Origin of the sequence: Prevotella sp. P4-67, assembly GCF_002251325.1 — a bacterium.
Lineage (GTDB): Bacteria > Bacteroidota > Bacteroidia > Bacteroidales > Bacteroidaceae > Prevotella.
The window spans coordinates 1-48,645 of record NZ_NPJL01000018.1; the positions used below are offsets into that span (position 1 = coordinate 1).

The window sequence follows — 48,645 nt, forward strand, 5'->3', positions numbered from 1 at the left end:
TGCTGCGGGTAACGCCTACGGCTAATCGCAACTCCTACAGAGTTGCCAGGTTAGTGGGGGATGCTTACCCAGGGTAGCGTGCTTCGCCCGCAACCCTTGGCTGGGGAAACGCAACTCCTACAGAGTTGCTGCTGCTTATTGGAGGCCCCTCCCCATGCCCTCCCCAAGGGGCGGGAGCTCCTTCTTTCTGAGTTTAAGGAGGTTATGTGGTTCGCCTTCCCATTTGAGAAGGCTGGGGTGGGGCCTGCTGGTGGGATGGGGCTTCTCTTTGGCTTTCCCCCTATTGTTTATTGCGCCTGGGAGGGTGATGAAATAAACACAAAAAGCCGTGGTGGCGGATGGCGGCTTCGCCTTGGCGTGGATGGCGGTGCCGACTGTCGGAAAACGAGTTTTCCTGCGTGTCGTCTCCACCATCCCCACCGTCATGCACGGCATGACGCCATCCTCCGCGACGGTAAAAAAAGCGGCCTTTGGCCGTTCAAAAAGTCCGGCTTTCGCCGGTACAAAAACAACTGCTTATTGGAGACCCCTCTCCAAACCCTTCCCAATGGGCTGGGGCTTCTATGCCGTGCTCGGGGCTAACCTTGGCAATTCTTATCGTGGTCGGTGAGGGTGGGAAACGGTGCTTCGGGATGGGGTAAAAATAAAAAAGGGACTCCGCTGAGTCCCAATCTTTGTTAACCTTAAATCTAATACCATGAAAAACACGATGCAAAGGTATAAGGTTTTTATCATATCTGCAAATAAATTACCTCTTTTTTTGCTAAAAACTATAATTATTGACTTAAATCAACACTACACCCTCCTGTTTCTTGCCATCCATGAGTATTTTGAGCGGTTTGTCAAATCTCACGTGCCTTACAAATTGAGTCTCTTCGACCGCGGGCATCGCGTCGAGCACCTCCTTGCGATAGATACCGTTGTCGGTGTTGGTGTCGATGGTGAAGTAGCCCACGCCAAAGCTGGTGAGGTTCTGGAAGAAGTGTGTGCCCTGGCTGGGGTCCACCCGGTAGTTCTTGAGTTCGACCTCGACGATGACCTGAGCGGCGCTGATGTGAGGCCACTTGACCGGCACGCCCAGCCAAGGGTCGCTCGAGCCCCACCGTCCGGGCCCTATGAGCACGTATCCACGGCCTTCATCGAGGAAGCGGCGGTTGATGCGCTCTATCTCACAGGCTATGGCGGGGTTGTTGATGGCTGTAAACTGGTCGTCGGTCTTGACATAGACCACATCGGTCACCTCTTCGCTGGCGCCGTGGCCCAGCGAGTTGTGGGAGCGCAGCAGGCAGCGGTCGTCGCTGATTGCGCAGATGTCTTCGTCAAGCATCTGCTTGCTGTCTACGATGGGCCTTATCTGCAGGAGGAAGAAGCTGCCTGTGCGGTCGGCGTTGAGGTTGCAGGCAAACTCCACCTCTATGGGGCGTCTCATCTCTGCCGCTCCATAGCGCATGGTCATCTGCAGCAGTTGGGGCAGGGGGAACACATCTTGCTGCAGCACTCCGGCAAAGGAGATTATCTTGCGTCCGCCGTCGTAGAGTCCGTCGCGTATCACCTGGTCGTAAGGGTCGTAGGTCGACGCGATGAAGTTGAGCGCATGGTCGGCCTCGGCGTCCTTGACACGGAGTTTGAGGATGTTGAACCCATCGTCGACCTTGAAGTCTTCGCCCACGTGTTGCATGTCGAGCGCATAGAACTGGGTTTGTGTCTCGCGCAGCGCAGTCTCCATCTCGCTCGTCTGCAATACCTGATGCGGATGATAGGGCGAAACGCGCAGCGTCTGTCCTCCATCTACGATATACTTGCCCAGACCCAGCGCGAGCGAGGCGATACCCTCGTCGGCCTGTTCGTCGCCGATGGGGTAGTAGTTGATAGACCGCAGCACACCCGAGAAGTTGGGGTAGAAGCGGTTGCCATACTGATGGCCCACCACCTCCTGCAGTATCACCGCCATCTTCTCCTGGTCTATCACGTTGCTTGTGGCGGTCATGTAGGCCTTGGAGTCGCGGTAGAATACCGAGGCATATACTCCCTTGATGGCACACGCCAGCATCTGCAGCATGGCATACTTGTCGGCGAGATAGGGTATCATGTAGGTCGAGTAGATGCCGGCGAAGGGCTGATAGTGTGCGTCTTCGAGCAGCGATGATGAGCGTATGGCTATAGGGCTCTGTATGGCTTCGAAGAAAGCATAGAAGTCGGCGATGAACTCATCGGGCAGCTGCGCCTGGAGGAAGTGCTGGAGTATCTCTTCGTCAGAGGCGTCGCTGAGGGCTATCTGGTAGAGGTTGTTCTGCTCCATAAACCGGTCGAAGACATCGGTGCAGAGCACCACGGTCTTGGGTATCTGCACGCTGACGCCGGCAAACTGGTTGAAGTCGGGGTGGCGCTTGATGATGTTGTCCAGAAAAGCCAGGCCACGGCCCTTGCCGCCGAGCGAGCCTTCGCCGATGCGTGCGAAGTGGCTGAAGCGGTCGAACTTCTTGCGGTCGAACACTGCCACCACGCCCTGGTTTTTCAGGTGTCGGTACTGGACGATGGCATCGTAGATAATCTGTCTGTGGGCATCGACATCCTGCAGCTTGTTCCATGTCACATCCTTGAGGAACGCCGACACGGGGAAGATGGCGCGCGCCGAGAGCCAGCGGCTCATGTGGTTGCGGCTGATGTGGTAGAGCATGGAGTCGTTGGGAATCTTGAAGATGTTGTCCTGAAGCTCCTTCAGACTGTGTATACGCAGTATCTCCTCGTGGCTGCGTGGGTCGCGGAAGACGAAATCGCCAAATCCCATGTGCTCTTCCATCAGCCGGCGCAGGTCGAGGCTCATCTTCTTGGAGTTCTTGTCGACAAATCTGAATCCCTCGGCTTCGGCCTTGGCGCGGTTGCTGCTCTCGGAACTCTCCATGATGAGCGGCACATACTCGTTGCGGCTGCGTATCTCGCGGAAGAGCTTGATGCCGGCTTCGGGGTCCTTCTCGCCGTGGATGGGGAAGCGGGCGTCGCTGATGACGCCCAATACATTGTCGCTATAGCGTTCGTACATGGCCATCGCCTCTTCATAGGTGCGCGCGAGCACCACCTTGGGTCGTCCGCGCATACGCATGGTGGCGGCATGGCGGTTGAGCGCTTCGGTCGAGAAGCGCTGGCTCTGCAGCAGTATATAATTATAAAGGTTGGGGAGTATCGAACTGTAGAACCTTATGCTGTCTTCGACCACCAGAATCATCTGCACACCCGCCTCGTGGATGTCGTGGTCCAGATTCATCTTGTCCTCTATCAGTTTGATGATCGAGAGTATGAGGTTGGTATTGCCCAGCCAGCAGAATACGTAGTCGAAGATAGACAGGTCTTCGTGCTGCATGCGCTTGGTGATGCCATGCGAGAACGGAGTGAGCACTATGCAGTGCATGTGGGGAAACTTGTGCTTGATGTCGCGTGCCACGGCGAAGGCGTCGTTGTCGGCGTTGCCGGGCATACATATCACCAGGTCTATGTTGGTGGTGTGCAGCATCTTCTCGGCCTCCTCGGTGGTGCTCACCTGAGTGAATGTAGGCGGATAGCGCAGTCCCAGCAGCATATATTCATTGTAGATTTTCTCCTCGATGCGTCCGTCGTCTTCGAGCATGAAGGCGTCGTAGGGGTTGGCGACGATGAGCACATTGTAGATGCGTCGCATCATCAGATTGACAAAGCTCACGTCTTTGAGATAGAACTTCTCCCATTGGGCAGGTATCTTCGATTCCATAATACACATATTTATATTATGCAAAGGTATATCAAAAAACTTTTTTAGTATGCTTTGCGTCAAGATAATTTTGCTTTTTGTGGCATTATTCATTCTTTTTGTTTTAATTTGCATCATGGCGGTCGTCGCGGTCTGCCGTCCCGCCGGCCTGGCATATGTCGAAAAGTAAGTGGGGAGAGTAAAATAAATGCGTTTTTTCTTGTTTGTTTGCTTCAAATACACTACTTTTGCCATAGTAATAAACAATCTGTAAATCTCAATTACTTAAAGAAATACCACTATGGAAGTACAGAAAATCATGCAAGACCTGGAGCGCAAGCATCCTGGTGAGTCAGAGTTCCTTCAGGCAGTGAGCGAAGTGTTGGAGTCTATTAAGGACGTCTACAACCAGCATCCTGAGTTTGAAAAGGCCAAAATCGTCGAGCGCATCGTAGAGCCCGAGCGTGTACACATGTTCCGTGTGCCATGGGTAGATGACAATGGCGAGGTGCATGTCAATATAGGTTATCGCGTACAGTTCAACGGCGCCATCGGCCCGTACAAGGGCGGTCTGCGATTCCATCCCTCTGTCAACCTTTCTATTATGAAGTTCCTGGGCTTCGAGCAGACATTCAAGAACGCGCTCACCACGCTGCCTATGGGTGGCGCCAAGGGTGGTTCAGACTTCTCTCCCCGCGGTCGCAGTGATGCCGAAATCATGCGTTTCTGCCAGGCGTTCATGGACGAGCTCTATCGCTATATCGGTCCTGATGAGGACGTTCCTGCAGGCGACATCGGCGTAGGCGGTCGTGAGATTGGCTATCTCTTTGGCCAGTACAAGAAGCTCACTCATCGCTACGAAGGTGTGCTTACCGGTAAAGGCATAGAGTGGGGCGGTTCTATCCTCCGTCCCGAGGCTACCGGTTTCGGCGCGCTCTATTTCGTCAACCACATGATGAAGGACAAGGGCCTTGATATCGCCGGCAAGACAGTGGCTATCTCTGGCTTCGGCAACGTGGCTTGGGGTGCTGCCAAGAAGGCTACCCAGCTTGGTGCCAAGGTGATTACCATCAGTGGACCTGACGGTTACATCCACGACCCAGAAGGCGTCAGCGGCGACAAGATCGAATATATGCTCGAGCTCCGCTCCAGCGGCAACGACATCTGCCAGCCCTATGCTGAGGTTTATCCCGAGGCTACATTCGTGGCAGGCAAGAAGCCATGGGAGGTAAAGGCCGACATCTATCTGACCTGTGCTACCCAGAACGAGCTCAATGGCGACGACGCCGACATGATTCTCGCCAACCACCCATTGTGTGTGGCTGAGGTGAGCAACATGGGTTGTACGGCTGAGGCTGTCGAGAAGTTTGTGGCTGCCAAGCAGCTCTTCGCTCCCGGCAAGGCTGTCAACGCTGGTGGCGTGGCAACATCGGGTCTGGAGATGACTCAGAACTCTATACGCCTGCACTGGAGCAAGGACGAGGTCGACGAGAAGCTCCACTACATCATGAGCTCCATCCACGATCAGTGTGCCAAGTATGGTACTGAGCCCGACGGCTACATCAACTATGTCAAGGGTGCCAATATCGCCGGATTCATGAAGGTAGCCAAGGCTATGCTGGCCCAGGGCGTAGTGTAAGCGACAATGCACAGACCGCGGTTGTCGGCAACGAAGCCGGCAACACGCGGTTGCTACATAACTTATGAAACAAATACGAAGAGTAATTATTGCAATCTTATCACTCTTGAGCTTTACCCCTATGCTGGCACAGACGCAGAGGGGTAAGGCTACTTTTTATTCCAAACGCGCCACCGGCGCGCGTACCGCCAGCGGCGACAGACTGCATCACGACAGTCTCACCTGCGCCCATCGCACCTATCCCTTCGGCACCCTGCTCAAGGTAACCAATCTCTCTAACAACAAGTCGGTAGTGGTCAAGGTCACCGACCGTGGCCCCTTTGCCCGTGGGCGTATCATCGACCTGTCGTGGCGTGCTGCCAAGGAGCTCGACATCCTTGCCAAGGGCGTATGCACCGTGAGGGTGGAGCGTTACAACGGCAGCGAGATTCCCTATCGTCCTGCCGAGGGTATCAATATGCCAGAGATAGACTTCGAGATAACCGAGGCAGGTTACAGTTTTACCGGCGAGTGGGCCGAGCGTATGAAGCAGAGCGATATGCCCACAACGAAGACCAAGAGAAAACACACCGCCAAGCCCCACGCTACCAAGAAGCACGCTTCCCGCAAGTCGAACAACTCGCAGCAGAAAGACCGCAACGCCGAGGACAAGAAGGAAGAGGGCAACGCGTGGTCCAATATCTTCAAGACCATCAAGAAGAAGAGCGAAGAGATGTTCTGACCCGTTTCCACTGGTCAGAGTCGCCGCCGAGGCCATTGTTCAGGCTCCGGAGGTTGTGTCCGTCGTCCCAATGATAGCCCTCTTGCCCTTGATTTGCGACAAGAATACCGCGTTGTTGCCCATGATTTGCAACAAAAGTAAAGTCCTGTTGCCCCTGATTTGCGACAAAAATAGCAGCTTGTTGCCCATGATTTGAGACAAAAGCAATGACTTGTTGCCCCTGATTTGAGACAAAAAAGCAGATGATAGTCTGGTTTGTATCTGTATCTCCTATAAATATATTTAATAATGTGTCAGGTCGTGCGGCGATATGACAGTAAAATATGCAGTTTTATGCAAGCGGGTGAAAATGATGATAGCTCGTCGGTAAGTTTACGTAAAATATTATGCATTACATTCAGCCTTTTTGTGTCGTGTGGTTACATCTTTTTTTGTAACTTTGCAACAGATTGGAACTGAACTTTATCGGTAGAAACATTAAGAAAACGACAATGAAGATATTTGGTATCGGAATGAACTACATCCAACACAATAAAGAGTTGGATGGTGCGTTATATAAGACAGAGGCCCCAGTGTTGTTCACCAAGGCCGACTCGTCGCTGCTCAAGTCGGGCAAACCCTTCTTCGTTCCCGACTTCATGGGACGCATAGACTATGAGGCCGAGTTGGTGATACGCATCTGCAGGTTGGGCAAGAACATTCCCCAGCGTTTCGCCCATCGCTACTATGATGCCGTGACGGTGGGTATCGACTTCACCGCCCGCGATGTGCAGCAGCAGCTGCGCGAGAAGGGTCTGCCCTGGGACCTCAGCAAGAGCTTCGACGGTGCCGCAGCTATCGGCGAGTGGGTCGGCAAGGACAAGTTTCTCGATGTGCAGGCCCTGCGGTTCCACCTCGATATCAATGGACAGACCGTGCAGGAAGGCTGCACCGCCGACATGGTCTTCGGCATCGACGAGATAGTGGCCTACATCAGCCAGTATTTCACCCTGAAGACAGGCGATGTAATCTTCACCGGTACTCCTGCCGGCGTGGGTCCCGTGCATATCGATGACCATCTGGAAGGTTATGTCGAAGAGCGCAAGGTGCTCGAGTTTAACTGTAAGTGAGACGATATTGAAACATAAAACCATCAGCCATCTGAAATCAGTCAGATACATATTAGTCATGATACTTCTTGCGGCGGCTATGACAACCCGGGCGCAGAAGTTTTATAATTTGACCGCCCAACAGGTCAAGATAGACAGCGTGGCCCCCACCTTTGCCTGCGCCATACCCCTCTCGGGCGATTATGCCGACAGCGTCTATACTGTCAGCATAGCCTATCCCGAATATATCGACATGACGGCTGCCGACGTAGCCCGCTACCGGCTTGCCACCCATGATGTCCAGCCCGGCGCAAGCCCCCTTATCACCCAGCACATCGTCACCTCGCGCCGCCAGGCCAGCCTGGAGGTCGCTTTCTGCCCCGTGGTCTTCCGCGGAGGCCGTCACCAGCTGCTTGTCAGTTTCATGCTCGATGTGCAGTCGCGCCCCCTCAGTCGTGCCGCCCGTCGCCGCCAGCGTGCGGCAGTGGTCCCTGTGGGCGAGCGCTATGCCGCCAACTCCGTGCTGGCCCAAGGACGATGGGCAAAGATACGCGTGAGCGAGAGCGGAGTCTACCAGATTACCGAGTCGCTCATCCGCCGCGCCGGATTTACCGACCTCTCGCGTGTGCATGTCTATGGCATGGGTGGCGCCCTCATCGACGAGAAGCTGACGGGTGCCAGTCTGCAAGCCCATGATGATTTGCGCGAGGTGCCCATCTGCCAGGTCGGCGGCAAGCGCCTCTTCTACGCCCAAGGCCCCGTGAGCTGGAGTGCCAACGATGCCACCGTGCGCACCCGCAATCCCTATTCGCAGTATGGCTACTACTTCATCACCCAGACCGATGAGGCTGTGACGCCCATCGATTCCGCCCAGTTTGTAAGCAGCATCTATCCCTCGCCCCACGATTACCACTGGCTCCACGAGACCGACAACTACGCCTGGTATCATGGCGGCCGCAACCTCTATGAGAATACCCCCATCGCCTTCAACTCTTCCTACGCCTACAGCCTGCCTGTCTTCAGCGGTTCGCAGCAGACAGCCCGTATAACCGTAGCCGTGTCGGCTGGTGGGGAAAGCCGTGTGGAGGTGTCCCTGGCCGACTCGCTGCTGGGCACCATCAGTATCATGCCCCAGAGCTATGACAAGGGAGCGTCGGCGACAGCCACCTATCGCATAGGCCGTTATGCCTCCGATGCCAAACTCGTCATCAAGACCATCGGCAGTTCGACGGTGCGTCTCGACTATATCTCGATGGCTTTCGACTCACCGCGTCCGGCTCCCAGCCTGACGGGCAATATCCCCGTCCCCGATTACGTCTACAACATTACCAACCAGAACCACCATGCCGACGGTCCTGCCGACATGGTCATCATTATCCCCACCAGTCAGAAGCTGCTTGCCCAGGCCGAGCGCATCAAGCGCCTCCATGAGCAGCGCGACGGCATGCGCGTGACCATCGTTCCTGCCGACGAGCTCTTCAACGAGTTCTCCAGCGGAACGCCCGATGCCAGCGCCTACCGCCATTACCTCAAGATGCTCTACGACCGCGCCGAGACCGAAAGCGACATGCCGCGCTATCTGCTACTCTTCGGCGACGCCGTGTGGGACAACCGCATGCTCATCAGCGACACCCGCCGTCTCAGTGCCGACGACTATCTGCTGTGTTACGAGAGTGAGAACTCTTTCAGCGAGCTCTACTGCTACGTGAACGACGGTTTCTTCACGCTGATGGACGATGGCGAAGGCACCGATATCGCCCGCGACAAGGAGGATATCGCCGTGGGACGCATACCCGTGACCACAGCCGAGGCAGCCAAGGGCGTGGTAGACAAGATAGAGGCCTACATGACCAACGGCAATGCCGGCGCATGGCAGAACGTGCTCATGTTTATGGGAGACGACGGCAACCAGAATATCCACATGAAGGATGTCGACATGGCTGCCGAGCAGGTGGCTGCGCTCCATCCTGGCTATCATATCAAGAAGGTGATGTGGGACGCATACCAGCGCGAGTCGTCGGCCACCGGCCACGCCTATCCCGGTGCTTCGCAGGATGTGAAGCAGCAGATGGCTGCCGGTGCGCTCATCATGGACTACAGCGGCCACGGCCGCGCCGAGCAGTTGTCGCATGAGCGGGTGGTGACCATCAACGACTTTGAACAGGCGCGCAATGCCAATCTGCCCCTGTGGATTACGGCATCGTGCGACATCATGGCCTTCGACGGTGTCGAGCCCACGATAGGCGAGACCGCCGTATGCAATGCCAAGGGCGGAGCCGTAGCCTTCTGGGGTACCACGCGCACCGTGCAGACCCTCTACAACCGTCCGCTCAATATGGCTTACATGCGCCACGTGCTCACCGTGACCGACGGACGCCCCACCACCCTCGGCGAGGCGCAGCGTCTGGCCAAGAACGAGATGGTGACCACCGGACAGGATGTCACCGTCAACAAGTTGCAGTTTACCCTCCTCGGCGACCCCGCCATGACGCTCAATCTGCCCACCATGACCGCCGTCATTGACAGCATCAACGGTGTGCCCGTGACCGCCGATGCCCGTCTGCAGGTGGGTAAGGTGGCGCGCATATCCGGCCACATCGAGCAGGCACAAGACTTCGACGGAGTGGTGACAGCCACCGTGCGCGATGTGCGCGAACTGGTGACCTGCAAGCAGAACAATCAGACTGAGGCCGAGGAAGCCTTCACCTACTACGACCGCAAGCGCGTCATCTACCATGGTTCCGACAGCGTCAGGGCAGGCCGCTTCGCCCTCACCTTTGCCGTGCCCAAAGACATATCCTACTCCGATGGCACCGGACTCATCAACCTCTACGCCGTAGACAATGCCCGCCAGCGCGAGGCCCACGGCGCCTTCGACCGCTTCACCGTAGCCGGAGGCGAGGTGACCACCGACTCCATAGGCCCATCCATCTACTGCTACCTCAACTCGCCCCAGTTTGTCAACGGAGGCAAGGTCAACACCACGCCCTACTTCGTGGCAGAGATCACAGATGAAGACGGCATCAACGCCACCGGCAGCGGCATCGGCCACGATCTGCAACTCGTCATTGACGGCGACATGGCAAAGACCTACACCCTCAACGACAACTTCGCCTTCGACTTTGGTACCTATACCCGTGGCACCACCTATTATAATATACCCGAACTCACCGAGGGCAAGCACACCCTCGTCTTCCGGGCTTGGGATGTGCTCAACAATGCTTCTACCGCCCGTCTCGATTTCACCGTGGTGCGCGGACTCGAGCCCAATATCTTCAGCGTGGGTCTGAGCAAGAACCCTGCCACCACCTACACCACCTTTATCATCAACCACGACCGCACGGGCAGTCCCATGGACATCGACATCGAGGTCTTCGACATGAGCGGACGCCTCCTCTGGACCCACTCCGAGAACGGTGTGCCCGCCACGGGAGCCTATACCGTAGACTGGGACCTGACGCTCGACACCGGCGGACGCCTCCAGACGGGAGTCTATCTCTACCGCGTGCGTGCCGGCTCTGATGGCAGCAAGAAAACATCCAAAGCAAAGAAACTTATCGTCTTGGGCAATAATTAGGCGGTAGTCTCCGTTATCCTATAGCATAACAATAGTAGAAGTATAATGAACAAGCTCACATCTATCATTTTCGCCATACTCCTTGTCATGGTTGCTGCCACGGTGCAGGCCCAGGACAAGAAAGATATGTTCAATCCCGTCAACACCTCGGTGACCTCGCAGACGATAGCCCCCGACGCACGTGCAGCCGGAATGGGCGATGTGGGTGTGGCTACCGATGCCGATGTCAACTCCCAATACTGGAACCCCGCCAAGTACCCCTTTGCCATTTCGCGTGCCGGAGTGGCGCTCAACTATACCCCCTGGCTGCGACAGCTGGTCAACGATATGGATGTGGCCTATCTCGCCGGCTACTACCGCATAGGCGACTACAGTGCCGTGTCAGCCTCTATGCGCTACTTCTCCATGGGCGAGGTCTTCATGGACGGTCACACCGATGACAATGCCATGACCATCAACCCCTATGAGATGTCGCTCGATGTGGCCTATTCGCTCATGCTCAGCGAGACCTTCTCTATCGCCGCCGGCGTGAGATGGATTTACTCCGACCTTACCTTTGACTTCAATGAAGACACCCAGCCCGGTTCAGCCTTTGCCGCCGACATCGCCGCATACTACCAGAACTACATCAATCTGGGCCAGCGCGAGTGCCAGTTGGGCTTGGGACTGAATATCTCCAACATCGGTAGCAAAATCAATTTCGGTGGCGACAACCACAGCTTCTTCATCCCCACCAACCTGCGCCTCGGAGCCTCGCTCAAGGTGCCCATCGACGAGTACAATCGCATCACCTTCGCCGCCGATGCCAACAAGCTGCTCGTGCCTACCTACCCCAAGCAGCGGGAGGGCGAGGACGAAGAGCAGTACAAGCAGCGCATGGAGGACGAATACTGGAACGTGTCGTCCATCAGCGGTATCTTCAAGAGCTTCACCGATGCACCCAACGGATTTAAGGAAGAGCTCGAGGAAATTAACTGGAGCGTGGGCGCAGAGTACGAGTACAACGACAAGTTCTTCCTCCGCGCCGGTTATCACCACGAGAGCGAGAACAAGGGCAACCGCAAGTACTTCACCGTGGGCGCCGGCTTCCGCATGAAGGTCTTCTCGCTCGACGCCGGTTATGTCATCGCCACCGCCAAGACCAACCCGCTTGACCAGACGATGCGCTTCACCCTGAGTTTTGATATGGACGGTATCAAGGACATCTTCCGCCGTCGCTAATTCCACCTTATTATATATTATGACAAAGATTAGAGTAGGCATGGGCTTCGACGTCCACCGGCTGGTGCCCGACCGCGAACTGTGGCTCGGAGGTATACGTATTCCTCACACCATGGGATTGCTGGGCCATAGTGATGCCGACGTGCTCATCCATGCCATCTGCGACGCCCTCTTAGGTGCAGCCAATATGCGCGACATAGGCTATCATTTCCCCGACACCTCGGCAGAGACACTCAACGTAGACAGCAAGATACTGCTTGCCAAAACCATCGACCTTATCGCCAGCCGCGGCTACCGTGTGGGCAATGTCGACGCCACCGTCTGCGCCGAGCGGCCCAAAATCAATCCGCATGTGCCCGCGATGAAGGCATGTCTCGCCCATGTCATGGGCATCGACGAGGACGATGTCTCCATCAAGGCCACCACCACCGAGCGACTGGGCTTCACCGGCCGAGAAGAGGGCATCAGCGCCTACGCCGTGGTGCTCATCGAGAAGGCATAACCCGCTTTCTCCATCCATTTTACCATCCATAACCATCAAGAGGGATGCCTCCCGCGGCCCATCATGAAGCGTGGGCATCCCCATACTATTAACCACCATCCACGACATGATGCACGACAGAAATTACCAAGAGATTATAGAGAATATTTGCCGCGAGATACAGCCTTATGCCCAGCTGGGACGACAGGCCGATTACATCCCCGCGCTCGCCAGTGTAGACCCCGACAAGTTTGGCATCTATCTGAGCGTCCTCGGCGGCGACGACTGCATGTATGGCGACTACGACACCTGTTTTTCCATTCAGAGTATAGCCAAGGTTTTCTCGCTTGCTATAGCGCTGAGCCTTGAGGGAGAGAACCTGTGGATGCGTTTAGGAAAAGAGCCGTCGGGCACGCCCTTCAACTCATTGGTGCAGCTCGAGTACGAGCATGGCCGCCCACGCAATCCCTTTATCAATGCCGGCGCCCTGGTGGTGGCCGACGTGCTGCTGTCTCATCTCGACGATGCCCAGGAGTTCTTCATCCAGTTTGTGCGCCAGCTTAGTGGCAATGTCACGGTCGACTATTCGATGGAGGTAGCAGAGTCGGAGTACGAGACCGCCTATCTCAACGCTTCCATCGCCTATCTGCTCAAGCATTATGTCAACCTGCACAACCCCGTCGACGAGGTGCTGCGGTTCTATAGCATGATATGTTCTGTGGAGATGAGCTGTCGCGACCTGGCTCGGGCCTTTGTCGCCTTTGCCAAGAGCGATGAGCCCTTCGACCACGCCGGCGTGAAGTTGAGTGTATCGGGCGTGAAGCGCATCAACGCCATCATGCAGACCTGTGGCTTCTACGATGAGGCGGGCGAGTTTTCCTTCCTTGTGGGACTGCCTGGCAAGAGCGGTGTAGGTGGCGGCATCGTGGCAGTCTATCCCTCGCGCTATTCCATAGCCGTTTGGAGTCCGCGACTCAACAAGCACGGCAATTCCATCATGGGCATCAAGGCGCTCGAGCGGTTTACCACCGAGACCAGCGAGTCTATCTTCTGATAATATCCACTTACCCATTTCATTCCATTGTCCTGTTGCTTGGGTAGGCTCTATTGCACGTTTCTTCCACTATTTATTGCGTCTATCAGGGGATGAAATAAATACAAAAAGCCGTGGCGGTGGCTGTCGGCTTCGCCTTGGCGTGGCTGGTGCGCACCCCTGGCAACTCCGTCAGAGTTGCGATTTCATAGCCCAGGGTTGAGGTGCGCAGCGCCTCTACCCTGGGTACATATATAATAAGGTGTAGCAACTCTGTAGGAGTTGCGTTTAGCCGAAGGCGTTACCCGTAGCAGGATAATGGGTAGGAATGGGTAGGCGGAAACCATAAGATTGAGTATAACGCCTGCGGCTAATCGCAACTCCTACAGAGTTGCCAGATTAGTGGGGGCAGTTACTCAGGGTAGCGTGCTTCGCCCGCAACCCTGGGCTGGGGAATCGCAACTCCGTCAGAGTTGCTGCTGCTTGCAGAAGCCCCTCCCCGAGCCCTCATTGGGGAAGGCTGGGATGGGGCCTCTATGTCGGGATGGGGCTTCTATGTTGGATGGTGCGCACCCTTGGCAACTCTGTAGGAGTTGCGATTTCATAGCCCAGGGTTGAGGTGCGCAGCGCCTCTACCCTGGGTACATATATAATAAGGTGTAGCAACTCTGTAGGAGTTGCGTTTAGCCGAAGGCGTTACCCGTAGCAGGATAATGGGTAGGAATGGGCAGGCGGAAACCATAAGATTGTGTATAACGCCTGCGGCTAATCGCAACTCCTACAGAGTTGCCAGGTTAGTGGGGGCAGTTACCCAGGGTAGCGTGCTTCGCCCGCAACCCTGGGCTGGGGAATCGCAACTCCGTCAGAGTTGCTGCTGCTTGCGGGCCGCTGTTTATATGTACTCCTTCCGTTGCTGCTCCTTGCGGGCTGCTGTTTGTATGTACCCCTTGCATTGCTGCTGCTTACGGGCTGCTGTTTACATGTACTCCTTCCGTTGCTGCTGCTTACGGGCTGCTGTTTACATGTACTCCTTCCGTTGCTGCTGCTTGCGGGCCGCTGTTTACATGTACTCCTTCCGTTGCTGCTGCTTGCGGGCCGCTGTTTGCATGTACTCCTTCTGTTGCTGCTACTTCCGGGCTGCTCTTCACATGTACTCCCTGCGTTGCTGCCGCTTAGAAGGACCTGGTTGCGTGTCTCATCCTCCATTTATTGCGACTATAAGGGGATGACATAAATACAAAAAGCCGTGGTGGCGGCTGTCGGCTTCGCCTTGGTGTGGCTGGCGGTGCCGACCGTCGGAAAAAGAGTTTTCCTCCTTGTCGTCTCCGCCATCCCCACCGTCATGCACGGCATGACGCCATCCGTCGTGACGGTAAAAAAAGCGGCCTTTGGCCGTTCAAAAAGTCCGGCTTTCGCCGGTACAAAAAACAGCTGCTTATTGGACGCCTCTCTCCGGCTCTCCCTTGGGGACTTCTGTTTCCCTCTGTCCATGCGCATCGGCCGATGTGGATGTCGCTGTCGACCGATGTGGATGTCGCTGTCGACCGATGTGGATGTCGTTGTCGGCCGGCGGGCAGCGCTTTGGGGCATTACTGCGCTTCTCACTGACTGGACTACGGACATGATGCATGTCATGCTGTTCTCGGCGATTACGTGCAGCGCTGTGGGTGTCGCCGCGCGTTTGCAGACTGCCATTCCGACACTCGCAATCATTATTGCTGGCTCGTATCATTTGATACGTGGGCTCGTGCCTATTGTCACGTGAGCTCGTGCCTTATGATACGTGGGCTCGTTTCAAATGATACGAGGTGGCGATGTGGGTTCGGGCGGGCGTGGGTGTGATGGTGACGATGCGTGAATGTGGCTTGGGGTGGCCGCAACAGCAAGGGTAGGGTGGCGAGGGGATAAAAAGAAATGTCCATCCAATCGGCTTTCGCTTCTCGGATGGACATTGTCTGTCAAACTGTTTCCTATAAAAGTATTATGTATATCTTAGCATCTGTCCTGGGCGCAGACGAGTGTTCTTGCGCAGATGATTGAGCTTGCAGAGCTTGTTGATGGTGGTGCCACGCTTGTTGGCGATTGACGAGAGGGTCTCTCCCTTTGCCACCTTGTGATACTGCTTCTCGCTGCGGGCTGCTGCGGGCTCTGGCTCTTCGTCGCTGCCAGTCACCTCGGCACGTGTATAAGTTTCCTTGTACTTTCCGCGCAGGCGTGTGGCCTCTTCGCCGTCAGTACGGTAGGTGTCGCGACGGAATATGTAGGTGTCGCAGGTGATATCCTGCTCTCTGAAGTTGAAGAAGATGGCGGGGTTGAGTGCAACGCCACACAGACGGGTCTCGAAGTGGAGATGCGAACCCGAGCTGCGGCCTGTGCTTCCTCCCAGACCTATCACCTCGCCAGCCTTTACCGTCTGGTTCTCGGTCACGAACTGCTTTGAGAGGTGTCCATAGATCGTTTCCAGTCCGTTGGGGTGACGAATAACGATGTATTTGCCATATCCTGCGCGCTCATATTTGACGATGCGCACCTTGCCGGCGAACGCGGCGCGGATGGTGTCACCGATATACACCTTGATGTCCAGTCCCTTGTGCTGGCGGCCCCATCGGGGACCGAAGTTGGAGGTGATGATGCGGCTGGGGGTAGGCATGGCAAAGTGGCGGAGGTCTATACGGAACGAGTCGGGCAATTCGGTTGCCTTGTGGGCGTAAGTATTGTTCCACTCGTCATAGAGTTCTGCCGAGGGTGAAATCTCATTTTCTCTGTTGATAAGGCTCTGAAGCGCCAGAGTGTCTACGCGCTTCATGCGGCGGTCAATGGGAGCCTGGCGGGCAATAAGGTCTTGCGCCATAGCCGGTACGGCTGCAAGCACCATAAGTCCCATTACGATTGTTCTTAATATTTTCTCCACTATTAATACTTTTTTTTAGGTCAGGGCTGGCTAAAAAGGGGCGTGGTCGCCAGCAGGTAATACGTAGAAAACGCTCCGAAAAGATTGTTTTGCAATTCAGACTTTACAAAGTTAGTGAAAAAATATGGGAAAGTGGTGATATTTAACAGAATTTATGCCATAATTAACACAAATACCGTAAAAATCGGCTTGAGGTATATCAATTTTGGACCCAAAAAGGACAAAACCGCGTCAACTGATAGCCGACCAGTTGACGTTGCTCTTCCGGAGTTCCTTGAGTCGGTCCCAGAGCATCTTGTACTCGTTGCTGCTGCACTCGGGGTCGCGGTCGATGATGGCCTGTGCCTGTTCGCGGGCGAGCTGCACAATCTGTCCGTCGCGGGCTATGTCGGCTATCTTCAGGTCGAAGGCTATGCCGCTCTGCTGGGTACCCTCGAGGTCGCCGGGGCCGCGCAGTTTGAGGTCGGCTTCGGCTATGCGGAACCCGTCGTTGGTCTCGCACATGATGTCGATGCGCTTGCGCGTCTCTTCGCTTAGTTTGAATGTGGTCACCAGTATGCAGTAGCTCTGCTCGGCGCCACGGCCCACGCGTCCGCGCAGCTGGTGGAGCTGCGAGAGTCCGAACCGCTGTGCGTCGAGGATGACCATTACCGACGCGTTGGGCACGTTGACGCCCACCTCTATCACCGTGGTGGCCACCAGTATCTGGGTTTCGCCGCTGGCAAAGCGCTGCATCTCGGCGTCCTTGTCCTTGGGCTTCATGCGTCCGTGTACCTTGCTCAGGCGGTATTGTGGGAATATCTCGCGCATGGCCTCAAATCCGTCTTCGAGGTTCTTGAGGTCGCTCTTCTCGCTCTCTTCGATGAGCGGATATACGATGTAGACCTGTCGGCCGCTGTCTATCTGCTGCCGTATGCCCTGGTAGAGGCTTGTGGTCTGTGTATCATACTTGTGGAGGGTCTGGATAGGTTTGCGGCCGGGCGGAAGTTCGTCGATAACGCTCACGTCGAGGTCGCCGTAGAGGGTCATGGCGAGCGTACGGGGTATGGGGGTGGCTGTCATCACCAGGATGTGGGGCGGCATCTCGCTCTTGGCCCAGAGTCGGGCGCGCTGTGCCACTCCGAAGCGGTGCTGCTCGTCGACCACAGCCAGTCCCAGACGGGCAAAGACCACCGCGTCTTCGATGACGGCGTGGGTTCCCACGAGTATGTCTATCTCGCCCTTGGACAGACGGTCGAGTATGTCGGCGCGTCGTCGTCCTTTGACCACTCCGGTGAGCAGTTCTACGTGTATATCCATATCTCCCAGCATCTGGCGGATGGTGGCCAGGTGCTGCTCTGCCAATATCTCTGTGGGCGCCATGATGCACGCCTGGTAGCCGTTGCCTATGGCTATGAGCATGGCCATGAGCGCCACCAGCGTCTTGCCCGAGCCCACGTCTCCCTGCAGCAGCCGGTTCATCTGTCGGCCACTCGCCATGTCGTCTCTTATCTCCCGCACCACGCGCTTCTGCGCATTGGTGAGGTCGAAGGGTAGGTGGTTGCGGTAGAAGTCGTTGAGCTGGGCGCCGGCGCGGCTGAAGATGTAGCCGCGATACTTGCGGCGGTGGTCGCTGGCGTAGCGCAGTATGTTGAGCTGCACATAAAAGAGCTCTTCAAACTTGAGGCGGTAGCGGGCCTGCTGCATTTCGCGGGCGTTGTGCGGGTAATGGATTTGGCGTAGTGCTTCGAGACGCGAGATGAGGTGCAGAGGCCCCGTGATGTAGGGCGGCAGCGTCTCGGGCAGCGTCTCGGGTAGTTTGGTCACCAGCGTCTTGGTCATCTTCTCCATCGCCCTCGAGTTTATCCCCGCCTTCTTCATGCGCTCGGTGGTCATGTAGTAGGGCTGCATGCCCATGTCGGAGAGCTGCAGTTGGGAAGCGTCGTCGATATCGGGGTGGGCAAACTGGTAGCGGCCACCATAGACGGTGGGTCTGCCAAAGACTATCAGCTCTTTGCCAATGGGGTAGTTCTTGTAGATATATTGGGCACCCTGAAACCACACGAGGTCGACCACGCCATGACCATCGCTGAAGTGGCCCACGATGCGCTTCTTGCGGGCACCCATGGCATATTCGTCGTAGCCCAACATGCGTCCGCGGATTTGGACAAAGGGCATGTCGCCACTGATTTCGCTGATGCGATAGATGCGGCTGCGGTCTACATATTTATAAGGATAGTGCTCAAGCAGGTCACGCCAGGTCTGGATGCCAAGCTCTTTGCTCAGAATCTCCTTCTTCTTGGGCCCAACGCCCGGAAGATACATCACGTCCTGGTCGAGAATGTTCAGCACAGCGTTTCGGCTATCTTCAAATCAAAGGGTGTGGTAATCTTGATGTTCTCGCGGTTGCCTTCGACCATCTCCACGCTGCATCCCATGGCTTCGACCACCGAGGCGTCGTCGGTAAACTCTTCGCGGAAGGGCTGGGTGAAGGCGCGCTTGAGCAGCGCGATGTCAAAGACCTGTGGGGTCTGCACGATGCGGTAGTCTGTGCGCAGCACGTTGTGGCCGGTGGTGGCAGAGTCGATGTGGCGCAGCGTGTCGGTGACCGGCATCACGGGGATGGCGGCTCCGTGGGTGCGTGCGGCGTCGTAGCAGCGGCTTATCACCTCGGCAGCCACAAAGGGACGCACCCCGTCGTGTATGCCCACGGTTCCCGTGGCGTCGTCGGGGATGGCGGCAAGTCCGTTGCGCGACGAGGCAAAGCGCGTGTCGCCTCCATCTACCACCGTGTGGGCGATGCCGAAGGCGTATTGGCTGCACAGGTCGTGCCAGTATTGCTGCTGGTGGTGTGGGAGTACGAGTATAATCTGCATCGAGGGATTGCACTCATGAAAACGGCTGATGGTGCGCATCAGTACGGGCATTCCCTTGACGGGCAGAAACTGCTTGGGCACGTCGCTGCCCATGCGCAGCCCCTTGCCTCCGGCTACGATGATGATATAGTCCATGGCTGTCGTTGTGGGTTAACCTTTGTACATCATCTGGGCCTTGAGCTCTGCCACAGCTTCGGGTGCGACAAACTTGCCGAGGATGGCGTAGCCGAAGTCCATTGACGCACCGGGACCCTTGCCCGTGATGATGTTGCCGTCGATGGTCACCTGTTCCTGGGTGTAGGTGGCGCCGGTCATGCGCTTCTCGAAGCCGGGGTAGCAGGTGGCTCGCTTGCCCTCTAGGATGCCTATCGAACCCAGCACCAGCGGTGCGGCGCAGATGGCGGCGACTATGCGGCCCTGGTTGTACTGCTCGAGCAGTATCTCGCGCAGCATCCTGTGCTTGTTCAGATTGGTGGCTCCTGGCAGACCGCCTGGCAGCAGCATGGCGTCGACGTCGCTGAAGTCGGCGATGTCCTCTATCCTCAGGTCGGTCATGAGCTTGATGCCGTGGGTGGTTTCCACCATCTGCTCGCCGGTAATGCTCACTGTTTTTACCTCCAGTCCGCCTCGGCGGAGTATGTCTACGGGTGCCAATGCCTCTATGTCTTCGAAGCCATTGGAAAGAAATTCATATACTTTTGCCATAATTTCAACGTGTTTTACAACAAAAAGTAGTATTTTTGTCGCATCATTCACGTGCAAATGTACTAAATGTTTGGCATTTGTGAGCAAGAATGAGGAACAAAGATTAAAAAAAGATAACATTTATGGCGGCAAACGTGTTGCGGTTCGCTCTCTTCGGCAAGGAGTTCCAGGCGGGTAAGACGGTATCTATCCACTGGCTCATAGACAGTCTCAAGGCTCGTGGAGCCGAAATCTACATCGAGCGCACCTTCTTCCGGTACATCACATCGGCCCTGGGCATGGAGGTCGAGGTAAGCGGCGTCTTCGACAACTACAACTTCGACGTAGACTTCGTCATCTCCATCGGCGGCGACGGCACCTTCCTGCGCGCAGCCAGCATGGTGGGAAGCAAGGCGACGCCCATAATCGGTGTCAACACAGGCAGACTGGGATTTCTGGCCGACATCCATCCCGACGAGATAGACCACGCCATCGCCGAGATAGCAGACGGGCACTACGCTGTGGAGCCCCATGCCGTCATCATGGTCGAGGCCGACGGCGAGATAATCGAGGGTAGCCCCTTCGCCCTCAACGACATCGCTGTGCTCAAGCGCGACAATGCCGCGATGATTTCCGTGCGCACCTGCATCAACGGCGAGTATCTGGTGACCTACCAGGCCGACGGGCTCATCGTCTCTACACCCACCGGTTCTACCGCCTACGGTCTCTCCAACGGCGGCCCCATCATCGTGCCCGATGCCGACATCCTCTGCCTTACCCCCGTGGCACCCCATAGCCTCAATGTCCGCCCCATCGTCATCAACGACGACAGCGAGATAACGCTCGAGGTGGAGAGCCGGTCTCACAACTTCCTCGTAGCCATCGACGGCCGCTCGGAGAAATTGCTCGAGAGCACGCGCCTTACCATCCGCAAGGCCCCCTATACCATTAATATAGTGAAGCGCGACAGCCGCAGCTACTTCTCCACCCTCCGCGAGAAGATGATGTGGGGCGCCGACCACAGATAGACCCACAGCCACACCGAGAGTCATGAAGATAAAGATAGCCCAATGGATAACGCCCGCCAACTCGGCCTACACCACGCGCGACATCATGCGCTGGCTGTGGAAGGTATGGCGGGGCAACCGACTGCAGACCATACTCAACGCATCGATGGGCATGGCTACGGTGGTGGTAAGTCTGGCCCAAGTGTGGGCGGTGAAGCGCGCCATCGACGTGGCTTCGGGCAGCGTCGAGGGCTCCATCTACTGGGCGGTAGCACTCATGGGTGGGCTGGTGCTCATCGACTTTGCTATCAACATATCCTCGGTCTGGATACGCAACGTGCTGGGCGTGAAGGCGCAGAACCGCATGCAGCAGTACATGCTCGACCGTATACTCCGCTCCGAATGGAACGGGCGTGAACGGCGACACTCTGGCGATGTCATCAACCGCCTCGAGGGCGACGTCAGCAATGTCGTCACCTTCATTACCGAAACCTTGCCCAATACGCTCAGTGTGGTGCTTCTCTTCTTCGGTGCTTTTGCCTATCTCTTTACCCTCGACCGGCTGTTGGCGGTCATCACCGTCGCTCTGCTGCCCCTCTTTGTGGTGCTCAGCAAGGTCTATGTGCGCCGTATGCGTCACCTCACCCGTCAGGTGCGCAACTCCGACTCCCAGGTGCAAAGCGTGCTGCAGGAAACCATCCAGCATCGGGTGCTCATCAAGACTCTGGAGAGCGACGACGCCATGGTGGGTAAGCTCGAGAGTACCCAGAGCCAGCTGCGGCGCAACGTCATCCAGCGCACACGCTTCAGCCTGCTCTCCAACTTCATCCTCAACTTCGGGTTCTCCCTTACCTATCTCATAGCCTTCCTCTGGGCGGCAGTGCGCATGTCCATGCACACACTGTCGTTTGGCGGCATGACAGCCTACCTGCAACTCGTCAACCGCATACAGAGTCCGGCGCGCAACCTGAGCCGCATCGTGCCCGCCTTTGTCAGTGTCTTCACCGCTGCCGAGCGACTCATGGAACTCGAAGAGCCTCCCCTCGAAGAGCAGGGCGACCCCATCGTGGTCGAAGCACCCTGCGGTGTGAAGCTCGACGATGTGGGCTATGGTTATAATGACGGCGACGGACGCGTGATAGACCACCTGTCGTTCGACTTCCGTCCCGGCACCTGCACCGCCATCCTCGGCGAGACGGGAGCCGGCAAGACCACCCTTATCCGCCTCATCCTCGCCCTGCTCCGTCCCCAGGAGGGAGAGATAAGCCTCTACCACGCCGACGGAGACGGCCAGCAACTGTCACCGCGTATGCGTTGCAACTTTGTCTACGTGCCCCAGGGCAATACCCTCATGAGCGGCACCATCCGCGACAATCTGCTCATGGGCAGCCCTACCGCCACCGACGACGAGATGTTTGATGCGCTCCACCAGGCATGTGCCGACTTCGTCAGCCAGTTGCCCGACGGTCTCGACACGCGTTGCTCCGAGTCGGGAGCCGGTCTGAGTGAGGGTCAGGCACAGCGTATTGCCATCGCCCGGGCCCTGCTGCGCAACCGCCCCGTGATGCTCTTCGACGAGGCTACCAGCGCCCTCGACATCGAGACCGAGCGCCGCCTGCTCGCCAATGTCCTGGGCAGCCGTCAGCACACCATCATCTTCATCACCCACCGTCCGGCGGTGGTGGAATACTGCGACGAGGTGCTGCGGCTCTAAGCGGCAGCGCCATCTGCAGTCTCCTGTCTCTGTAGAGACGACCTTAATGTTCTTATAGATTATGCGTATTTTCCACACCTTATTCTTATTGTTTTCCATGGTATGCCTGTATGGGCAGACCTATCCCTCCGACTCGCTCCAGCGGCGTATGCTCGACGACGAACGCCTCTTCCTCAGCCGTATGCCTACCGACCTGCAGCACAGACAGATGCTGGCGGTGCGCGCGGCTATCTCTGGCGACTGTGCAGCCTTGCAGCAAATCAGGCAGAGCCGCAACCAGCCGCCCCAGTTGCCCGACGGCGTCACCGCCACTTATCCCACCCCCGACATCTGCCTCTTCACGCCCTCCCGACCAGCCCTCCGCAAGCGTCCGCTGCTGCTCTATCTCCACGGAGGCGGCTGGTGCTTCGGCAGCATCAACAGTTGTGCGCGCTTCTGTGCCACTTTGGCGTTGGAGGCCGACTGCTGCGTGGCTGCCCTCGATTACCGCCTGTCGCCAGCCCATCCCTTTCCGGCTCCGCTCGACGACTGCCGCCGCGCCTTTGCCTATCTCCGCCAGCACGCCGATGCGTGGGGCTGCGACTCTACCCAGGTGGCGGTGGGAGGCGACAGCGCCGGAGGCAACCTTGCCCTCGCCACAGCCCTCTCGACCAAGGGTGTGAGCCGTGTTGTGCCCATCTATCCTGTCACCAGACTCTACACGCGTGTCACGCCATCGTGGACAGACTATGCCCAAGGCTATGGCGACGACGCCGAACTGCTTGAGGCTTTCTGCGAAGCCTACGCCCGTGGAGAGGAGCACAATCCGCTCGTCTCGGTCGAACTCGCCGCCGACGACACGCTGCGCTCCCTGCCGCCCATGTGCCTCATCTCTGCGGGTCACGACATCCTCTTCGACCAGACCACCCAATTGGCGCATCGGCTGCAGCGACTTGGCCACAGGCTCACTTACCATGTCTTCCCCACAGCCACCCATCTCTTCATCACCGTGCCCGGCCAGCCCACCGCCTTTGCCGAGGCAGTCAGCGCCGTTGCCCGCTTTCTCAATGCGCCTGCTGACGCGCTCGCCGAGGGTAGATAGCGCGCGGTGCCCATTATCCCCACTACGCAATCAGGCCTTGATGACCATAGCGAGTCATCAAGGCCTGATTGCGTGATGATGGTTGGACGCCCAACCTATGCTTCCCGATGTATGTAGGAGCCATTGGCCTGATGGGTGGCCAACACCAGCACCTCGGCTATCTGCACATGCTTCGGCGCCGATGCTGCATAGAATGCCACATCGGCTATGTCGTCGCCCGTAAGCGGCTTGACGCCTTTGTAGACATTGTCGGCACGCTCGTTGTCGCCATGGAAGCGCACGCGGCTGAAGTTTGTCTCCACCAGTCCGGGCTTCACGTTGGTCACGCGTACTTCCGTGTGGGCCACGTCGATACGCAGACCGTCGGTGAGGGCCTTCACGGCTGCTTTGGTGGCACAGTACACGTTGCCGCAGGCGTAAGCGGCGTCGCCCGCCACACTGCCTATGTTGATGACGTGGCCCCTGTTGCGCGCCACCATGCCCGGCACCACCAGTCGGGTCATCGTGAGCAGACCCTTGATGTTGGTGTCTATCATCGTGTTCCAGTCTGTCGGGTCGCCTTCATACTCCTTGTCCAGACCGAGTGCCAGCCCGGCGTTGTTGATGAGCACGTCTATCTCCTGCCATCCTTCGCCGAGCGACGCGATGGCCTTGGTGGTAGCCTCGGCGTCGCGCACGTCGAACGCCAGTGTCACCACCTCGGCGCCCATAGCCTCCAGCGTGGTCTTGATTTCCTCCAGCCTGTCGGCTCTGCGCCCTGTGATTATCAGATTGTATCCGCCTGCCGCAAACTTTCTGGCGCAGGCTTCTCCGATGCCACTTGTGGCACCGGTGATAAGAGCTGTCTTCTTCATTGTCATTGCCATTTGGGTTATGTTTTCCTCTGTGTCGCTATTGTTCCTCTGCCCGTTTGCCCGGCTCATAGTCTACGAAGTCGTAAGCCTGAGCGTGACGCTCGTCTTTGTCGTGGTGCTCGCGCCAGGTCTCGTGCCATCCGCTGTAGTCGGGGAAGAAGGCGTCGGCAGCCTCTGGCGTGTCGTCGACCTCGGTGAGGCAGAGCCGCTGAGCCCGGTCGAGCGCCTGGGCATAGATGCTGGCTCCACCTAGTATATATATATCCTCGTCGTCGCCACAGTGGGCGAGTGCCTCGTCTATCGAGGCATAGGTGTCGCAGCCCGCAAACTCGGTGGCGGTGCGGCTCAGCACGATGTTGCGGCGGTTGGGCAGCGCGCCCTTGGGCAGCGACTCAAAGGTGTGACGCCCCATGATGATGGTGTGCCCCGTGGTGAGCGCCTTAAACCGTTTCAGGTCGTTGGGCAGCCAGTATATGAGTTTGTTGTCGATGCCTATGGCGCGGTTGCGTGCCACGGCGGCTATGATGTTGATGCGCATGTTTTCAGCGAGTGGTTATACCGACACCTGCGCGGCTATGTGTGGCCACGGGTCATAGTCGGTGAGTTGGAAATCTTCGTATTTGAAGTCAAAGAGACTCTTCACGTCGGGGTTCAGGTTCATCTTGGGCAGCGGTCGCGGTGTGCGTGTGAGCTGCAGACGGGCTTGCTCTATGTGGTTCAGATAGAGATGCGTGTCGCCGGTGGTGTGGATGAAGTCGCCGGCACGCAGTCCGGTCACCTGCGCCATCATCTGGAGCAGCAGCGCATACGAGGCGATGTTGAACGGCACACCCAGGAAGGTGTCGGCAGAGCGCTGGTAGAGCTGCAGACTCAGTCGGTCGTCAGCCACATAGAACTGGAAGAGGCAGTGACAGGGTGGGAGCGCCATCTCGTCGACCTCGGCGGGGTTCCAGGCCGACACAATCATGCGGCGCGAGTCGGGGTGAGTCTTCAGCGTGTCTATCACCTGCTGTATCTGGTCTATGGTGCCGCCGTTGTAGTCGGGCCACGAGCGCCATTGGTGTCCGTACACGGGCCCTAACTCTCCGTCTTCGTCGGCCCATTCGTTCCAAATCCTTACACCATGTTCCTGGAGATAGCGCACGTTGGTGTCGCCGCGCAGGAACCACAGCAGCTCATAGATGATAGACTTGAGGTGCAGCTTCTTGGTGGTAAGAAGCGGGAAACCCTCTTCGAGATTGAACCGCATCTGATGGCCGAAGACACTCTTGGTGCCCGTACCTGTGCGGTCGGTCTTGGTGGCTCCTTCGGTAAGGATGCGGTCAAGCAGATTGAGATATTGTTTCATATATTGAGTATTGTCGGTATTTGTTCGGGCAGATGGGTGCTCTTGATACGCCATTCCGGGGGATAGAGGTTGTTGGCGCGGTTGCCCAGGTTCTTGGCAAATCCCAAGGGTATGCCGTGGTAGGTGATGAGCACGATGCCGCGCGGCGTGGCGGCGTCGAGCGTTATCGCTTCTTTGCGCAGATAGGCTATGGCTTGCCCGTATCCGACCTCTGCCTGTGCAAAGGCCGAGCGGTTGAGTGCGGTCGAGAGTGCCAGCGACTGGTGGGGCACCACGTCTTTGCCCTTGACGGTGCCCAAGGTGATGCCGGCGTGCAGCAGATGCAGCGACTTCTCAGCGGCGCGATACTGTGCGAGCCACCATGTGGGGATGGCGCTCAGCGTGTCGCCCCTCTCGCAGAGGGTGAAGTGGTCGCTGCCGTTTATCCACGCCCCCACGTCGGTGCGCGGTCGCGTCTTGGCGGGCTTGCCGCTGTCCTTGGCGCGACGCTCAGCCAGCACGGTGTCGTCGCTCTTGCGCAGCACAGCCATGCACAGCCCTTCGCTGCGCGAGCGGCCGGGGATGAAGCGATACAGACTGTCTTCGCCCTTGAGCGCACCGGTGATGTTCCATTCCTCGCTGATGTCGATGTCCAGCACATCGGCTCCCAGTCCGCGTATCCATGCGATGTTGTCCTCGTTTTCCTGTTCGTTGAACGTGCAGGTCGAGTAGACCAGTATACCGCCAGGCCGCAGACAGGGCCAGATGTCTTCGATGATTTCGCGTTGCAGCCGGTAGCAGTTTTCCACGTTCTGCCGACTCCATTCGGCTATGGCGCCGGCGTCCTTGCGGAACATGCCTTCGCCCGAGCAGGGTACGTCGGCGACAATCAGGTCGAAGAGCAGCCCCGCTTTGCGGAAGTCGCGCGGGTAGTTGTTGGTGACCATCACGTCGGGGTGTCCGTACTTCTGTATGTTTTCGCTCAGTATCTGGGCGCGTTGGCGTATGGGCTCGTTGCATATCAGCAGACTGCCCTGGGGCAGCACCCCGCGCGCCGTGGTCGACTTGCCGCCGGGCGCAGCACACAGGTCGAGCGCTGTCACTGGCCGGTCGATGACCCGCGACAGCACATGGTGCAGAAACATTGACGCCGCTTCCTGCACATAGTAACAACCGGCATGAAGCAGCGGGTCGAAGGTGAAATTGGGACGCGACTCGAGCCAGTAGGCACCGTCGCACCAGGGCACGGGCGTGACTTGGCCCACAGGGCGGCCATCGGTCTTGAAGGGGTTGAGGCGCAGGCTTACCGAGGGTTCATCGTTGAGCCCGCCAACGAGCGTTTCGTAAAGCGCATCGCCCATCAACAGCCGCGTGGAGTCCGCAAAATCTTTAGGTATATCTATCATCTTCACGCTATTAACTTTGCAAAAGTAGGTTTTTTTTAGTTATTTTGCAACTAATTGGCGTCTCAATGCGTCTAATGGATAGAAAAAAACAAAACGAAGAAGATATGAAACGATTTATTCTGACACTTACAGTCATGCTGGCTTGCATCGCCATGAGCGTCGATGCCGCCCCACACCACCGCAACCACCTCGACGACGCTGTGGTGGCCGATACTGCCCACACCGGCATCGAGGCCTACTCCGACACCGCCTCCTGGGATGCTGCCTCCGCTGCCGACTCCACCTACTACGCCTCCACGCCGTATATGGACGACGACCTGGACGATTTCGGCTCGTTTGTCGATTTCTGCAAGCCCCTCTTCGGCATGGGAGGAATTGCCATTGCCGTGATTGTATGCCTGTTAGTGCTACTCTTCCTGTTTGCGCCTCTTATTGCCGTCATCCTCATCGTCCGCCATCTCATCAAGCAGCGCAACGACCGCATAGCGCTTGCCGAGAAGGCACTGGAGCACGGCCAGCCCATACCCTCACAACTCTGCGAGCAGGCTCTCGATACCAATGAGGCCCTCTGGCGCAAGGGCATACGCAACGTATCGATAGGCGTGGGCATGATAGTGATGTTCTACATCTGGAGTTCGAGCATGCTCATGGGCATCGGCGCCCTGGTGGCTTGCTATGGCGTGGGCCAGCTGGTCATCGTGCGCACCACGGGTGGTCGCCACACCGAAGCACCGCACGACGAGGAGAGCGACAACCAGTAACCACATTATTATATATAGATAGAGCGACGTGAGAAATCTCGAAGACATAGCATGGATTACCCAGGCGGCGATATTCCACAACCGGGCAGCCTTCGGGCGGCTGGTTGAGAAATACCAGGCCCAGGTGCGTCGCTTCTTCCTCAGCCAGACGCTGGGCGACACCCAGTTGAGCGACGACCTGGCCCAAGACACCTTCGTCAAAGCCTACCTCAACATCTCCCGCTTTCGTGGAGAGGCGTCGTTCAGCACGTGGCTGTTTCGTATAGCATACAATGTGTACTACGACCACGTGAAGACGCAGCACCCGACCGACTCTCTGGAAACGCCCGCGGTGATGGGGCGCAGTGGGAGAGACACCGACAGTGGACTGCAGATGGACTTGCGCCATGCGCTGGCGCTCCTTACCGACGCCGAGCGCACCTGCGTGGTGCTCCAGCTGATGGAGGGACAGAGCATAGACCACATCACCATGGTTACGGGTATGCGCGAGGGCACTGTCAAGTCGCATCTCTCGCGTGGAAAGAAGAAAATGGCCGATTATTTAAGACATAATGGATATGACAGACAATGATGACAGACTGATAGCACAGTTTATGACCGAGCACAAGCCCCAGGTGGCCGATATGGGTTTCACCCGTCGCGTGATGCGCCACTTGCCGCAGCACACCGACCGTCTTAACCGTTACTGGACGCTCTTCTGCTTCGCCATAGGGGCGCTGGCGGTGGCGATGATGGGGTCGCTGCCCCGACTGGGTTCGCTGCTCATGGGAGTCATGGGCGACTTGGTGGGCGTGGTGGCTGTCAACGACTGCGTGCGCCCCTCGACACTCCTTACGGTGGTCGTGGGGATAACCGCCATCAGCATCATTACCATCAGCCGCACTCCTGTGCATCATCGCCGATAGCCGTCCGCGGGCGGGGACTGTGGCTGCGCGCCGCGCCTGCATACTGCCGGGCATAGGGTTCGTTGTACATTCACCTGTGGATGTACAGCGAACCCTTTTTGGTACATCCGTGACGGTGGTCGTGGCTCACGTTGCTGCGCAGCGTGTGGATGCGGTGATGCTCATTGGCTTCATCCTTGTGCTTGCCATCATTGCCGGCTCGTAACGTAAGGCACGAGCCCACGTGGCTTATGATACGAGCCCACGTTTCTTCCGTCACGAGCCCTCGTGCCTTCCGTTACGAGGCGATAGAGATGGTCAGCACGTTGGTAAAGGTGGTCTCGGCGCCGCCCAAGATATGCTCGGCATCGCTCTTTGTACACTCTGTATCGTTATCGTTACTCACAGCATGGCTGCCCTTGGTGCCAGTTTTCCCCACGGTCTGCAGTGACAAAGCCCTGACTCTTGCGAGCCAGGGCTTTGTCGTCTGTGGGAAAAAGAGGTTATGCTATAGGGTGATGAGGCTATGCTGTGGAGTGATGAGGCTATGCGCCTGTTGTGTGGGCGCGGTGGTGTGGGGCTACTCGATGATGATGTTCAGCCCGTCGTCGCCCTCGTGCTTGTCGGTGGTGGCAGGCTTGGGTCTCTTCTTGAGTTTGCCGTGCTCGTCGAACAGTCCGTAGGTGGTACGCAGCACGATAAACTCGGTGCGGCGGTTCAGCTGGTTGGCTATCTCCTGCTTGTCCTTGTCCAGATGGCTGATAAACTCTTCGGTCAGCACGTCGCCCTCCTTGAGCCACGTGAGCCGCTCGGTGAGTTTGCGCCGTATGGTCTTGGGCTTCTCCTTGCCGTAGCCCACGGGCGTGAGCCGGTCGCGGGCTATGCCCTTGGCGGTGAGATAGTCGACCACAGCCTCGGCGCGGCGCTGCGAGAGCCGCTTGTTGTACTCGGCGCTGCCCTTGTAGTCGCAGTGGGCGCTCAGCTCGATGGTCACATTGCCGTTCTCGTTGAGCAGCGTCACCAGTTCGTCGAGCGCCTTGGTCGACTCGGGGCGCAGCGTGGCCTTGTCGAAGTCGTAGAAGATGTTGTCTATCAGCACCGGTGCGGTGATAGATACCAGCGGGAACTGCAGCACCGTCTCTTCCGACTCTTCGGTGGGCCGTACGGTGAGTTCTTCCTTATGGTTGAGGAAGCCCTTGCAGGTGGCGAGCATCACATAGCTCACTCCGGGCTTGACCACCTGGGTGAACGAGCCGTCGCTCTTGAGCGTCAGTCGGCGGTTGGTGCCGTCGTTGCCTACCATGTAGACCTCGGCCTGCGGCAGTTCGTATCCCTCGGCCTCGTAGACCCATCCCTTGACGGTGTTGACCACCTCGGGGTTCTCAAACGCGTATATATGGTCCCATCCGCGGCCGTCGCCACGGTTGGACGAGAAGTAACCCCGGTTGTGGGGTCCCTCAAAGGTCATGCCGAAGTCATCGCCGTGGGAGTTGAGCGGGTAGCCGGGGTGGTAGAGCTGGTAGCGGCCCTGCTTGTTGACCTTGGCGATGAAGATATCCAGTCCTCCCAGTCCGGAATGGCCGTTGCTCGAGAAGTAGAGGTCGCCGTTGGGGCGGAAGGTGGGAAACATCTCGTCGCCGGGGGTATTGATGGGCTCACCCAGGTTTTCCACGCCGCCCAGTCCGACCGATGTGATGCGCACGCGCCAGATGTCCATGCCTCCCTTGCCACCTGGCATGTCGGAGACGAAGTACAGCCACTCGCCGTCGGGCGATATGGCGGGGTGGGCATAGCTTGACAGCGTGTCGCGGGTGAGCTCCAGCTTGGTGGGCTTGCTCCATGCGGCGTCGCTGCGGTTGGAGGTGACTATCTCAGCATATCGGGGCGACGAGGGGTCGGTCACACACTGGGTGAGATACATCTCACGGCCGTCGGGGCTGATGCAGCATGCGCCCTCGTCGTAGGCGGTGTTGAGGCCGCCGCTCACGGGTTCGGGCTTGGACCACTTGCCCTTGTCGTCCTTGACCGAGACGAAGATGTCGGCATTCTTGGTGCCCGTGATGCCACTCAGCTCGTCGCCCTCGGCCTCGTTGCGCGTCGAGGAGAAGTAGAGGTGGTCCAGGGCGTCGCCTGCCAGCACCGGGCTGTAGTCGGCCCGTCGCGAGTTGAAGACATCCATCCTCTTGACCTTGTATCGCGAGCCCGCCTGCTTGATGGCGGGTGCGTTGAGCGCCGATGCCAGTCCACTCTTGGCCAGCTCGTTGTCGGGCATCGAGTCGAGCACTGTCCTGAACATGTCGGCAGCCTCCTTGTACGACGCACTCTTGAGCAGCTGTCGGCCATAAGCAAGACGGTCTTCGAGCCCAGCCTGTCCGTATCTGAGGGCATTGGCGTAGGCAGAGTTGGCTCGCTGCGACTGGTTGATGCGCTCATAGCAGCGCGCCATCTTGAGCGCCACCTTGCCGCGCTGCTCCCGCTCCTTGGGCGAGAGCTGTCGGTAAGCCTTGCGATACTGCACGGCGGCATCATAGTATTCGCCCAGTGCCTGGTGCTTGTCGCCTTTGCGCACGGCACGCTCGGCACCACAGCCGCTCAAGGAGAGCAGCGTAGCGACAAGGATGAGAGTATATAATAGGTGTTTCATCTTTGAGTCTTTTACAAAGATAACGCCGGAATTGGCGATTTATTGCCCCAGGGTCAGTCTATTCCTAACCAGTAGCGGCTCCAGGGCAGGCGACCGAGGCACCATACTGCGGCATAGGTGGTGGCGGTGGTGCTGAGGGCTATCATCGGCACCAGGGCAGCCACGGGCGCAGCGCCGTCGTAGAGGTCGTGGAAGGCGTTGAGTATCATGATGTGGGCCAGATACATGGCGTAGCTGCACGTAGATACCGAGATGACCAGCCGGCCTATGGTCGAGGTGGCGCTGAGGTGTACGCGGCTTAACGCGCCAAAGGTGCCGAGCGTCATCATCATCACGTTGACGGAGCAGAAGTCCCATGGTATCTCAAGCTCTACGGCATCCTTGGCAAAGGAGTCGAAGTAGAGGAAGGTCTGGGCAGTAAACAGATAGCCCACCACCAGCAGTGCCATCGACACCGACAGTCGCGGACATCCGTAGCGTCGCAGATAGTGGCCCAGGATGAAGTAGCCGCCGAAGCCGGTGTAATAGTAGAACGCCGGGGTGATGTTCCACGACGCCTCGCCCCACAGCGCGATGCCTGCATGGTGCAGATAGGGCAGCAGGGTGGTAAGCATCCACAGCGCCAGATAGCCCTGGAGTTCGCGCTTGCCACACTGGCGCAGCCAGGGCGAAACGATGGGCGCCAGCAGATATACGCCGATGAGCATGTAGATATACCAGAGGTGGCCCACCTCGACTCCGTAGTTGAGCGGGATGCGGCACACACTGGCGATGCAGGTGGCGATGCCGTCGCCGCTACGCAGCATGAAGTAGACGGCATAGGCCACGCACCAGAACACCCACGGGAAGAGGATGCGGGTGAAGCGGTGGCGGAAGAAGGTGGTGGTAGAGGTGGAGACGGGCAGCAGCAGATAGCCCGAAATCATTACAAAAAGCGGCACACAGATGCGTGCCACGCTGTTCATCCATGTCAGCAGCGGGATGTTGGCATGGATGATGCTCAGGTTGTCTCCGATGTAGTAATACTCGCTGGCATGCTGCCACAGCACCAGCACGATGGCGACCACTCTGATGAGGTCGAGCGCTATATTGCGCGTAGGTTTGCAGGTAGAGGTCATTATTGTGTCTTGTTGTCGTTGTTGAGAGGCTGTCGCCAGTCACATCCCTCGCGCCAGCGGCTGCAACCATAGGCGGTCTTGCCCTTGATGATGGTGCCCTGGCCACACTTGGGGCAGGGGCGGCCCACCATGGGGTCGATGGGTTGTGCGTCGGGTGCAGGTGTGACGGGCTTGGGGGTAGAGTCGGCGGCATTGGGTTTGGCGTCGGCGGGCTTGGCTGCCGGCTTGCGTGGTGCGGCCTTGCGCTTGGCTGGCTTCTTCTTGAGGTCCTCGTCGGTGGTCACGGTGACACGCCGGTTGGAGTTGTCGCGCAGCACATCGTTGACGATGTCGGTGATTTGCACCTTGAGTTCGTTGACAAACTGCGAGGCGTCGTACTTCTTGTGCTCTATGTCGCGCAGCTTCTTCTCCCAGATACCCGTGAGCTCGCAGCTGGTGAGCAGTCGCTCGTGTATCATGTCTATCAGCTGTATGCCGGTGGGCGTGGCTATGAGGTTCTTGCGCTCGCGGCGTATGTAGTGGCGCTTGAAGAGCGTCTCGATGATGCCGGCTCGCGACGACGGGCGTCCGATGCCGTTCTCCTTGAGCGCGGCGCGCAGTTCCTCGTTGTCCACAAACTTGCCTGCCGTCTCCATGGCTCTCAGGAGCGTGGCTTCGGTGTATGGCTTGGGTGGCGTGGTCTGCTTCTCGGTGAGAGTAGGCGTGTGGGGACCCTCTTCGCCCTTGACAAAGGCTTCGAGCGTGCGCTCTTCGTCGTCTTTCTCGGCCTCGTCGTCCTTATGGGTGTCTCGGGCATAGACCTGACGCCATCCAGGGTCAAGAATTTCCTTTCCCGACACCTTGAAGTCTATCTTGTCTACGGCTCCCGTCACCGTAGTGGTGGCAAAGGCGCAGTCGGGGTAGAAGGCGGCGATGAAGCGGCGCACGATAAGGTCGTAGACATTGTGCTCGAGGTCGGTGAGTCCTCTCGCCTCCTGTCCGGTGGGAATGATGGCGTGGTGGTCGGTCACCTTGGAGGCGTCGAAGATACGCTTGGGCTTGATGAGGGGCTTCCCGGCTATCGGTCGCATCAGTTCGTGATAGCTCTTGAGCCCGTTCATGATGCCTGGACACTTGGGATAGATGTCGTCGGAGAGGAACTGGGTGTCGACACGAGGGTAAGTAGTGAGCTTCTTCTCATAGAGAGACTGGATAATGTTAAGCGTCATCTCGGCAGAGTAACTGAACTTCTTGTTGCAGTCTACCTGGAGCGAGGTGAGATCGTAGAGGTGGGGTGGGGCTTCGGTTCCCTTCTTCTTCTGCACGCCTGTCACTCTGAAGGGTTTGCCCTCGATGGTGGCAAAGGCCTGCTCGCCCTCTTCGCGGGAGGTGAATTTGCCCTGTGTCGCAGTAAACTGAGTGTTGCGATATATCGTCGCCAGTACCCAATATGGCTCGGGTTTGAACTGGTCTATCTCCTTCTGTCGGTTAACGATAAGTGCCAGCGTGGGAGTCTGCACTCGGCCGATGCTCAGCACCTGCCGGTTCTGTCCATACTTGAGCGTATAGAGTCGGGTGGCGTTCATACCCAGCAGCCAGTCGCCCACGGCTCGCGAGAGTCCGGCCAGGTAGAGCGAGTTGTAGTCTTCCTGCTCGCGCAACTTGGCAAAGCCTTCGCGTATGGCCTCGTCGGTCATCGACGATATCCACAGTCGCTTGACGGGGCAGGTGGCTTTGGCCATCTGCATCACCCACCGCTGTATGAGCTCACCCTCCTGTCCGGCGTCACCGCAGTTGACGATGCTGTCGGCCTGGGTCATGAGTTTCTGGATGACTGCAAACTGCTTCTTGATACCCTGGTCGTCTATGAGCTTGATGCCGAATCGTGGCGGAATCATGGGTAGCGCGGCAAGGCTCCAGTGCTTCCAGTTCTCGGCGTAGTCGTTGGGCTCCTTGAGGCAGCACAGGTGGCCGAAGGTCCACGTCACCTGATATCCGTTGCCCTCCATGTATCCGTCGCGCGCCGAGGTGGCGCCAATGATGCGGGCAATGTCTTTGGCCACACTGGGTTTCTCTGCTATACAAACTATCATCTGTCTTGTCCTTAATCTTTGCTGTGGTTGCAAAGTTACTAATTAATGGCGAAACGGACAACTTACTGCCCTGTTCTCTTTCCTGTGCATCAACAATATATACAAAAAAGCTGGAGGTACTCTCCTGCTTGGTGAGAGTAATCTCCAGCTTTGCAGAGGCATCCTCCAGCGTCGGGGAGATGTCCTCTGTATGTGTAGAGGTGTGGGCGGTGGCGGCAGTGGCTCAGGCGCGTTTCCACTTGAGCCGCAGACTGTTGAGCACCACGCTCACGCTGCTCATGGCCATCAGTGCGCTTGCCCACATGGGCGTAATCTGGAAGTCGGTGACGGCGTAGAGGGCTCCGGCGGCAAGGGGGATGCAGACGAGATTGTAGATGAACGCCCAGAAGAGGTTCTGGCGAATCATGCCTACCGTCTGGCGCGACAGACTGAAGGCTTCGGCAATGCGGCGCAGGTCGTTGCCCATGAGGGTGACCTGTGCCACGTCCATCGCTACATCGGTGCCGCGGCCCATGGCTATGCCCACATCGGCGGCTGCCAATGCCTGACTGTCGTTGATGCCGTCGCCCACCATCGCCACATGCCTGCCCTCGGCCTGCAGATGAGCCACCATGTCCTGCTTGTCCTGCGGCATGACGCGGCTGCGCCAATGGTCTATGCCAGCCTGCTTGGCCCAGTAGGCGACAGCCTCGTCGCGGTCGCCGCTCATCATGTAGATGTCTATACCCTGACTCTTGAGTTGCGCGATGGCCTCGCGGGCGTGGGGCTTCAGATTCTCGCGTCGGCTTACGTCGTCGCTGTCGGCGGCATCGGCGGCAGGGAGAGTGAGGGTGCCCGTCTTGTCGATGACGATGGCATCGATGTGGCGCATGGTCTCGAGCGCGGTGGCGTCCTTGATGAGTATGCCCATGCGCGCTGCGCGCCCTATGCCCACCATGAGTGCTGTGGGGGTGGCGAGTCCCATGGCGCAGGGACAGGCGATGACCAGCACCGACACCGCCGACATGACGGCTCGGGGCAGCTGGCTCATGCCGTCGATGGCGAGCCACACCATGAGGGTGAGCGCCGAGAGGGCAAGTACCGTGGGCACGAAGATGGCGGCTATCCTATCGACTACACGCTGCACGGGAGCCTTGGAGCCCTGGGCCTGCTGCACCATGCGGATAATCTGTGCCAGCATGGTCTTGCTGCCTACCTCGCGGGCGGTGAAGCGCAAGGCGCCGCTGACGACGATGGTGCCCGCCAGCACGCGGTCGCCGGCATGCTTGGCTACAGCCTGGGGCTCACCGCTTATCATGCTCTCGTCTATCGTCGCTGTGGTGTCGCCCCAAGCGGTGACCACGCCGTCGACAGCCACTTTCTCTCCGGCTCTCACCTCGACGCAGTCGCCGGGTTGCACAGCAGCGAGAGGCATCTCGACGAGAGCGTCGCCGCTCACCACGCGCGCTGTCTTGGGAGCCAGGCCCATGAGCGAGCGTATGGCTGAGGCTGTGCTGTGCTTGGCGCGCTCCTCGAGCATGCGGCCCGTGAGCACGAAGGTGAGTATCATGACTGTGGCATCATAGTAGGTGTGCCACTCCATGCCCGAGGCAGTCCATACGTCGCCCCAGAAGGTGTTGAAGAAACTGAAGCCGAAGCTGATAATCGTGCTCATCGCCACGAGAGTGTCCATGTTGGCTGTGGCATGCAGCGTCTGTCGCCATGCTGAGCGATAGATGTCGCGTCCGCACCACACCATAGCCGCCAGAGCTATCAGCATGGATAGCTGGTTGGCTGCATCGGCGCTGCCCGTCTCTATCCACCCCATGCCTATGGTCATGCAGAGCAGCGAGAGCAGCCACGCCACCGCCACCTTGCGTCTCAGGCGCTGATACTGCCGTCGCTCGATGGCTTCTACGTTGCGGTCTTGCTCTATCACCAGGTCGTAGCCCGCCTGGGCCAACCGCTCCTTCATCGCCTGGGGCGAGGTGAGGTGCTCGTCGTAGGTCACCGTCACGGTGCGAGCGGCGAGATTGACGCTGGCTGTCGTCACGCCCTCCATGCGCGAGAGGGTGCGCTCTACGGTGCCGGCACATCCGGCACACATCATGCCGAGTACGGCTATCGTGCGTGTAGTCATATCCTTATACCTTATTATATATATGTTATTACCTTATTATATATATAGATCCGACGCCAAACACCATGAGGGTGGCAGCGACGACGATGTGTGCAAAGTTACACAACTCTGCGCAGAATACAAACGGTTGGGACTGGAAATCAGAGGTCAGTGCCACACTTCGCGCCATGACTCCCTATGCCACAGGTGGTGTAGCCAGGCGTAGGGACGGCGTTGCTGCGGGTAGTGCGGGTTGTACTGGTTGGCGTAAGCCTCGCGCTCAAAGGCGAGGTTGGCATAGCTCTTGTAGCCGTCACGGCAATAGGCCAGACGGAGCAGCCACTCGACGGCATACCACAGGTAGAAAAAAATGTAGAGCATCTCGCGCTGCTGCAGGGTGTGTATATACTCGTGCCGGGCACTGACACTATTCAGCGGACCTTTGGCGAAAACGACGCCAAAGAGGTTGATGGCATAGAAACTCTTACCTAAAGGCAGGTGGTTGACACAATATACTCTCATGACAATAACTTTAGCCTTGCGGCGCAATACACATTCATTGAATACACTGCTGCAAATGTATTACTTTTTTGTGAAACCGCTCCATTTTTCCCCTCTTTTTTTCTATCCATCATTACTTTTATCGTGTCGGGGAATGGGGTGGGCGTGGAGGCCATCATTGCAGTGACGGCGATGATGGCGGCCGCGATGTGTGCAAGAGTGTTAAATTTATCGTTAAACGATAATAAAACTGGAGTTTTGCTTGGTGGTTACAGAGATAATCTCTACCTTTGTCATATCGTTATTCGATAAATAATATGCAATTAACAATAAGTTATTAATAATTATCAAGAAAACAGATGAAACGTAAGTTCAACTTCTATTGTATTCTGCTGTTGATAGCCGTGGCTTTCTCTCTCTTCACGGCTGCCCAGCACTTTGTCGAAGGCTTTAACAGCGGTTATGCCGACGCCACCCTTGAGTTTCAGGACCGTGCCACGGGCAAGACCTGCAAACCCTACATTCTGGACTTGCGTTCGCACAACCCGGCACGCCGCGAACTGGCGATGACCAACACGATGACTGGCAATACCGACTCGCTGCGCGTGAGCAAGGTGACCGCTTGGGTGGTCGCCGAAGGCACGGGTAGCACGCCGGTGCTGGTCACCATAGGCAATATGCTGGTGCTGCTGGCGATGTCGGGTTGTTGTTTAGCTTTCTGGGTAGTCTTCATCCGGCTGGTGCTTGCTGTAAACCGAGGTGAAGACTTCGGCGAGTCTGCCACTCGTCGGCTGCGGCTGATGGGTTGGTACATCATAGCCATCTATCTGGGCGAATGGCTGTTGCTGGCCTTTGACACTACGCCCGCCGTGGCCTATGCCGGCTACGACGTGAGCCTCCACAGCGAGATAGACAGTATGCTGCTCGTCATAGGGTTGGGCTTGCTCATGGTGAGCCAGCTCTTTGCCGTGGGCCAGAAGATGAAAGAAGAAAACGACCTTACCATATAAACAGTACCAATCATGGCAATCATAGTAAATGTAGACGTGATGATGGCCCGGCGCAAGATGTCGTCGGGCGAGTTGGCCGAGCGGGTGGGTATCACTCCCGCCAACCTCTCGGTACTCAAGACGGGCAAGGCCAAAGCCATACGCTTCACCACCCTCGAAGCCATCTGCCAGGCTCTCGACTGCCAGCCCGGCGATATACTCGAATATCGTGCCGACGATGACGGTCAGCATGCCCCTTGAGGTCAAGTCAGGTGATGTATTCACCAGTTGATCGCCGGCAGTTGGCTCAAGGGCTTTTCTCACCACGCCGACCACCCCGTCAACCATCATTTCCGCCAACTGAGGAAGCGAAATCGCGCCAACTGAGGAAGTGAAAATGCGCCAACTGAGGAAATAAAAATGCGCCAACTGAGGAAATAACAGAAAAAAGATGTATATTTGCAGCTGTAAATCAAATCATTTGAAGATATGGAGTACAAACATAGAATAGCAGACCAAATGCTTGCAAAGAAGTTGGCAAGCAAAGGAGCCATATTGATAGAAGGTCCCAAGTGGTGCGGGAAGACCACCACCGCCGAACAGCAGGCAAACAGCATCTTGTATATGGATAATCCTACGTCGTTGGCAACCAATCTGGAGATGGCGGAGATTGACGCTTCCGTGTTGCTGGATGGCGATACTCCGAGACTGATTGACGAGTGGCAGTTGGCGCCGAAGCTGTGGGATGCCATAAGGTTTGAGATTGACCATAGGCGCGAGGTTGGGCAATTTGTCTTGACAGGTTCTGCCGTTCCCGCGGAAGAAAAAGAGATACACCACTCTGGCACAGGACGGTTCAGCTGGTTGACCATGCGCCCAATGAGCCTCTATGAGTCAGGAGAGTCAAATGGCGGTGTTAGCTTGGCTCATCTGTTTGGAACTCCTGAAAAAATTGTCGCCGTAAACAAGCTGAAGATAGATGACATTGCCTTCTTGATTTGCCGTGGTGGCTGGCCCTTCGCATGCAATTTGCAAGGCGAGGCTGCCCTGGCGCAAGCGTTCGATTATGTGGACGCCATTATCAAAAAAGATATTTCCCGAGTGGATGGAGTTAACCGCAATAGTACGACAACGAGGCTGCTTTTGCGTTCATACGCCCGTAACCAAGGTTCGCAGGCAACCATCGGAACTATAGTGGCAGACATGATGACCAATGATGAAAATGAAATAAGCGTAAAGACGGCAGGCGGTTATTTGGAGGCATTGCGAAAGATATTTGTCATAGAGGACTCTGAGGCTTGGAACCCCAACCTCCGCTCAAAGACAGCCATCCGCACGGCCAACACCCGATACTTCATAGACCCTTCGATAGGCACCGCAGTATTGGGACTTGGTCCAAATGACCTTATTGGCGACCTCAACACTATGGGGCTCTTCTTTGAGACCCTGTGTATCCGTGACTTGCGGGTATTTGCAGATGCGCTGGATGGTGCGGTGTATCATTATCGAGACAAGAACGGGCTGGAATGTGATGCCGTGATACATCTCCGTAATGGAAAATACGGACTTGTTGAGGTTAAGCTGGGTGGTGACAGGCTCGTCAATGAAGGGGCAGCCAATCTGTTGACTCTTAAGGAAAAAATAAATACAGAAAAGATGAATGAGCCCTCCTTCATGATGGTGCTTACAGGTACTGGCGATTATGCCTATCGAAGAAAAGATGGCGTATTCGTAGTTCCCATTGGATGTCTGAAAGACTGAAGCAGACAAGAAAACAATCTCATAAAGGCCCACCCTGACGAGGACAGCCTCTACCATCATCGTGGCACTCTGGACGGAAACAATTAATCAACAAAATAACCCTACAAATGAAAATTAAAATGTTAATTGCGGCACTCGCCATCTCAGGCATGACCTCTGCCCAAACACTCAAAAGCGGCATTGACAAGGCCAACATGAACCTTGAAGTCAAGCCCGGTGAAGATTTCTACCAGTTTGCTGCCGGCGGCTGGCTCAAGAGCCATCCACTCGACGCCGTACACCCCATGAACGGTTCGTTTACCGATTTGGACGAGCAGAACAACGATCGCATACGCGACCTTGTGAAGGAGTATGCCGAGAAGCACATGCCCCAGGGCACAGTGGGCCAGAAGATTGGTTCGCTTTACCGTATGTATATGGACACGGTGGCTCGCAACCGTATGGGCTACGAGCCCATCAAGCCCGCCCTCGCCAAGGTGGCTGCCATCAAGAACCGCAAGCAGTGTGAGCGCGTGATGTACGAACTGGGTGCCAAGGGCTACGGCACCATGCTCTTCGGCTTCGGACTGGGCCAGGATGCCATCAACTCTGACCAGTACATCTTCGGTGCCAACCAGGGTGGCATCGGTCTTGACCCCGAATACTATACCCAGCCCAATGAGCAGCAGAAGGCAGTGGTGGCCGCCTACAAGAGTCTGATGAAAGACCTCTTCAAGATGGTGGGCAACAGCGAGGCCATGGCTGAGAAGAAGATGCAGGCAGCCTTCGCCATCGAAGACCAGATAGCCCGCCAGAGCTACGACCAGGTGAAGAGCCGCGACCCTCAGGCCAATATCCACAAGATGAGCTGGAAGGACTTGCTGCGCGACTATCCCGGCATCGACTGGAAGCAGCTCTGTCTGGCTTATGGCTATCCTTCCGACATTGACTCTGTCGATGTGGGTCAGCCCGAGCCCATCCACGAGGTAGAGAAGATACTCGCCACCGCCGACCTCTTCGCCCTCAAGGCCACTCTTGAGGCCAGCGTCATCAGTTCGTCTGTGAGCCTGCTCTCCGACGACTTCGTCAACCGCCGTTTCGAATACACCAAGGCCGTCTATGGCGTCAAGGAGCAGCAGCCCCGCTGGAAGCGCGGACTGGGATTTGTCCAGGGACTCATGGGCGAGTCTATCGGCAAGCTCTATGTCGCCAAGTACTTCCCCGAGAGCAGCAAGCAGAGAGTGGTGGAGATGGTACACAACCTGCAGGACGCCTTCGCCCAGCGCATTGGCGAGAGCACATGGATGACCGATGCCACCAAGGCCAAGGCCATAGAGAAGCTGCGCAGTATGCGTATCAATATAGGTTATCCCGATAAGTGGCAGAACATGGAAGAGTATGTGCAGATAGACGAGAGCAAGAGCCTGCGCGCCAACTACGACGAGATTATTCCCGCCCTGCGCCGCCGCAGTCTGGAGAAGAAGTGGCGCAAGCCTGTCGACAAGACTATCTTCGCCTGCAATCCCCAGATGGTCAACGCCTTCTATGCCCCAACCTTCAACAGTATCAACTTCCCGGCAGCCATCCTCCAGGCTCCGTTCTTTGACGCCGAGGCTGACGACGCCGCCAACTATGGCGCCATCGGAGCCGTCATCGGCCACGAGATGAGCCACGGCTTCGACGACCAGGGCTGCCAGTTTGACAAGGACGGCAACCTGAACAACTGGTGGACCGACGAGGACAAGGCCAATTACAGCCAGCGCACCAAGGTGTTGGCCGACTGGTTTAGCGCACAGGAGGTACAGCCCGGCCTGAAGGTCAATGGCGAGAAGACCCTTGGCGAGAACATCGGCGACAACGGCGGTATCAACGTGGCATTCCGTGCCCTGCAGAACGTGATGGCCAAGCAGCCTCTGCCCGAGAAGGACGGCTACAGCGCAGCCCAGCGCTTCTTCCTCTCCTATGCCCGCATCTGGGCCAGCAATGTGGCTCCGCAGTTTGTGGCTTACCTCGTCAACAGCGACGTACACTCGCCCAACCATCTGCGTGTCAATGCCGCTCTGCCCCATATCGACGCCTGGTATGAGGCTTGGGGCATACAGCCTGCCGACCGCCTCTATCTGGCTCCCGACAAGCGCGCCCATATCTGGTAATCACTCGGTGTGAACCGACCGCATAAGCATGGCTCCCGTCTGCCCCAAGAGAGGCAGCGGGAGCCTTTTGGGTAGCCACGGTGATGACGGCGCAGTCATCTGCACCTTAATTATAATAATAGGGGAAACCCTATTGCGATTTAGGGGAAAAACCATGGCGGTGACGGTGGAATTGGTTACTTTTGCAACCATAACAGCAACTAAAACCAGTGAAGGGAATGAGGAAACAATACGCAGCAATAGCCGCTTCGACGCTCCTGGTGATGAGCGGATGCGGCACCTACGCCGGACAGGGCGCCTATACCGGTGCCACCTTCGGCTCGATATTGGGTAGTGCCATCGGTGGCATCAGCGACGGACCGCGCGGTCACGACATGGGTACCATCGTGGGCATGGCGGGTGGTGCCGTGCTGGGTGGCATCATCGGCAACGCCGCCGACCAGCAGCGACAGCAGGGCTATGACAACGGCGGATATGCCAGCCGTCGCCAGCGTCAGCGTGACTATGACGACGACACCTATACCAGCCGTCAGCGGCGCCAGCGTCCACGCGCCCAGCAACCCGTGACCACCCAGCAGAGCGAAGCCGGATATGGCAGCGGTTTCGACGAGAACAACGGCGGCGACGACCGCATCGAGTTCACCCCCGGCGATGGCGGCAACAGCGAGAAGGGCACCAAGCCCACGCAGGTGCTGCCCGGTTCGTCGAGCGTGGAGAATATCGCCGAGGGCATAACCTATACGCCGACGATAGAGATACGCAACGCCCGGTTTATAGACGCTAATGGCGACAACCGCATAAGCCGCAATGAGCTGTGCAAGGTGGTCTTTGAGGTCTACAACAACGGCCGTCAGACCATCTATGATGTACAGCCCATGGTGGTCGAAGCCACCGGCAACCGCCATATCTTCATCTCGCCCGGCGTGCATGTGGAGAAGATTGCCCCCGGATGCGGCATACGCTACACCGCACTGGTCAAGGCCGACAACCGCATCAAGGTCGGTAACGTGAAGTTGTGCATCTCGGTCATCGAGGGCAACAACCACAAGATATCCAAGGTCAACGAGTTTAATATCGCCACCTGCAAATAGACAGGAGGCCGAAATAACCACACGGCGTGCCCGGGACGTGAAGATAAAAAACGTTCCGGGCATGTTGTTTTTCGTCCCTTTCGTTTGGGGATTGATGATTAAAGCCTTAACTTTGCATAACAATCTAAATTAAAGACGTAATGAACAAGAAAATCATCACTTTGCTGATACTGGTGGGACTGTTTATGACAGCGCTCACCGCCAGCGCCCAGGTGGCCTTTGACTGGCCCTACAAGACAGTGGATGGCACTATTGTCACCCAGGTTCCCGAACGTCCTGCCGGCCAGCAGCCCGCACTGGGACTCACCGCACCCAAGCTCAAGGTGGTGCGCGTGGGATTTGTAGGACTGGGCATGCGCGGTCCCGACGCCGTGCGCCGCTTTACCCATATCAACGGCACCCAGGTGATGGCCCTCTGCGACCATGAGCGTGAGCGCGCCGACACCTGCAACACCATTCTGCGCGCCGCATCCATGCCCCCGGCAGACATATATTACGGTGAGGACGGATACAAGAAGTTGTGCGAGCGCAAGGACATCGACCTGGTGTATATCGCCACCGACTGGCTCCACCACTTTGTTGTGGCTAAGTATGCCATGGAGCATGGCAAGCACGTGGCCATCGAGGTGCCGTCGGCCATGAACCTGCGCGAGATATGGTCGCTCATCGACCTCAGCGAGAAGACCCGCCTGCACTGTATGATGCTTGAGAACTGCTGTTATGACTTTTTCGAGCTCAACAGCCTCAATATGGCGCAGCACGGAGTGTTCGGCGAGGTGCTCTATGTGCAGGGTGCCTATCGCCATGACCTCTCCCAGTTCTGGGATATGTACTGGAAGAAGGACGCCAATGACCGTCTGGGCTGGCGCTTGGACTTCAACCAGAAATTCCGGGGTGATGTATATGCCACCCATGGTCTGGGCCCCATCGCCCAGGTGCTGGATATACACCGCGGCGACCGCATGAAAACTCTCGTGGCTATGGATACCAAGTCGGTGAACGGTAAGGCGTGGGCAGAGAAGCTCTCGGGCAAGCCCTGCGAGAAGTTTGCCAACGGCGACCACACCACCACCCTCATCAGCACCGAGAATGGCAAGGTCATCGAGATACACCACAACACCATGACGCCCCAGCCCTACAACCGCATGTACCAGCTCACAGGTACCAAGGGCTTTGCCAACAAATATCCTACTGAGGGCTACGCGCTCTCGGGCGATGAGATGAAGAACAGTGGCGTGCGCCCGTCGGCCGACAATCTCTCGGGCCACTCCTATATGCCCGCCGCCGACCGCCGTGCACTCACCAAGAAATATGAGAGTCCCATCGTGACCCGCTATCTGGCTCAGGCCAAGAAGGTAGGCGGCCACGGCGGTATGGACTACATCATGGACAGCCGTCTGGTCTACTGTCTGCAGCACGGACTGCCTTTCGACATGGATGTCTATGATCTGGGCGAATGGTGCTGTCTGGCAGAGCTCGGTTCGTTGTCGATGGACAATGGCAACAAGCCGGTAGAGGTGCCCGACTTCACCCGCGGCCACTGGAACGAAGTGAAAGGCTACCGCCACGCTTTTGCCACACCCGAGGAGGAGGCACAGGTAGATGCCGAGTCTGCCGCCTTCACCGAGAAGCTCAAGGCCAAAGGCGCCAAGTACTGGCAGAAGCACAGCAAGTAGATAACCGGGCGCAAGCCCCACGACGATAGCCACCGCAGCCAGAGGCTCCGGTAGCATAGCATTATCCGCAATGCCCATAGACAGGCATTGCGGATATTTTATTAGGCCCAACCGCCCGCCTCCAATTCTCCCGAAACCTCTGCCGACTGCAATTAACCTGACTTCGCAACCTGATATGGCCAAATCGTGGCCCGCAAAGAATAAATACCGTCACGCAATGACTAAATCCAACCTCGCAATCAATATGGAGTGGGTCATGGCATGCACTATTTAGCCTCAGTGGCTGGATATATGGGCTGAGGCTATTGGTTTAATAGCTCTTTATCTGTCAGGAAATCCAATAAGCTAATGGTCAGAATACCAAATTCGTCTTCCTTACGATGGATGTCGTCACCAACAATGACTATTTTTCGAAAGTGGTCGTTGATTGACAGTAACGGACGGCTCTCTTGGGCCTCTTTCTCAGTCGTGGGCATGTGGTAAGCCGACTGGATATACACTCTATATGGAGGGCGGTTTACCACGAAGTCAACCTCCAGCATTCTTCTGACAAACTTTCCGTTCTCGTCCTTGCCCCCAAGTTCAACCAACCCAACATCCACATTATATCCACGACTGCGGAGCTCATTGTAGATAATGTTTTCCATAATGTGTGTTTCCTCTTGCTGACGATAGTCGAGAATAGCTGCGCGGATGCCAATATCGGCAAAGTAATACTTGGATTCGGTACCAATATACTTTCTGCCTTTCACGTCGTAGCGCAAGGCCTCCTCTATCAAGAATGAGTCTTCCAGATATTCAATATATAGCTTTATCGTATCTCGCTTTATGGACACGCCTTGTGCAGACTGAAATGTGTTGGCTATTCTCGTTGGATTGGTAGACGAACCTATTCCTGAAGCTAATACTCGCACAAGTTCTTTCATTCCTTCAGGGTTGCGCAAATGGTTGCGCTCTATCACATCACGGAGATAGGTAGTTTCATACAGATTATGCAAATAATCGGTTTTTTTCTCTTCTGTTTCCAGCAAAGCCACCTGCGGGAGTCCTCCAAAAGTATAGTAATCCAACCATGCCTTGCGTATGTCGCCGCCAATACCCTTGAAATACTCATCGAAGGTGAGAGGCCAGATGCGTATTTCGTCACCTCTGCCACGAAATTCCGTTACGATATCGCTCGACAGGAATCTGGAGTTTGACCCCGATACATACACATCCACATTCCTTATGTGGGTTAAACTAAGGATAACCTCTATGAAATCTTCCACCAGTTGTACCTCATCCAAAACAATATAAAAAGGATTGCCATCATCAACTACCTTGGAGTCTATATAGTCAAGTAGAGCATCAGGTTTTCTCAGTCGTCGGTTTCGGAAGTCATCAAGTTGTATCTCGATGATGTGGCTGCCAGTCACTCCATGTTTCAACAGCCAGTTGTGCCAGATATTGAACAGCAGAAAGGACTTTCCGCATCGTCTGACACCCGTAATAATTTTCACAAGTCCGTTTCCGCGTCCTGCGATAAGTTCATTCAAGTATTTCTTACGTTCGAATATCATATTAGGGTACATTTTTTGATACCAGTATCATATTTTACACCGCAAATATACTGCTTTTATATGAAAAGGATGCCTAAACGATGCGAAAAAACGTTCGGCAAGTGTTAGAAACAATTGTTGTTATACCAAAAGCGATGTTGTCGCCACTGTTTCTGATTAAAGAACATTCTATAGTCAATTTGGAAGCAACCAATAAGGTCATGGCATGCACAAACCAAGCCTCATGGTGCCCATGGATGGCCTCGAAATTGTAAAAACAGCCAAAATTGGTATAGAAAAACAATAAAAAGTTTGTTTACTGTACCAGTTTTGACTATCTTTGTGGCATGATTATGGACTTAGAGCATATTGGCAACATTCCAGTAAGCACCGCCACGGTGGCATCGCTATTCCCGGAAATGTCGGCAGGTAATCAAAAGGTGCTTCAACTTGAGACGGCAGGCAAGGTGATACGTCTTAAGAGAGGGCTATATGTGATAGCCCCCAGGGTGTCGCGGGTGAGCCTGTCAACAGAGTTGATAGCCAATCATCTCTATGCTCCTTCGTATGTGTCCAGACAGACAGCCTTGCGCTATTACGGACTGATACCCGAGGCAGTCTATACCACCCAGTCGATGACGATAAAGCACTCCCGCCACTTTGATACCCCCGTGGGGTGCTTCGAGTATCAGATGATTTCGCGCGAGGCCTTCTCTGTAGGCGTGACAAGCATCAACCAGCATAGTTACTCGTTTCTGATGGCTACACCCGAAAAGGCGCTGTGCGACCTGATAGCCAATTCTCCTAATGTCAATCTCCGCTATCTGAAGGATGTTGAGGCTTATCTGGAAGGTGACATCCGCATGGACATAGATGACTTCCTGCGTATGGATGTAGGTATCTTTGAGCGGTATGCACAAGTCGGGAAAAAGGGAAAATCGATAGAAACTCTGATAAAATATATGAAGAAATGAGCACAAACGAAATATACAATCAGATGTTGTCGGTCTATGAACTTACGACCGAACAGCAGAGGCGCAATGCCATCTTCGAGGTCAATCAGCAGGTAATCCTTGCAGGGCTGTATAATGGGGGATTCTTTGACGAGGCAGCCTTTTATGGCGGCACCTGTCTGCGTATCTTCCATGGTTTGCAGCGCTTCTCTGAAGATATGGACTTCTCGCTCGTCTCTCCCAATGACCACTTCGACTTTACCCGATACTTCCAGCCGATAGTCAATCAGTTTGCCCTCGTCGGTCGCGAGGTTGAGATCAAGAAGAAAGACAAGAAGAACTTTGGCAAAGAGGAGTCTGCCTTCTTGAAGGATAACACTGATGTCTATGATATCACCTTCCAGACGGAGAAAACGGTAAAGATAAAGATAGAAGTAGACACGCAACCACCATTGAAGTTTGATACCGAACAGAAACTGCTTCTCCAGCCACAGTCATTCATGACACGATGCATCACTCTGCCAGACCTGTTTGCAGGCAAGATACACGCATTGCTGTATCGGGTGTGGAAGAATAGGGTGAAAGGCCGTGACTGGTATGACTTCGAATGGTACGTTCGCCACAATATTCCTCTTGACTTTGCCCACCTGCATGAACGGGCCTTACAGTTCAATCAGGAGGATATCACCAAGGAGTCGTTTCTGGACAAGCTGAGCGAGCGACTGGCATCGGCAGACATCAAGCAGGTCAAGGCAGACGTGCTGCCCTTTGTCCGCAATCCCAAGGAACTTGACATCTGGTCAAACGACTATTTCCTGCAACTGACCAAGATGGTGAAATGGACCACTGAAGACTGATGCCGCGGTCATGGCGATAGTGGCTGCCTCTGTAACGAGAGGTATGCCAAGGGCCAGGCTCGCCCCCCGAAATCGCAGTAATAACAATAAAGGCAAGCACCTCTGTCATGGGTGCTTGCCTTTATCCCAAATCGGTCATTAGGATTTCTCTGTGTCGTACGGCAAAGAGAAATCCTTTAATTTTTCCCATATAGATAAGAATGATTGTCGTGTTTTTAGTGATCTAGCCAAATATAGGATGTGCTTGTCT

Annotated in this window: 38 protein-coding genes; 22 read left to right on the forward strand and 16 right to left on the reverse strand. The window is 56.4% G+C overall.

The annotated features are described in order from the left end of the window. Positions 1-784 precede the first annotated feature (784 nt). The gene (locus tag CIK92_RS02845; RefSeq protein WP_022309717.1) at positions 785-3,742 is read right to left on the reverse strand and encodes a PEP/pyruvate-binding domain-containing protein; all 2,958 of its coding nucleotides are present in this window, start codon (positions 3,740-3,742) and stop codon (positions 785-787) included. A gap of 280 nt (positions 3,743-4,022) precedes the next feature. Between CIK92_RS02845 and gdhA the strand changes: the two genes are divergently transcribed. From gdhA to CIK92_RS02885, 8 genes are all read left to right on the forward strand, one after another. Next, positions 4,023-5,360: an NADP-specific glutamate dehydrogenase gene (gene gdhA / locus CIK92_RS02850; RefSeq protein WP_022309715.1), complete on the forward strand. Its 1,338-nt coding sequence runs from the start codon at positions 4,023-4,025 to the stop codon at positions 5,358-5,360. A gap of 121 nt (positions 5,361-5,481) precedes the next feature. Next, on the forward strand, positions 5,482-6,081 hold the full coding sequence (locus tag CIK92_RS02855; RefSeq protein WP_022309714.1) for a septal ring lytic transglycosylase RlpA family protein: 600 nt from the start codon (positions 5,482-5,484) through the stop codon (positions 6,079-6,081). Between the two features lie 491 nt (positions 6,082-6,572). Next, complete coding sequence (locus CIK92_RS02860) at positions 6,573-7,190, forward strand: fumarylacetoacetate hydrolase family protein (protein WP_022309713.1); 618 nt, start codon at positions 6,573-6,575, stop codon at positions 7,188-7,190. A 79-nt stretch (positions 7,191-7,269) separates the two neighbouring features. Further along, complete coding sequence (porU, locus tag CIK92_RS02865) at positions 7,270-10,746, forward strand: type IX secretion system sortase PorU (protein ID WP_254045986.1); 3,477 nt, start codon at positions 7,270-7,272, stop codon at positions 10,744-10,746. A 45-nt stretch (positions 10,747-10,791) separates the two neighbouring features. Continuing rightward, a complete protein-coding gene (gene porV / locus CIK92_RS02870) occupies positions 10,792-11,967 on the forward strand; it encodes a type IX secretion system outer membrane channel protein PorV (protein WP_094386681.1) in 1,176 nt (391 codons plus the stop codon). Between the two features lie 19 nt (positions 11,968-11,986). Further along, positions 11,987-12,469, forward strand: coding sequence for a 2-C-methyl-D-erythritol 2,4-cyclodiphosphate synthase (gene ispF, locus CIK92_RS02875; RefSeq protein WP_094386680.1), 483 nt, complete (start codon positions 11,987-11,989; stop codon positions 12,467-12,469). 106 nt (positions 12,470-12,575) lie between these two features. Next, positions 12,576-13,502: a glutaminase gene (locus tag CIK92_RS02880; RefSeq protein ID WP_254045987.1), complete on the forward strand. Its 927-nt coding sequence runs from the start codon at positions 12,576-12,578 to the stop codon at positions 13,500-13,502. A gap of 1,225 nt (positions 13,503-14,727) precedes the next feature. Next, positions 14,728-15,246: a hypothetical protein gene (locus tag CIK92_RS02885; RefSeq protein WP_094388099.1), complete on the forward strand. Its 519-nt coding sequence runs from the start codon at positions 14,728-14,730 to the stop codon at positions 15,244-15,246. Positions 15,247-15,462: 216 nt separating this feature from the next. On the opposite strand, the gene CIK92_RS02890 is transcribed toward CIK92_RS02885, so the two are convergent. The 4 genes from CIK92_RS02890 to CIK92_RS02905 all read right to left on the reverse strand — a co-directional run bounded on the left by CIK92_RS02890 (position 15,463) and on the right by CIK92_RS02905 (position 19,952). Beyond that, entirely contained in the window at positions 15,463-16,365 is a 903-nt protein-coding gene (locus tag CIK92_RS02890) for a M23 family metallopeptidase (protein ID WP_094388100.1), read from the reverse strand. 258 nt (positions 16,366-16,623) lie between these two features. Next, the gene (gene recG, locus CIK92_RS02895; protein WP_173823794.1) at positions 16,624-18,720 is read right to left on the reverse strand and encodes an ATP-dependent DNA helicase RecG; all 2,097 of its coding nucleotides are present in this window, start codon (positions 18,718-18,720) and stop codon (positions 16,624-16,626) included. Then, positions 18,717-19,382 carry a 2-C-methyl-D-erythritol 4-phosphate cytidylyltransferase gene (locus CIK92_RS02900; RefSeq protein ID WP_094388102.1) on the reverse strand — a complete coding sequence of 222 codons (666 nt, stop codon included), beginning with the start codon at positions 19,380-19,382 and terminating at the stop codon, positions 18,717-18,719. Before CIK92_RS02900 ends, recG begins: the two co-directional genes overlap by 4 nt. Positions 19,383-19,397: 15 nt before the next feature. Next, positions 19,398-19,952: a DJ-1 family glyoxalase III gene (locus tag CIK92_RS02905; protein ID WP_022309704.1), complete on the reverse strand. Its 555-nt coding sequence runs from the start codon at positions 19,950-19,952 to the stop codon at positions 19,398-19,400. 122 nt (positions 19,953-20,074) lie between these two features. Between CIK92_RS02905 and CIK92_RS02910 the strand changes: the two genes are divergently transcribed. From CIK92_RS02910 to CIK92_RS02920, 3 genes are all read left to right on the forward strand, one after another. Further along, a complete protein-coding gene (locus tag CIK92_RS02910) occupies positions 20,075-20,959 on the forward strand; it encodes an NAD kinase (RefSeq protein WP_094388103.1) in 885 nt (294 codons plus the stop codon). A 22-nt stretch (positions 20,960-20,981) separates the two neighbouring features. Further along, on the forward strand, positions 20,982-22,652 hold the full coding sequence (locus CIK92_RS02915; protein WP_094388104.1) for an ABC transporter ATP-binding protein: 1,671 nt from the start codon (positions 20,982-20,984) through the stop codon (positions 22,650-22,652). Between the two features lie 61 nt (positions 22,653-22,713). After that, positions 22,714-23,733, forward strand: coding sequence for an alpha/beta hydrolase (locus tag CIK92_RS02920; protein WP_094388105.1), 1,020 nt, complete (start codon positions 22,714-22,716; stop codon positions 23,731-23,733). 95 nt (positions 23,734-23,828) lie between these two features. Here the strand turns inward: CIK92_RS02920 and CIK92_RS02925 are convergent, their stop codons facing one another. Genes CIK92_RS02925 through CIK92_RS02940 form a run of 4 tightly spaced genes read right to left on the reverse strand, consistent with a single transcriptional unit; the run spans position 23,829 to position 27,320 of the window. Further along, positions 23,829-24,587: an SDR family oxidoreductase gene (locus CIK92_RS02925; protein WP_094386672.1), complete on the reverse strand. Its 759-nt coding sequence runs from the start codon at positions 24,585-24,587 to the stop codon at positions 23,829-23,831. Between the two features lie 37 nt (positions 24,588-24,624). Further along, a complete protein-coding gene (locus CIK92_RS02930; protein WP_094388106.1) occupies positions 24,625-25,125 on the reverse strand; it encodes a dihydrofolate reductase in 501 nt (166 codons plus the stop codon). 15 nt (positions 25,126-25,140) lie between these two features. Then, a complete protein-coding gene (locus tag CIK92_RS02935; RefSeq protein WP_094386671.1) occupies positions 25,141-25,935 on the reverse strand; it encodes a thymidylate synthase in 795 nt (264 codons plus the stop codon). Continuing rightward, entirely contained in the window at positions 25,932-27,320 is a 1,389-nt protein-coding gene (locus CIK92_RS02940; protein ID WP_371591639.1) for a hypothetical protein, read from the reverse strand. Before CIK92_RS02940 ends, CIK92_RS02935 begins: the two co-directional genes overlap by 4 nt. Positions 27,321-27,424: 104 nt before the next feature. Between CIK92_RS02940 and CIK92_RS02945 the strand changes: the two genes are divergently transcribed. From CIK92_RS02945 to CIK92_RS02955, 3 genes are read left to right on the forward strand one after another with little or no spacing between them, the layout of a single operon-like run. Further along, on the forward strand, positions 27,425-28,081 hold the full coding sequence (locus CIK92_RS02945) for a DUF6249 domain-containing protein (protein ID WP_144289315.1): 657 nt from the start codon (positions 27,425-27,427) through the stop codon (positions 28,079-28,081). 28 nt (positions 28,082-28,109) lie between these two features. After that, positions 28,110-28,652 (forward strand): RNA polymerase sigma factor, encoded by a 543-nt coding sequence (locus CIK92_RS02950; RefSeq protein ID WP_094386669.1) that lies wholly within the window; start codon positions 28,110-28,112, stop codon positions 28,650-28,652. Then, positions 28,639-28,986 (forward strand): DUF5056 domain-containing protein, encoded by a 348-nt coding sequence (locus tag CIK92_RS02955; RefSeq protein WP_158214721.1) that lies wholly within the window; start codon positions 28,639-28,641, stop codon positions 28,984-28,986. Before CIK92_RS02950 ends, CIK92_RS02955 begins: the two co-directional genes overlap by 14 nt. Positions 28,987-29,056: 70 nt before the next feature. Here the strand turns inward: CIK92_RS02955 and CIK92_RS13315 are convergent, their stop codons facing one another. The 6 genes from CIK92_RS13315 to CIK92_RS02980 form a co-directional block, all read right to left on the reverse strand. Continuing rightward, on the reverse strand, positions 29,057-29,245 hold the full coding sequence (locus CIK92_RS13315) for a hypothetical protein (protein ID WP_144289316.1): 189 nt from the start codon (positions 29,243-29,245) through the stop codon (positions 29,057-29,059). A gap of 300 nt (positions 29,246-29,545) precedes the next feature. Continuing rightward, entirely contained in the window at positions 29,546-31,609 is a 2,064-nt protein-coding gene (locus CIK92_RS02960) for an OmpA family protein (protein ID WP_094388109.1), read from the reverse strand. A gap of 53 nt (positions 31,610-31,662) precedes the next feature. Further along, positions 31,663-32,727 (reverse strand): acyltransferase, encoded by a 1,065-nt coding sequence (locus CIK92_RS02965; RefSeq protein ID WP_094388110.1) that lies wholly within the window; start codon positions 32,725-32,727, stop codon positions 31,663-31,665. After that, positions 32,727-34,799, reverse strand: coding sequence for a DNA topoisomerase 3 (locus CIK92_RS02970; protein ID WP_094388111.1), 2,073 nt, complete (start codon positions 34,797-34,799; stop codon positions 32,727-32,729). Before CIK92_RS02970 ends, CIK92_RS02965 begins: the two co-directional genes overlap by 1 nt. 223 nt (positions 34,800-35,022) lie before the next feature. Further along, positions 35,023-36,918 (reverse strand): cation-translocating P-type ATPase, encoded by a 1,896-nt coding sequence (locus CIK92_RS02975; protein WP_094388112.1) that lies wholly within the window; start codon positions 36,916-36,918, stop codon positions 35,023-35,025. Between the two features lie 147 nt (positions 36,919-37,065). Further along, on the reverse strand, positions 37,066-37,419 hold the full coding sequence (locus CIK92_RS02980) for a hypothetical protein (RefSeq protein WP_022309498.1): 354 nt from the start codon (positions 37,417-37,419) through the stop codon (positions 37,066-37,068). A 338-nt stretch (positions 37,420-37,757) separates the two neighbouring features. Between CIK92_RS02980 and CIK92_RS02985 the strand changes: the two genes are divergently transcribed. From CIK92_RS02985 to CIK92_RS03015, 6 genes are all read left to right on the forward strand, one after another. Then, positions 37,758-38,408 carry a DUF2975 domain-containing protein gene (locus CIK92_RS02985; RefSeq protein WP_022309497.1) on the forward strand — a complete coding sequence of 217 codons (651 nt, stop codon included), beginning with the start codon at positions 37,758-37,760 and terminating at the stop codon, positions 38,406-38,408. 12 nt (positions 38,409-38,420) lie between these two features. Further along, positions 38,421-38,648: a helix-turn-helix transcriptional regulator gene (locus tag CIK92_RS02990; RefSeq protein WP_022309496.1), complete on the forward strand. Its 228-nt coding sequence runs from the start codon at positions 38,421-38,423 to the stop codon at positions 38,646-38,648. 228 nt (positions 38,649-38,876) lie between these two features. Then, on the forward strand, positions 38,877-40,148 hold the full coding sequence (locus CIK92_RS02995; RefSeq protein ID WP_094388113.1) for an ATP-binding protein: 1,272 nt from the start codon (positions 38,877-38,879) through the stop codon (positions 40,146-40,148). A 107-nt stretch (positions 40,149-40,255) separates the two neighbouring features. After that, positions 40,256-42,280 (forward strand): M13 family metallopeptidase, encoded by a 2,025-nt coding sequence (locus CIK92_RS03000; RefSeq protein WP_094388114.1) that lies wholly within the window; start codon positions 40,256-40,258, stop codon positions 42,278-42,280. Positions 42,281-42,498: 218 nt separating this feature from the next. Then, the gene (locus tag CIK92_RS03010) at positions 42,499-43,371 is read left to right on the forward strand and encodes a hypothetical protein (RefSeq protein WP_094388116.1); all 873 of its coding nucleotides are present in this window, start codon (positions 42,499-42,501) and stop codon (positions 43,369-43,371) included. A gap of 140 nt (positions 43,372-43,511) precedes the next feature. Next, positions 43,512-45,047: a Gfo/Idh/MocA family protein gene (locus tag CIK92_RS03015; protein ID WP_094388117.1), complete on the forward strand. Its 1,536-nt coding sequence runs from the start codon at positions 43,512-43,514 to the stop codon at positions 45,045-45,047. Between the two features lie 302 nt (positions 45,048-45,349). Here the strand turns inward: CIK92_RS03015 and CIK92_RS03020 are convergent, their stop codons facing one another. Beyond that, positions 45,350-46,606 (reverse strand): ATP-binding protein, encoded by a 1,257-nt coding sequence (locus CIK92_RS03020; protein ID WP_094386660.1) that lies wholly within the window; start codon positions 46,604-46,606, stop codon positions 45,350-45,352. Positions 46,607-46,932: 326 nt separating this feature from the next. On the opposite strand from CIK92_RS03020, the gene CIK92_RS03025 reads away from it, so the two are divergent. Continuing rightward, positions 46,933-47,559, forward strand: coding sequence for a hypothetical protein (locus tag CIK92_RS03025; RefSeq protein ID WP_094388118.1), 627 nt, complete (start codon positions 46,933-46,935; stop codon positions 47,557-47,559). Then, the gene (locus CIK92_RS03030; protein ID WP_094388119.1) at positions 47,556-48,395 is read left to right on the forward strand and encodes a nucleotidyl transferase AbiEii/AbiGii toxin family protein; all 840 of its coding nucleotides are present in this window, start codon (positions 47,556-47,558) and stop codon (positions 48,393-48,395) included. The genes CIK92_RS03025 and CIK92_RS03030 overlap by 4 nt, the downstream gene beginning before the upstream one ends. The last annotated feature ends 250 nt before the right edge of the window (positions 48,396-48,645 follow it).

What these genes read in the sequence shown, in the direction of transcription:
- CIK92_RS02845 (WP_022309717.1), bottom strand. Translation starts at nt 3,742, where the DNA reads ATGGAATCGAAGATACCTGCCCAATGGGAGAAGTTCTATCTCAAAGAC.
- gdhA (WP_022309715.1), top strand. Translation starts at nt 4,023, where the DNA reads ATGGAAGTACAGAAAATCATGCAAGACCTGGAGCGCAAGCATCCTGGT.
- CIK92_RS02855 (WP_022309714.1), top strand. Translation starts at nt 5,482, where the DNA reads ATGCTGGCACAGACGCAGAGGGGTAAGGCTACTTTTTATTCCAAACGC.
- CIK92_RS02860 (WP_022309713.1), top strand. Translation starts at nt 6,573, where the DNA reads ATGAAGATATTTGGTATCGGAATGAACTACATCCAACACAATAAAGAG.
- porU (WP_254045986.1), top strand. Translation starts at nt 7,270, where the DNA reads ATGACAACCCGGGCGCAGAAGTTTTATAATTTGACCGCCCAACAGGTC.
- porV (WP_094386681.1), top strand. Translation starts at nt 10,792, where the DNA reads ATGAACAAGCTCACATCTATCATTTTCGCCATACTCCTTGTCATGGTT.
- ispF (WP_094386680.1), top strand. Translation starts at nt 11,987, where the DNA reads ATGACAAAGATTAGAGTAGGCATGGGCTTCGACGTCCACCGGCTGGTG.
- CIK92_RS02880 (WP_254045987.1), top strand. Translation starts at nt 12,576, where the DNA reads ATGATGCACGACAGAAATTACCAAGAGATTATAGAGAATATTTGCCGC.
- CIK92_RS02890 (WP_094388100.1), bottom strand. Translation starts at nt 16,365, where the DNA reads ATGGGACTTATGGTGCTTGCAGCCGTACCGGCTATGGCGCAAGACCTT.
- CIK92_RS02900 (WP_094388102.1), bottom strand. Translation starts at nt 19,382, where the DNA reads ATGGACTATATCATCATCGTAGCCGGAGGCAAGGGGCTGCGCATGGGC.
- CIK92_RS02905 (WP_022309704.1), bottom strand. Translation starts at nt 19,952, where the DNA reads ATGGCAAAAGTATATGAATTTCTTTCCAATGGCTTCGAAGACATAGAG.
- CIK92_RS02910 (WP_094388103.1), top strand. Translation starts at nt 20,075, where the DNA reads ATGGCGGCAAACGTGTTGCGGTTCGCTCTCTTCGGCAAGGAGTTCCAG.
- CIK92_RS02915 (WP_094388104.1), top strand. Translation starts at nt 20,982, where the DNA reads ATGAAGATAAAGATAGCCCAATGGATAACGCCCGCCAACTCGGCCTAC.
- CIK92_RS02920 (WP_094388105.1), top strand. Translation starts at nt 22,714, where the DNA reads ATGCGTATTTTCCACACCTTATTCTTATTGTTTTCCATGGTATGCCTG.
- CIK92_RS02925 (WP_094386672.1), bottom strand. Translation starts at nt 24,587, where the DNA reads ATGAAGAAGACAGCTCTTATCACCGGTGCCACAAGTGGCATCGGAGAA.
- CIK92_RS02930 (WP_094388106.1), bottom strand. Translation starts at nt 25,125, where the DNA reads ATGCGCATCAACATCATAGCCGCCGTGGCACGCAACCGCGCCATAGGC.
- CIK92_RS02935 (WP_094386671.1), bottom strand. Translation starts at nt 25,935, where the DNA reads ATGAAACAATATCTCAATCTGCTTGACCGCATCCTTACCGAAGGAGCC.
- CIK92_RS02940 (WP_371591639.1), bottom strand. Translation starts at nt 27,320, where the DNA reads ATGATAGATATACCTAAAGATTTTGCGGACTCCACGCGGCTGTTGATG.
- CIK92_RS02945 (WP_144289315.1), top strand. Translation starts at nt 27,425, where the DNA reads ATGAAACGATTTATTCTGACACTTACAGTCATGCTGGCTTGCATCGCC.
- CIK92_RS02955 (WP_158214721.1), top strand. Translation starts at nt 28,639, where the DNA reads ATGACAGACAATGATGACAGACTGATAGCACAGTTTATGACCGAGCAC.
- CIK92_RS02960 (WP_094388109.1), bottom strand. Translation starts at nt 31,609, where the DNA reads ATGAAACACCTATTATATACTCTCATCCTTGTCGCTACGCTGCTCTCC.
- CIK92_RS02965 (WP_094388110.1), bottom strand. Translation starts at nt 32,727, where the DNA reads ATGACCTCTACCTGCAAACCTACGCGCAATATAGCGCTCGACCTCATC.
- CIK92_RS02970 (WP_094388111.1), bottom strand. Translation starts at nt 34,799, where the DNA reads ATGATAGTTTGTATAGCAGAGAAACCCAGTGTGGCCAAAGACATTGCC.
- CIK92_RS02975 (WP_094388112.1), bottom strand. Translation starts at nt 36,918, where the DNA reads ATGACTACACGCACGATAGCCGTACTCGGCATGATGTGTGCCGGATGT.
- CIK92_RS02980 (WP_022309498.1), bottom strand. Translation starts at nt 37,419, where the DNA reads ATGAGAGTATATTGTGTCAACCACCTGCCTTTAGGTAAGAGTTTCTAT.
- CIK92_RS02985 (WP_022309497.1), top strand. Translation starts at nt 37,758, where the DNA reads ATGAAACGTAAGTTCAACTTCTATTGTATTCTGCTGTTGATAGCCGTG.
- CIK92_RS02990 (WP_022309496.1), top strand. Translation starts at nt 38,421, where the DNA reads ATGGCAATCATAGTAAATGTAGACGTGATGATGGCCCGGCGCAAGATG.
- CIK92_RS02995 (WP_094388113.1), top strand. Translation starts at nt 38,877, where the DNA reads ATGGAGTACAAACATAGAATAGCAGACCAAATGCTTGCAAAGAAGTTG.
- CIK92_RS03000 (WP_094388114.1), top strand. Translation starts at nt 40,256, where the DNA reads ATGAAAATTAAAATGTTAATTGCGGCACTCGCCATCTCAGGCATGACC.
- CIK92_RS03010 (WP_094388116.1), top strand. Translation starts at nt 42,499, where the DNA reads ATGAGGAAACAATACGCAGCAATAGCCGCTTCGACGCTCCTGGTGATG.
- CIK92_RS03015 (WP_094388117.1), top strand. Translation starts at nt 43,512, where the DNA reads ATGAACAAGAAAATCATCACTTTGCTGATACTGGTGGGACTGTTTATG.
- CIK92_RS03020 (WP_094386660.1), bottom strand. Translation starts at nt 46,606, where the DNA reads ATGATATTCGAACGTAAGAAATACTTGAATGAACTTATCGCAGGACGC.
- CIK92_RS03025 (WP_094388118.1), top strand. Translation starts at nt 46,933, where the DNA reads ATGATTATGGACTTAGAGCATATTGGCAACATTCCAGTAAGCACCGCC.
- CIK92_RS03030 (WP_094388119.1), top strand. Translation starts at nt 47,556, where the DNA reads ATGAGCACAAACGAAATATACAATCAGATGTTGTCGGTCTATGAACTT.